This window comes from Pseudomonas sp. PS01270 (genome assembly GCF_029959775.1).
GTDB lineage: Bacteria > Pseudomonadota > Gammaproteobacteria > Pseudomonadales > Pseudomonadaceae > Aquipseudomonas > Aquipseudomonas atacamensis.
In genome coordinates this window covers 1-57671 of sequence record NZ_JASCPT010000007.1, presented here as the reverse complement: position 1 = coordinate 57671, position 57671 = coordinate 1, and the positions used below count along the sequence as shown (strand labels likewise).

Genomic DNA, 57671 nt, shown 5'->3' with positions numbered 1-57671 from the left:
CGAGGTCTATCGCGGCCAGTTCCAGCAAGGGCTGTTCGATGGTCAGGGCAGCCTGAGCACCAATGCCAGCAGTTACACCGGTGGTTTCAAGCAGGGCCGGCGCGATGGCGAAGGCACGCTGAAAGAAAACGGCATGACCTATCGCGGCGAGTTCAAGGCTGACCAGTATTCCGGCCTCGGCCGTCTGGAAATGGACGACGGCAGCTCCTATCAAGGCCAGTTCGCCCACGGCAAACCCAACGGCGAAGGCCAGCGCGGCGATGCCAGCGGCAATTCGTTCAGCGGGCATTTCGTCAACGGCCAACTGGAAGGCAACGGCACCTACAACAGCGCCGACGGCGATATCTACGTCGGCGGTTTCAAGAACAATCAACTGCACGGCAAGGGCCGCTACGAGAACGCCGACGGCGACGTCTGGCTCGGCCAGTTCAAGGAAGGCGCGCTGACCGGCAAGGGCGAATTGATCGGCGCGGATGGCAGCCATTACATCGGTGTGTTCAATGACTGGCGTTTTACCGGCCAGGGCCGTTTGAACCTGGCCGATGGCAGCTTCTACATCGGCGGCTTCGACAACGACAGCTATTCAGGACGCGGCACTCTGGTGCTGACCGATGGCAGCGTGCTCAGTGGCACCTGGATCAACGGCCAACGCGTGCGCGACGCCGACGGCAAATTGCTCCCCGACACCCTCGAACTCGGTTTGCTCGCCCAGGGTCGGTTGCTGGACGACGCACTGGCGGCGATTCCCGCTTCGACTCCGGCAGTCGAGTTGTACACCCTGACCCTTGGCGGCGACGGCAAGCAAAGCGTGTTCCTGCGTGAATCCGACTACGTCGCCAACATGCTCAACACGCGCTTCGGCGCCTTCGGCCAGATTCGTCTGGTCAATCATCGCGATCATCTCGGCGACCGGCCGATGGCCACCCGGGAAAACCTGCGCCGCGCCGCGCAAGCCCTTGCCGAACGCAGCGGGCCGGAAGATCTGCTGTTCATTTATCTGACCAGCCACGGCACCGCCGAGCATGAACTGGTGCTCGATCAGCCGCGCATGGAACTGGCCGACCTGCCCGCCGATGAGCTCGCCGCCGTGCTCGCGCCGCTGAAGCATCGCGACAAGGTCATCGTGATTTCTTCGTGCTATTCCGGCGGTTTCATCCCGGCGCTGAAAGACGAACGCACGCTGATCATGACCGCCTCACGCGCCGATCGGGTGTCGTTCGGTTGCTCGGAAGAAGCCAACTTCACCTATTTCGGCGACGCGCTGTTCGCCCAGGCGCTGAACCAGACCGACGACCTCGAACAGGCATTCAAACTGGCCAAGGCCACCGTTGCCGAACGCGAGCTGGCCGACGGCTTCGAAGCCTCGGAGCCGCAGATCTGGGCGCCGAAAACCGTGCTGTCGCATTGGCAGCTGCTGCGTAAACAGCAGGCGCGCAAAGCGTTGCAAAGCAGCGCATTGAACGACGCGGCGAAAAAAGGCAACTAAGCTGAACAGTATCAAGGGAGAGACACTATGTACTTGACGCCTCAGCACGTATTGCTTGCCGGAGCCACCGGACTGACCGGTGAACATCTGCTCGACCGTTTGCTCAACGAGCCAACGATTACCCGTGTCCTCGCCCCTTCACGCCGGCCGCTGGCCGAGCATCCGCATCTGGAAAACCCGGTCGGCGACCCGCAGGCGTTTCTGCCGCAGCTCAGTGGCCGGGTCGATATCGCCTACTGCTGCCTCGGCACGACGATCAAACAGGCAGGTTCCGAAGAAGCCTTTCGCGCGGTGGATCTGGACATGGTCGTGGCGTTTGCCAAGCGCGCCCGGGAGATGGGCGCACGGCACCTGATCGTGATCAGTGCGATTGGCGCCGATCCGAATTCCTCGGTGTTCTACAACCGGGTCAAGGGTGAAATGGAACAGGCCCTGCGCGCGCAGAACTGGCCGCAGCTGACCATCTGCCGACCTTCGCTGTTACTCGGCGAACGCACCGAACCGCGTCTGGTCGAGCAACTGGCCGGGCCGTTGTCGAAGCTGATTCCGGGCAAATACCACGGCATCGAAGCGTGCCAGTTGGCGCGAGCGATGTGGCGCCTGGCGCTGGAAGAACAGGATGGGGTGCGGGTGATCGAATCGGATGAGCTGAGGAAGCTCGGCAAATAATCCATCCGCCCATGATGATCGTTCCCACGCTCTGCGTGGGAATGCAGCCATGGACGCTCTGCGTCCTAAAAAGCGTGACGCGGAGCGTCACAGGATGCGTTACCACGCAGAGCGTGGGAACGATCAGTCGCTACAATCCACCAGTCGCTTGAAAACCTACGCCAATCACGGTGAGAAACGACAACGGCAACAACAGCGTGTCGAGCAACGCGCTGGCCGGCAGGTCCACGCCCGGATAGCTCGGCGCTTCGGCACCGAACCGGTCCATCGCACAGCAGCCGCCGTTCAACGCATACAAATCCAGGCGCGTCCCGGCGTACACCACCGGTGCGCCGGGTTTGGCTGCATCCAGCGTGCGCACGGTAGCGCATCCAGCCAATTGCAGCGCCAGCACAATCACCAGCAGCTTATTCATCGCTGCTCAGGTGATGCTCGCCCCAACGCGGCAGCATGTCCTGCGGGATGCCGAGCAGATTGAGGATCCGCGCCACAACGAAGTCGATCAGGTCATCGATGGTCTGCGGCTGGTGATAGAAGCCCGGCGAGGCCGGCAGAATCGTCACGCCCAGATTCGACAGCTTTAGCATGTGCTCCAGATGAATGCTCGAGTACGGCGCCTCGCGCGGCACCAGAATCAACTGGCGGCGCTCTTTCAGCGTAACGTCCGCCGCGCGTTCGATCAGGTTGTTACAGGCGCCGGTGGCAATCGCCGACAGCGTGCCGGTCGAACACGGCACCACCACCATGGCTGCCGGCGCGCCGGAGCCGGAGGCTACCGGCGACATCCAGTCTTCCTTGCCATACACGCGAATCTGCCCGGCAGCGGCGCCGGTGTATTCGGTCAGAAAGGCCTGCATCATCTGCGGTTTGTTCGGCAGGGACACGTCGGTCTCGGTGGCCATTACCAGTTGCGCAGCCTTGGAGATCAGGAAGTGCACTTCGCGATCCTCGCGCACCAGGCAATCGAGCAGGCGCAAACCGTACTGCGCGCCCGAAGCACCGGTCATCGCCAGGGTGATGCGTTCCGGGCCGCCGGCCTGGGAAAAAGTGTTCATTGCAGTGCCTCGGCGAGCTTGCCGTGCAGGCCGCCGAAGCCGCCGTTGCTCATGATCACCACGTGCGTGCCGGGCTGCGCCTGGCTCTTCACGCGTTCGATGATGCCTTCCAGCGAATCGCTGACAATCGACGGCACCGTGCACAATGCGGCGGTGGCGCCGAGGTCCCAACCGAGGTTGGCCGGGGCATACCAGATCACCTGATCGGCATCGACCACGCTGTCCGGCAGACCGTCACGGTGGGCGCCGAGCTTCATCGAATTGGAGCGCGGCTCGATGATCGCAATCAGCGGCGCGTCGCCGATGCGTTTGCGCAGGCCGTCGAGGGTGGTAGCAATGGCGGTCGGGTGATGGGCAAAGTCGTCGTAAATGGTGATGCCGCGCACCTCGGCGACTTTCTCCATGCGTCGTTTGACGTTCTTGAACGCGCTCAACCCGGCGATGCCCATGGACGGCACCACGCCAACATGACGCGCGGCGGCCAGAGCAGCCAAGGCGTTGGCGACGTTGTGTTGACCGGTCAATTCCCACTCGACGGTGCCCTGGGACACGCCTTCGAACATCACTTCGAACGCCGAGCCGTCCTCGCTGAGCAGCTTGACCTGCCATTGACCGCCGGCACCGGTGGTTTGCACCGGGGTCCAGCAACCCATCTCGATCACGCGCTGCAACGCTGGTTCGGTGGTCGGGTGGATGACCAGACCTTCGCTCGGGATGGTGCGCACCAAGTGGTGGAACTGACGTTCGATGGCCGGCAGATCAGGGAAGATGTCGGCGTGATCGAACTCAAGGTTATTCAGGATCGCGGTGCGCGGACGGTAGTGGACGAACTTCGAGCGCTTGTCGAAGAACGCGCTGTCGTATTCGTCAGCCTCGATGACAAAGAACGGTGTACCGCCCAGGCGCGCCGATACCGAGAAATTCTGCGGCACGCCGCCGATGAGGAAACCCGGGCTCATGCCGGCATGCTCCAGCACCCAGGCGAGCATGCTGCTGGTGGTGGTCTTGCCGTGGGTACCGGCCACGGCCAGCACCCAGCGCCCTTGCAGGACGTGATCGGCCAGCCACTGCGGGCCGGAGACGTACGGCAGGCCTTTGTTCAGCACATATTCCACCGCCGGGTTGCCACGGGACATGGCATTGCCGATCACCACCAGATCCGGCGCCGGATCGAGCTGCGCCGGGTCATAACCCTGCGTCAGCTGAATGCCCTGGGCCTCGAGCTGTGTGCTCATCGGCGGATAGACGTTGGCGTCGGAGCCGGTGACGTGATGGCCCAGCTCTTTGGCCAACACCGCCATCGAGCCCATGAAAGTCCCGCAGATACCCAGAATATGAATGTGCATAGTCGACCTCGTAAAACATGGCCGCAGGTTAGCGTAGGGAGGGGGAAATGGCACTCTTTAGCTGAGGGGCGGGCCTGTTCGACAGGATCGTTCCCACGCTCTGCGTGGCAATGCAGCACGGGACGCTCTGCGTCCCAAAGCGGACGCGGAGCGTCCGGGGAGGCGTTACCACGCGGAGCTGGGAACGATCAGGTCGGTCAGGCAGAGCGAGCGATGCCGTGCTTGCGAAGCTTTCTGTACAGCGTATTGCGGCTGACGCCCAGCTGTTCAGCGGTATGGGTCATATGCCAGCGCGTCTGCTCAAGCGCATTGAGCAATGCGACACGCTCGGCGTCATCCAGTGGCTGCGCGGCAATCTGCGCAGGCGCAGCCGCCGGTCGCGCCTGGCGAATCATCACCGGTAAATCCTCAACGCCGACCCGGCCGCCATCACACAACGCCGCCAGCGTGCGCAGGACATTGCGCAACTGCCGCACATTGCCCGGCCAGTTGAATGCGAGCAACGCCTGCCGCGCCGGTTCGTCGATCAGAATTGTTTCGCCCCCTGCCTCCTCCGCCAGGAGAAAATCCAGCAACTGCGATTTATCACTGCGCTCGCGCAACGCCGGCAACGCCACTTCCAGCCCGTTCAAGCGGTAATACAGATCCTCGCGAAAGCTGCCGTCCTCGACCCGCTCGAGCAAATTGCGGTGCGTCGCACTGATGATGCGCACGTCTACCGCTTGCGGCTCGCCGCCAATCGGCACCACTTGCCGATCTTCCAGCACACGCAGCAAGCGCGTCTGCAACGCCAGTGGCATGTCGCCGATTTCGTCGAGGAACAAGGTGCCGCCATCGGCCTGTTGCAGCTTGCCGCGCATGCCGTCCTTGCGTGCGCCGGTGAAGCTGCCGCCGCGATAGCCGAACAGTTCGCTCTCGATCAGGCTTTCCGGAATGGCCGCGCAATTGAGTGCGACGAAGGCATTGCCGCAGCGCTGGCTGGCCTGGTGCACAGCCTTGGCGAACGCCTCCTTGCCCGAGCCGGTTTCGCCGTTGATCAACAGCGGCACGTCGCGCGCGAACACGCGCAGGGCTTTGCGAAATTCCGCCTGCAACGCTTCATCGCCGAGGCAGATGCCGGACAGGCGTGGCGCTGGAGTAGCGATTGGCGCTGGAACAATGGCAGTAGGTTTGCGCGATTCGCCGCGCAACACGGCAAACAGATGCCGGCCATCACGGGTGCGCAGTGGCCAACTGGCACTGGCGTTGGCGCTCGCCCGCCCGAGCAGGTCATCCAGCGAACAATCGAAAAACGCTTCCACCGGTTTACCGAGCAAACCACCGCGAATATGCCCGAGCAGGTTCAGCGCGCTCTGGTTGACTGCGCTGATCCGCCCTTCGCCGTCAAACGCCAGCAGCCCTTCGCTGAACAGGCCGACGGACTCGGCCTGCAGATGAAAGCGCAGCAACCACTGATTGTCGAAACAGCGCAGGAAGTAGCAGCTCTCGATCATCTTCGCCGACAGATTGACCAGCGCCATGGTGTGGAACTGGCTCTGCCGCGAGACGTCCGGCCGCGCCGAAGACACATCGAGTACCGCCAGCAATTCACCGTGCGGATCGAACACCGGGCTCGCCGAACAGGTCAGCCCGGTGTGGCGGCCGCGAAAATGTTCGTCCTGGTGAATGGTCAGCGCCTGACGCTCGACCAGACAGGTGCCGATGCCGTTGGTGCCTTCGCAGGCTTCGCTCCAGTCAGCGCCGAGCCAGAGACCGGCGCGCTCGAAAATCTTCCGTTCGGCCGGCGCGGTGACGCAATTGAGGATCACACCGCGCGCGTCAGTCAGCAGCACCGCATGGCCGGCACCGGAGAGTTGCTGATGCAGGCTGCTCATCTCGGTGCCGGCGATTTGCAGCACTTGTTGCAGACGTTCGCGACTTTCCAGCACTCGGCCATGCTCGAGCACGGTCGGCGCCATGGTCACAGAAGGATCGAGGTGGTAGTCCTCAAGGCAACGCAGCCACGAACGGGCGATCGATGGATCGGCGCCGGGGCCGTGCAGGTGCGGTTTGCCCTGGGTGACGGTGAGAACCTGGCGGGCATGGCGACTCAAATGGTTGTCGTGCATTTCTTATTGTTCTCCCCGGGGCGCGATGGCCCAAAGCATGAGGTGACGCCCAGCATCCTCCAGCGGCTCCGGCAATGCAATGCTGGCAAGACCGCCCGGTCACGGGCTGTGCCGCAAGCGGTACAAACTGTCACCCGTGCTGTACCGATACCGTCACAGCACCACTCCACTCGTCCGAGACAAACCGGCCAAGCCCTTGATTTGCCTGACCTGCACGGCAGTGGCCCGAGCCTTGCTCTACGCTTATAGCAAGCGCACTTGCGCGTTTCTCTAATAAGTACAAAGCCAAGGAGAACATCATCATGCGTTACGCCCACCCCGGTACTGACGGCGCCAAAGTCTCGTTCAAGAGCAAGTACGGCAACTACATCGGCGGCGAGTTCGTCGCGCCGGTCAAAGGTCAGTACTTCACCAATACCTCGCCAGTCAATGGCCAGCCAATTGCCGAATTCCCTCGCTCCACCGCCGAAGACATCGACAAGGCGCTGGACGCTGCCCACGCCGCCGCCGATGCGTGGGGCGCCACTTCCGTGCAGGCGCGCTCACTGATCCTGCTGAAAATCGCCGACCGCATCGAAGAGAACCTCGAACTGCTGGCGATCACCGAAACCTGGGACAACGGCAAAGCCATCCGCGAAACCCTCAACGCCGACATCCCCCTGGCCGCTGACCATTTCCGTTATTTCGCCGGTTGCCTGCGCGCCCAGGAAGGCAGCGCTGCGGAAATCGACGGCAACACCGTGGCTTACCACATTCATGAACCGCTGGGCGTGGTCGGCCAGATCATTCCGTGGAACTTCCCGCTGCTGATGGCCGCGTGGAAACTTGCGCCAGCGCTGGCCGCCGGTAACTGCGTGGTACTCAAGCCTGCCGAGCAAACCCCGCTGGGCATCTGCGTGCTGATGGAACTGATCGGCGACCTGCTGCCGCCGGGCGTGCTCAACGTCGTGCAAGGCTTCGGTAAAGAGGCCGGCGAAGCACTGGCAACCAGCAAGCGCATCGCCAAGATTGCCTTCACCGGCTCGACCCCGGTCGGCTCGCACATCATGAAATGCGCGGCGGAAAACATCATCCCATCCACCGTGGAACTGGGCGGCAAGTCGCCGAACATCTTCTTCGAAGACATCATGCAGGCGGAGCCGAGCTTCATCGAGAAAGCCGCTGAAGGCCTGGTGCTGGCGTTCTTCAACCAGGGCGAAGTGTGCACCTGCCCATCGCGCGCACTGGTACAGGAGTCGATCTACGACGAATTCATGCAGGCGGTGATGAAGAAAGTCAGCCAGATCAAACGCGGCGACCCGCTGGACACCGACACCATGGTCGGCGCCCAGGCATCGGAGCAGCAATTCGACAAGATCCTCTCGTACCTGGAAATCGCCAAGGGCGAAGGCGCGGAGCTGCTGACCGGCGGCAAGGTGGAAAAACTCGAGGGCAGCCTGGCCACCGGATATTACATCCAGCCGACCCTGCTCAAGGGCACCAACAAGATGCGCGTGTTCCAGGAAGAAATCTTCGGCCCGGTGGTGAGCATCACCACCTTCAAGGATGAAGCCGAAGCCCTGGCGATTGCCAACGACACCGAGTTCGGCCTCGGCGCCGGCCTGTGGACCCGCGACATCAACCGCGCCTACCGCATGGGCCGGGCGATCAAGGCCGGTCGCGTGTGGACCAACTGCTACCACCTCTATCCGGCGCATGCCGCATTCGGCGGTTACAAGAAGTCCGGCGTCGGGCGTGAAACCCACAAAATGATGCTCGACCATTATCAGCAGACCAAGAACCTGCTGGTGAGCTACGACATCAATCCGTTGGGATTCTTCTGATCCTGCGATGCCGATCGTTCCCACGCGCAGCAAAGGAATGCCTCAACGGACGCTCCGCGTTCGGTTTCGAAGGGACGCGGAGCGTCCCGGGCTGCATTCCCACGCAGAGCGTGGGAACGATCCGTTTCCTGGCTGTAGCCGGGCCAATAAAACAATAAAAATGGTGAACCCTATGCCAAGCGAATCCCCGGCCGGCGCTCCGGCGACCGGCTCCTCCGTCGACTTCGAAAAAGTCGGCTCCGACTACTTCCAACAACGCGAACTGAAAAAAGGCGCCGCCGGCTGGGTCCTGCTGGTCGGCCTCGGCGTCGCCTATGTGATTTCCGGCGACTACGCCGGCTGGAACTTCGGCCTCGCCCAGGGTGGCTGGGGCGGCATGTTTCTCGCCACGCTGCTGATGGCGACCATGTACCTGTGCATGTGCTTTTCCCTGGCCGAATTGTCGTCGATGATTCCCACTGCTGGCGGCGGCTACGGATTCGCCCGCAGTGCTTTCGGACCGTGGGGCGGGTTTCTCACCGGCACCGCGATCCTCATCGAGTACGCCATCGCCCCCGCTGCCATCGCGGTGTTCATCGGCGCCTACTGCGAGTCGCTGTTCGGCATTGGCGGCTGGATGATCTATCTGGCGTTCTACATCATCTTCATCGCCATCCATATTTTCGGGGTCGGCGAAGCGCTCAAGCTGATGTTCATCATTACCGCCGTCGCCGCGCTGGCGCTGGGGGTGTTTCTGGTGGCGATGGTGCCGCACTTCGACGTCGCCAACCTGCTCGACATCCCGGTGACCACTGCGGTCGGTGCCAGTCCGTTTCTGCCGTTCGGCTATGTCGGCGTATGGGCGGCGATTCCCTATGCGATCTGGTTTTTCCTCGCCGTCGAAGGCGTGCCATTGGCCGCCGAAGAAACCAAAAACCCCAAGCGCGATCTGCCGCGTGGCCTGATCGGGGCAATGCTGGTGCTGCTGATGTTCGCCCTGCTGATTCTGATCGTCGGTCCCGGCGGCGCCGGTGCGAATTCGCTGCTGACCTCCGGTAATCCACTGGTCGAAGCGCTGAGCAAGGCCTACGGTGGCTCGACCTGGATGGGCAGCTTCGTCAATCTCATCGGCCTGGCGGGGCTGATCGCCAGTTTCTTCTCGATCATCTACGCCTACTCGCGGCAGATCTTCGCGCTGTCGCGGGCCGGTTACCTGCCGCGCAAACTGTCGCAGACCAACAAAAGCAAGGCGCCGGTGCTGGCCCTGGTGATTCCCGGCATCATCGGCTTCGGTCTGTCGCTGACCGGCCAGGGCGACCTGCTGATTCTGGTCGCGGTGTTCGGCGCTACCATTTCCTATGTGCTGATGATGGCCGCGCACATCACCCTGCGCATCCGTCGCCCCAAAATGGACCGGCCGTACCGCACGCCGGGTGGCATTTTCACCTCGGGTGTAGCGCTGGTATTGGCGTGCATCGCCGTGGTGGCGGGCTTCCTCGTCGATCCACGGGTGGTGATCGGCGCGGCGATCATCTATGGAGTGTTAATTGCTTACTTTGCTTTCTACAGTCGGCATCACTTGGTAGCGGGCACGCCGGAAGAAGAATTCGCGGCGATTCAAAAAGCTGAACAAGCCTTGCACTGATTGTCGAAAACCACGGCGCAGACGCATTCTGCGCCGTCACGGAGAACGCTGAATGGCCAGTTTTGCTCACACGGTCGGCGCGCAGACTTACCGCTTCGACAGCCTCAAAGACGTCATGGCCAAGGCCAGCCCCGCCCGCTCGGGGGACTTTCTCGCCGAGATCGCCGCGCTCAACGACGGCGAACGGGTGGCCGCGCAAATGGCCCTGGCGGACATCCCGCTCACCCACTTCCTGCAAGAAGCGCTGATTCCCTACGAAGCCGATGAAGTCACCCGGCTGATCATCGACACCCACGACAAGCAAGCCTTCGCCGTGGTCAGCCACCTCACCGTTGGCGGCTTTCGCGACTGGCTGCTCAGTGATGCGGCGGACGAAACCAGCCTGCGCGCCCTCGCCCCCGGCCTGACCCCGGAAATGGTCGCCGCCGTGTCGAAAATCATGCGCGTGCAGGATCTGGTGCTGGTCGCGCAGAAAATCCGCGTGGTCACCCAATTTCGCGGCACCCTCGGTTTACGCGGGCGCCTGTCGACCCGCCTGCAACCCAACCACCCGACTGACGAGCCGTCCGGCATCGCCGCGAGCATTCTCGACGGCCTGCTCTACGGCAACGGCGATGCAATGATCGGGGTCAACCCGGCCACCGACAGCATCGCTTCGATCTGCGCGATGCTGGAGATGCTCGACGCGATCATCCAGCGTTATGACATCCCGACCCAAGCCTGCGTGCTGACCCACGTCACCACCTCGATCGAGGCGATCAACCGTGGCGTGCCGCTGGATCTGGTGTTCCAGTCGATTGCCGGCACTGAGGCAGCCAATGCCAGTTTCGGCATCAACCTCAACGTGTTGCAGGAAGGTTATGACGCCGGGCTCAGCCTCAAGCGCGGCACACTTGGGCAGAACCTGATGTATTTCGAAACCGGTCAGGGCAGCGCGCTGTCGGCCAACGCCCACCACGGCGTCGATCAACAGACTTGCGAGACAAGGGCCTACGCCGTGGCGCGACATTTCAAGCCGTTCCTGGTGAACACCGTCGTAGGATTTATCGGCCCGGAGTACCTCTACAACGGCAAGCAGATCATCCGCGCCGGCCTCGAAGACCACTTCTGCGGCAAGTTGCTCGGCGTGCCGATGGGCTGCGACATCTGCTACACCAACCACGCCGAAGCCGACCAGGACGACATGGATACCCTGCTGACGTTGCTCGGCGTCGCCGGGATCAACTTCATCATGGGCATCCCCGGCTCAGACGACATCATGCTCAATTACCAGACCACTTCGTTTCACGACGCCTTGTACGCCCGCCAGACCCTGGGCCTGAAACCGGCGCCGGAGTTCGAACAATGGCTGGCCAACATGGGCATCTTCACTCAGGCGGACGGCAAGGTTCGCTTCGGCAACAACCTGCCGCCGGCCTTCCGCCAGGCCTTGGCGCACTTGGGATAAGTCTTATGGAAAAACCACCGGTCGATCCGCAAAACCCCTGGCTGGAACTGCGCCGCCTGACCCCGGCACGCATTGCCCTGGGCCGCACCGGCACCAGTCTGCCGACGCGGGCGCAGCTGGATTTTCAGTTTGCCCACGCCCAGGCCCGCGATGCCGTGCACCTGGCCTTCGATCACAGCGAAATCAGCGCACAACTGAGCGAGCGCGGGCGGGAAACCCTGGCGCTGCAAAGCGCCGCGCCGGACCGACACACCTACCTGCAACGCCCGGACCTGGGGCGCAAGCTCAGCGATGAATCGGCGCAGACCTTGCGCGACTACGCCAGCCAACATCCGGGCGGGGTCGATCTGGTGCTTGTCGTCGCGGATGGCCTGTCGGCGCTGGCGGTGCATCGCCACACCCTGCCGTTCCTGACGCGCCTGGAAGAACAGATGAGCGGCGACGGCTGGTCCGTGGCGCCGGTGGTGCTGGTCGAGCAGGGTCGCGTCGCCATCGGTGACGAAATCGGCCAGTTGCTAGGGGCGAAAATGGTGGTAATGCTGATCGGCGAGCGCCCGGGCCTGAGTTCGCCGGACAGCCTCGGGCTGTATTTCACCTACGCGCCGAAGGTCGGCCTGACCGACGCGTATCGCAACTGCATTTCCAATGTTCGGCTTGAAGGTTTGAGCTACGGCATGGCGGCGCATCGCTTGCTCTATCTGATGCGCGAGGCGTGTCGGCGGCAGCTGTCGGGGGTCAATCTGAAGGATGAAGCTCAGTTGCATACATTGGAGGCGGACGACGCTGTCGACATGAAAGGCAACTTCCTGCTCGATCCACCGCCAGCCTGAACCGTTTCCGCATTGCCTTTCTGCGCTGCTTTCAGGCAGGATCGACGCACGGCCGCCCGGGTTTCCCATCGCCGTCAGAGCAGTTGAAGACAGCCACTTGAAGACGAGACCTATCATGCGGATTATTCAAGCGACCCTCGAACATCTGGATTTGCTGACTCCTTTGTTCGTCAAATATCGCGAGTTCTACGGCTCCCTGCCTTACCCGGATTCCTCCCGCGCGTTCCTCGAAAAACGCCTGCGCCGCAAAGAGTCAGTGATCTATCTGGCCCTGGCCGACGATGACGACAAAAAACTCATGGGCTTCTGCCAGCTCTATCCGAGCTTTTCGTCGCTGTCACTCAAACGCGTGTGGATTCTCAACGACATCTACGTCGCCGAAGATGCACGCCGCCAGTTGGTCGCCGACAACCTGATCCGCACTGCGAAGAAAATGGCCAAGGAAACCCAGGCCGTGCGCATGCGCGTCTCGACCAGCGCGAACAACGAAGTGGCGCAGAAAACCTACGAATCGATCGGCTTCAAGGAAGACACCGAGTTCAAGAACTACGTACTGCCAATCAGCGACGAGCTCTGACTCCAACGGCTTCGGTGACGAGGGAGTTCGCTCCCTCGCCACGGCCGCCCCTTCCCTGACAATTGCTCACTTCGCGACACTCCCCGCTACAAAACCGGCGCGCTTTTCAGCGGTCAGACCGTATAATCCCGATCTTTCCGGCTTGTAAGAAAAACTACACCCCGCTGTAGGCTTACACGAAGTCATCCGCACAGGCCTGCCGAGTCGGGCCGTCATACAGGTGCCCCCATGGATTTCAACCCGCTCGACCTTATCCTGCATCTCGATGTGTATCTCGATTTGCTGGTGAACAACTATGGGCCATGGATCTACGCCATCCTGTTTCTGGTGATCTTCTGTGAAACCGGTCTGGTGGTGATGCCATTCCTGCCGGGTGACTCGCTGCTGTTCATCGCTGGCGCAGTAGCGGCCGGCGGCGGCATGGATCCGGTGCTGCTCGGTGGCCTGCTGATGCTGGCGGCGATCATGGGCGACAGTACCAACTACGTGATCGGACGCACGGCCGGGGAGAAGCTGTTCAGCAACCCGAACTCGAAAATCTTCCGTCGCGACTACCTGCAAAAAACCCACGACTTCTATGACAAGCACGGCGGCAAAACCGTGACCATGGCGCGTTTCCTGCCGATCATCCGCACCTTCGCGCCGTTCGTCGCGGGCGTGGCGCGGATGCCGTACCCGCGTTTCTTCGGCTTCAGCGTGCTCGGCACCATCCTCTGGGTTGGCGGTCTGGTCACCTTGGGTTACTTCTTCGGCAACGTGCCGTTCATCAAGAAAAACCTCTCGCTGCTGGTGGTGGCAATCATCCTGCTGTCGCTGGTGCCGATGATCATCGGCGTGGTGCGCAGCCGGTTCGGCGGCACCAAAGTGCAATCGCACTGATCCGATGTGGTCACTGAGCGCCTGGCGACGCCGGCGCCTCCTGGCCAGGCACCCGATTGCCGATGACCTGTGGCAACGGGTGCGCCATCAACTCTCCTTCCTCGACGGCATCAGCGTTGCTGAAGACCTGTGGTTGCGCGAAGCCTGTGTGCTGTTTCTCGACGACAAACACCTGACCGCCCTGCCCGGCGTCGAACTGCATCAGGAACAGCGCCTGCTGCTCGCCGCCCAAGCGCAGTTGCCGTTGCTGCATCTCGGCGATCTGAACTGGTATCAGGGTTTCCACGAGATCGTGCTGTACCCGGATGACTTCCTCAGCCCGCAACGTCATCGCGATGCCAGCGGCGTCGAGCATGAGTGGGACGGCGAACACAGCGGCGAAGCCTGGCAGCAGGGGCCGGTGATTCTCGCCTGGCCCGGCGTACAGGCCAGCGGTGGCTGGGAAGGCTACAACCTGGTGATCCACGAACTGGCGCACAAGCTCGATATGCTCAACGGCGACGCCAACGGCCTGCCACCGCTGCATGCCGACATGCGCGTGCGCGACTGGGCCGAAGTGATGCAGGCCGCCTACGACGACCTCAACCGCCAGCTCGACCACGATCCCGACGCCGAAACCGCCATCGATCCCTACGCCGCCGAGAACCCGGCGGAGTTCTTCGCCGTCACCAGTGAATACTTCTTCAGCGCCCCGGATCTGCTGCATGAGGCTTATCCACAGGTCTACTTGCAACTGCAGCTTTTCTACCGGCAGGATCCGTTGGGCAGACTGCGGCAACTTCAGGCCACAGACCCGGTCTATCAGGCGCACGACTAAGCTCTGCACGACTTCTGGTACGTGGCGTCGGCGTAGGAATGTGCCTATAATCGCCGCCACTTTTTGGTCAATCCGGCCAAGTGTTTTTGGTCAACTACGGGGGCAACGCCCAATGAGCTACAGCAAGATTCCGGCTGGCAAAGACCTGCCGAACGACATCTACGTCGCGATCGAGATCCCGGCCAACCACGCGCCGATCAAATACGAAATCGACAAAGACAGCGATTGCCTGTTCGTTGACCGTTTCATGGCCACCCCAATGTTCTACCCGGCCAACTACGGTTACATCCCGAACACCCTGGCTGACGACGGTGATCCCCTCGACGTGCTGGTCGTGACCCCTTACCCGGTTGCGCCAGGCTCGGTAATCCGCGCCCGTCCGGTCGGCATCCTGAACATGACCGACGACGGCGGCGGCGATGCCAAAGTCATCGCAGTGCCCCACGACAAGCTGTCGCAGCTGTACGTCGACGTGAAGGAATACACCGATCTGCCACCCCTGCTGATCCAGCAGATCGAGCACTTCTTCGCGAACTACAAGGATCTCGAGAAGGGCAAGTGGGTCAAGATCGAAGGCTGGGCCGGCGCAGACGCCGCCCGCGAAGCGATCACCAAGTCGGTTGCCGCCTACAAGGGCTAAGCCATTGCGCTTTGCGTGACGCTTGAAAAAAACCCCGGATTTCCGGGGTTTTTTGTGTCTGCACGCTTCAGCTAAACAAAGCGTTTAAATTCCTACATGCAGTTTTAATCTGTTTAATTTCCCACAAGTACGTCTTACATCCCGTCGCAAAATACAGGCTTTTTTTGAACGCCCGGTTTATTCAAACCGCTCTAGTCCGGCCGTAGACTCCGTGTTTATGAGAAAGAACACTAGCGGTCCACGATTCAAGGCACTCCTGGAAGCAGCGAACATCAGCACCACGGATTTCGCAAGGTTCTGGGGCACGGAAGCCCAAAACGTTCATAACTGGTACACCCGGGGCGTCCCGGCGTATCGCATGGAAGAAGTCTCACGCCTGTTGTCGGTCAATAGTGAATGGCTGAAAACCGGGGAAGGCGTCAAGGAGGTCGCGCGCCTGCACCCACCCGCCAGCAACGGCGACACGTTCGATGCCCAGTCCATCTGCGGCGTCTACACCGTCATCAACCCCAGCGACATCGACCTGGCATTTTTCAAGGAAACTCCGATCGCCAACGGCGACGGCAAGACCCACGTCATCCTCGACCCCGACCAATCCCTGCGCCTGCCCCGCGCCCACCTCGATCAACTCGACATCCAGCACGCCAACGCCATCTGCGCGCACATGATCGGCAACAGCATGGCCGATCGCATCGAAGACGGCTCCATCGTCGCCATCGACCGCGGTCTGACCCAGGTCGTCGACGGCGAAATCTACGCCGTAGAGCACGACGGCATGCTGCGCATCAAATACCTGCACCGCATGCCCGGCAATGGCCTGCGCATGCGCAGCCACAACAGCGCCGAATACCCCGACGAGGTCTTCCGGCCGGCGCAGATCGAAGAGCAGCGGATTCACATTCTTGGCTGGGTGTTCTGGTGGTCGACACTGGGCAAGCGCCGGCCGGTGGTGCCGTTTCTATGACAGTTCACTCGAATCTGTGGGAGCGAGCCTGCTCGCGAAGAGGGCCCTGATAACCGGTACAAATCCAGGATTTGTACTGCTTCAGTCGCTCTAAACCGCACTTGAGGCTGGGAATCCAAAGCAAAACTCAGTATCCTGCGCCCCACATTCGCGCATCGACCCGCCCAGCGGCTCGGATGACGCCCGACGCGGCAGACCAACGTCTGACCAAGTCCCACAGCCGGACGCAGATCCGGATGTACGTTTTGAAGGCTGGCGCGGTTTACCAAAAATAAACCAAGCCAGTCCCCGAGAAGCCGGCCACAAGCCGGCTTTTTAATTGTCCGAAATAATCCTATTCCATCCAAGAGTCCTGCCGATAGCCTAGCTAGCACGGGCATTTCAGGTGTTCCCCTGTCCGATGGTGTTCAACGCCATTTGACCTCATCCGACGATGAAGTGGGGGGACAAGTGGGGGGACAAAAGGGACGACAGGGGAAATTCAATGGGTAAGCTGAATCCGAAACAAGTCGAAAACCTGACCGAACCCGGCACCTACGAAGATGGTGATGGGCTTCGCTTGGTTGTCAAACCTACCGGGCGTAAATCCTGGCTCCTTCGCTTCCAACTGGCAGGCCGTCGCAGAGAGATGGGCTTGGGCTCTTATCCTGAAGTCAGTCTTAAGAAGGCCAGGCTTGAAGCCAGCACCAAACGTAGCCAATTGAGCGAGGGGGTCGACCCGCTAGCCGCTCGCGACATCGAGCGCGCTGCTCAACGCGAAGCACAGCGCGCCAGCGAGGCGAAACAGCTGAAGTTCGAAACACTCGCGAAAGAATACTGCGAAGCGCATGGGGGCACTTGGTCAGAGAAGTGGCGTAAAGGCTGGCTGCGTAAGCTGGAGCTGTATGCGTTTGCCCACATCGGAAAATTTTCAGCCGAAGAGATTGGGACTACCCAGGTACTGAAGGTGCTGCAACCCATCTGGGCTACCAAAACTAGAACTGCCGACGAGGTACGCGGGCAGATTGAACAGGTTCTGGATGCAGCCAAGGCACGCAATCTACGAGAGGGTGAGAACCCTGCACGCTGGCGCGGGCACTTAGACAATCTGTTGAGTCGTGCTGAAAAGAAAAAGGCTCGAAAGCGTGAGCACTTTGAAGCTTTGCGCTGGCAGGATGTGCCGGCGCTGATGACCAAGCTCCAGGCAAACTCCTCACCGCCATCTTGGGCCGCTCAACTGCTGATCATGACCAGCGCACGCGCCCACATGGTCAGATTCGCTCGTTGGGATGAGTTTGATTTGGAAGGGGGCACGTGGTCACTGCCAGATGAGCGAATGAAAATGCGAGTGGCTTTCGTAATTCCGCTTGCCGAAGAGGTCGTAAAGCTGGTGAAGAGCATTCCGCGAGATGAGGGAAGCGCCTTTCTATTCCCTGGTCAGGGCAAGACAAGGGCTATGCACGCAAACGCAGTACGAACGCTCCTGCATGGCATAGGGTATGAGCACATCACCCGGCACGGATTTCGATCCTCTTTTCGAGATTGGGCCGGTGAATGCACTCACTACCCACGTGAGGTTTGCGAAATGGCGCTTGCACATGATGAGCGAGACCAGACTGAAGGGGCCTACTCTCGCTCGGACTTTCTCGATAAGAGGCGCTTACTTATGAATGAGTGGAGCAGATTTATAACCTCTCCAACTACAGCCTAGCACTTACTGTGCCGATACCTCAGACCAAAAACTAACAACATATAAACGGAACGCAGACCATGAAAGAAAACTCACCAAATCACGATTTTGACGAGGACGCTTCCCAAGACCCAGTGTCCGCAATCATTGGAAATGACGGCATAGAAAAAAGTTTGAGCATCCTAGTAAACCGGCTTGACGACTATATGGAAGACGAATTTGGAGAGCGAACCGCACAAGAGGAAATAGATGACTACCTACAGGACATCCTCAGCGGACAAATCACCAAAAAAACCATACTGAACTACAACACAGAAAGATTATTGAGCAAAGATCTGTCTATAAAAAAGGAAAGCTCAGTAATACTTTCCTTTATATATACAGCCATAGCTCAACACTTAATAAAACACGAACCACAAAACAACGCCTGGGCTGCTTTACTAGAAGCCAAACACTACTTAGCCTATCACGCTGGGCTCACAGACCCCATAAACCATAAAAAAACTGAACGCGCCCAAAAGGGCGGCCGTAAAAAAGCACAAAATGCGCTAGACCTTGAGAAGCTAGCCATAGAAATACTGATAAATAACAAACCCAAAAAAGGTTGGCTAATTTCTTACGATGCCGCAAAGAGCATCGCTAGCGAACTATCAGCAAAGGCCAAGGAAAACAACATCCCCATCCCAAGTGACATGCAAGACCTGATACACAAACTGATAATCCTGATAGACGAAAACGAAGAAGTTTCCAAGGCTTTTAATTCGCCAAAAGCTTGACCCCCCCCCTGCAACCATTAGCGCCGTTAAAATCAATACGGCGCGTAGCCAACCACAGCGAAAGAGCCTTAATTAACACTTCAAATCAAATCAATGTAATTAACTCCTTTATGCCTAATAATATCAATCAATCTTCTTTCCCGGAGCACATCCAAAGCACGCTCCAGACGAAGCTTATTTCTTAACTTGCCAGGCCCATACTGAAGAATTTTATTCTTCCTGATCTCGCCATATCTCTTACCAAAATAACTACACAGCCACTCCAACAAATCATCTGCATCAATACTTTCTTGTGGTGGAGGAACAAATATCTGAAAAAACTGATCTGAGTACCAGCAACATAAATCAATAGCAAAGTCTAGCTCCACGCACGAAACCTCCCCCTGTCCGCCTTCAAAAAAGTGCAACAACGCCGCAACCCTAGCGATATTGTCGGCCAATTTTGAAGCATGATCCGAGGCGCCCTCAAATCTGCCACCCTCAACAATACCTGTTTCTATCTCATTAAATACATCCCGCCATCTTTCTTCGGCCTCCTGAGAAAAATGCACAGTTAATCTCTCTTTTTTCGGAGAGTCTAACAATGCTCGATTCAGAATAAGCAATTCGCCAATACGCGCAGAAAAATCATTACATCTCTCCCACGACAACGTGTCATCACCTATTGTCCTAGTACCTTGCGTCGATTCAGGATGACAAACTAAAAACCTAGCCAACAACCCTGACCCACGACTTTTTTCGCCACGACGCTCCATATACTCTTTAAATGCTGACGCTTGCAGCATAACGGATACAGTTAAGCGAGACTCTGTAACCTGATAACTTTCAACAGAAACGCGATCAACTGTTATAGAGTCGCCACTCCACAATGAGTTCTGCTTAGACAGATCATTCAGTGCTCCACCATTAAGAATTCCGGCACCTTCGCTAGATATTAAACCAGCAGATGGAAGGTTATTATACAGGCCAAAGAACAGAGCCTCTGATGTCGCATCATCATAAACCATCTTGTACTGCCTTGGCCCCAAAGGCTTTGACTTCTCATGTTCACTAAAAAGCAACTCTTCCTCGCTGGAGTTAATACCTTTATCTGCATTCTTGTTTATCTTCCTTAAGATAACTTTTCTTTTTTCCTTCCAAATTTCTAGCTGAACATTCCACTCGACAACAGCTTCTTGGTATCTTTTATACTCCAAGCGCTGAAATTCACGAATTGGACCTAAAAAAACATTTTCCGCAGTCGACTTTCGCTCGCCCGACCCAGCTATTGTCAACAACATTAAGGATGTCGGGACACACTGGCCAGTTGGTTTGCGAACATCTATTAGCCCCTGACACACCAGTGAAATAGCCGTCAACGCACCTGAGAATATTAGCGCCCTCGGGGCTTGGACATTTTTTTCCGCCTCATTAACTGCAGCTGCTAGCAGGGCACAAGGAACAAAGCGCGGAAAGCGTGCCCCTACCCTCGGGAGACTCTCATGAAGCTTCACTGCACTCAGGACGATACTCACTGCTGCACCTCATCAGTCCCTTGACTGCCGCTGTAGCATCCCGCTGATTTCCCGCTCTCAGGCACAACTCTGCCTGAAGCGCTTCCCCATCCAGCAGTAATCCTTGATTTAATCCAGGCATCAATCTCAGCCTCAATCCAACCTATCGCAGCGATGCCCAGCTTGATCGGCTTGGGGAAAGTACTGTCATACCTTGGCGACTTCGGATTCATCCGATCGTAAATTGTGGACCTACCCAGTCCAACTCGTTCCTGTACATGCTTCAACCTCAGCACCCTAGAAACACAGCTTGTCATGCCCGTTACGCTCATCGTTTTTGCCTCAAGTTCCTAATCGATGAGCGAATCTATAACGATCCCCATGGGTCATTTGACCATCTGCTTAATGTAGTTTTTTACTCAAGCAGACCTCTTGACGCGAGCGACAAAAATTGATCTAGAAGCAATGATCAGCCTTCAGGGCAAGCCTCACAAGCTGAGCTATTGCTGCTATTGCTGCTACGAAATAGCAGCAATAGCAGCAATAGCCGATCCACGAAGGATCACATTAAAAGAACATTCAGTCCTACATCACTGCCATGACATCCACCCCATGGAGCTCAGAACCATGTCATTGCAATGTCCTCTGTGTAACTCCCCCAAGATCGCATCTTTACAAACAGCCATGAAGATTGGCGCAGCTGTTGGAACCGTCGGCGGAGCCGCTCGTGGTGCGAGCGCCGCTCTGACAGCAGCCCAGGTCGGCGCCTCTGTCGGTGCTATTGCCGGTCCAATCGGTGTCACCCTCGGCTCAGTCTCAGGAGCCATTCTCGGCGGGCTCGCCGGAGGCGTGGGCGGCTGCGCCCTCGGTGCTCAGCTCGGTGAAAAACTCGATCGCCATGTGTTCGCCAACAACCTGTGCCTCGCCTGCAATCATCGCTTCAACCTACCAGCCTAATCCTCTTACAACATTCTTCGGCCAGTGCTGCGCGATGCGCAGCATTTATGCCAGCACGCACCCAAAGGAATCACTCCCATGGCTCATCTCGTCGAACAAATGGCCTACGTTGGCGCTACCCCTTGGCATGGTCTGGGTAACCGCCTGACGCAAAAACAACCACTCGAAGTCTGGCAACGCGAAGCCGGCATGAACTGGCAGATTCAGGAAAGTCCTGTTCACTTCAAGGCCGACACTGTCGGCAACCTGGGCACGATTCACTCCTTTCCGGAACAGAAGGTGCTGTATCGTTCCGACACCAAGGCGCCCTTGTCAGTGGTTTCCAACCGTTACCAGGTGGTGCAGCCTCGTGAGGTGCTGGAGTTCTACCGGGATCTGACTGAGGTCTCCGGCTACGAGTTGGAAACAGCTGGAATACTCAAAGGTGGCCGCAAGTTCTGGGCTCTGGCCAGGACGGGACAGACAACCGCGTTGAAGGGGAATGATCAGGTCAATGGCTATCTACTGCTAGCAACCTCCTGTGACGGTACTCTGGCCACCACCGCGACCCCGACCACCGTGCGTGTAGTTTGCAACAACACCCTGACCATCTCCCTGAACGGCGCTACCCGCGCAATCAAGGTGCCGCACAACACGCGCTTTGATCCGCAGGCCGTGAAGAAACAACTGGGCATCGCCGTCTCGCAATGGGATGAATTTATGTACCGCATGCGCGCACTAGCGGAGCGCAAGGTGCAGTGGCATGAGGCGATGGGCTTCTTCATGAATGTGCTGTGTGATGTGGCCCCCAATAGCAAGCTGCCGGAAGTGCTTCCGAATGAGCGAGCACTGCGCAAAGTCCAAGGGCTGTACGAAGGCCAAGGTCGTGGAGCGACGCTTGAATCAGCTCAAGGAACTGCGTGGGGCTTGCTCAACGCCGTGACGGAGTATGTCGATCACGAGCGACGCGCCAGGAGTACCGAATACCGAATGGACTCTGCGTGGTTTGGGGCTGGAGCAGCCCTCAAAGAGCGTGCACTGAACGCAGCGCTGCAACTCGCCGCCTAGCCCCACTCACTTACTTAACTATTAAAGCGCCTGGTCAGCTCCTGCTGGCCGGGCTTTTTTTATGCCGCACAGGAAACCATCATGGCAATGCAAACCCTGCAACAACCCAGCAGAAAACCCCGTCCTGCCTTGCGCCTGGTGGGAACCAAACAACTGCTGCGTGAGGACTGGCTGGCCGTGCGTAAACAAGGCATCGGCAGCTCGGATGCCGCCGCTGCCGTCGGGCTTAATCCTTACAAATCCCAGCTGGAACTGTGGCTGGAGAAAACCGAGCGTGATACCTCGCTGCCCAAGCTCGATCCCAATGATGAAGAGAGCCCAGCTTACTGGGGCAACATCCTGGAACCGATTGTCGCGACCCACTACACCAAGCGCAGTGGTCACAGAGTACGACGCATCAATGCCGTGTTGCAGCATCCTGATCCTAAACTGCCCTGGATGCTGGCCAACATCGATCGAGAGGTCATCGGCGCAGACGATGTGCAGATCCTTGAATGTAAAACTGCTGGCATAAACGGCGCGCGCCTCTGGAAAGAGGGCGTGCCGGAGTATGTGCAGTTACAGGTCATGCATCAGTTGGCCGTGACGGGTAAACAGGCAGCGGATGTTGCGGTGCTGCTGGGTGGCCAACACCTGGAGATCCATCGCATCGAACGGGATGAGTCGATGATTGCACGACTAATTGACCTGGAGCGGCTGTTCTGGGATTACGTGATCAGTGACACCCCACCACCGGCCGACGGTACGGCTTCAGCCGAAGCGGCGTTGCGCTGCCTTTACCCCGAGGACAACGGTCAGACCTTGGATTTCAGTCAGTACACGGAGTTGGCCAGCACCTACCTGGAGCTCAAGGCTGTTCGCCAGAGCATTGCTCAGCAAGAGACGCGCGAGGCGCAGCTCAAGCAGGTCCTGCAGCAGGCCATGGGTGAAGCCTCCCGTGCAGAGTTTGCTGAAGGCTATATCAGTTGGAAAAAGCCTAAGGACAGCATTGGTCTGGATGTCGAACAGATGCTCAAGGACAAACCCTACCTGCAGGCCCGCTACCCCAAGATCAAAACTGGCAGTCGCCGCTTTCTGATCAGCTGATCCATTCCCCGTCACCCAAGCCACCTGGCCCGTTTACGTCCCGGTGGCTTTTTTATTTTCAGATGCAGGAGATTCATCATGCTCAAAGGTCTGGCAATCACCCCTCCGGTACTCGGACGTATCTCCATCGGCAAGGTCGTCGAGAAAAACGGCAAACGTCTGCCGGAGAAAGATGATCAGTTCACTATTACTTCGCAAGTACAGAGCCACGACGGCTGGCTGCCGCACCCGCTCAATCAGGAACTGCGCAATGGCCAGGACGGCAAGCTGCGCAGCATTCCGATTCGGCTGCTATTCAACGAGCCGGACCTCAACTTTCGGGCTGACTACAGTCTTTTCGACCGTAACACCGGCCGGCCGGTGTGCGTCGGCAATGGTGAGACCTGCAAGCGTTTGACCAAGGACGGCATCCAGTCGTTACCCTGTCCTTCACCGGATGGCTGCTCACTGGCCCAAGGCAATGCCTGCAAGCCTTACGGCCGACTGAACGTGGTGATTGGCGACGACGATCCACTGGGCAGCTTTGTGTTTCGCACCACCGGTTTTAACAGCATCCGCACCCTGGCTGCACGCCTGCAGTATTTCCAAGCCATCTCCGGTAACCGTCTGGCCTGCCTGCCACTGGAGCTACGCCTGCGCGGCAAGTCCACCCGCCAAAGCCATGGCACGCCGATCTTCTACGTGGACATCACTGTGCGCAGTGGCTTGAGCATGGAAGACGCCTTGCTGGAAGCCAAGCAGCTTGATGAAGCCCGACAAATCTCTGGCTTTGACCAGAGCGCCTTGGATCACGCGGGACGACAGGGCTTCAACAACGGAGCCTTTGAAGACAGTGAGGAGGACACAGGCGCCATCGTCGAGGAGTTCTTCCCCGCCATTGAAGATCAGCCCAGCCTTTTAGAGCCCCAAGCTCAACTGGCAGCACCTACCAAACCCTCACTCGCCCAAAAGCTGGAATCCCAGGCTACCCAACACAACGGAAGGCGCTTCATCCAGTAACGCCCCTCTCGACATTCCCAGCGCTCTCACTCATTTGCACAGGAATACCCGCATGAAATATCACAAACTCATAGCCGGTGAAACGACTGGCACCTACGTCATGGAGTCCCCGGTCACCGAAGCTGACATCCTGCAGATGGCTCAACAACTGGCGATGAGTCGTCTGTCTAAAGGCAGGGCATTGACTGAGCCCAAGCAGGTCTTCAGCCACCTGCAAACACTGCTGCAATACCACGAGTACGAAGTCTTTGCTTTGCTGTTGCTCGATGCCAAGCACCGGGTGATCGGTTTTCGAGAACTATTCAGAGGCACCCTGGATGGGGCCGACGTGTATCCACGGGAAGTGGTCAAAATCGCCCTGGAATACAACGCTGCCGCCGTGATCCTGGTGCATAACCATCCTTCAGGAGATCCCGAACCCAGCCTGGCCGATCGTACGCTGACCACCACCCTCAAGAACGCCCTCAACATGGTTGGTACTCGGATATTGGATCATGTGGTGGTGGGCCTTGAAGGCTGTGTCTCTTTGGCCGAACGAGGTTACCTGTAACTCCTAGGCTCACACCGCCCGATAGACTGCCCTTGGCTGATGCCGGGGCGGTCATCGGCAGGCTAACTCCCCTCACTTATTTTTTTCGTGAACTAGCGGTTGTACTCAGCTCCTGCTGCAGCCGAAACTATGGCTTCCCCACGCCCAATGGCGCCCGCAGTCGGCCTAGCTTTTTTTCTTTAGTCGTGTCGCGAACACCAATCAGAGTGCCTCTGCCTCTGCCTCTGCCTCTGCCTCTGCCTCTGCCTCTGCCTCTGCCTCTGCCTCTGCCTTTGCCTAATCGTCGTAAAACCTACGAACAAGCTGCCGGGCCAACCCGCACAAAGGTCACACTGAATTCTTTGCACTGCCGATGCTGCTGGAGCCGATTCGCAAAGCTGAAGGCATCATTCAGCTCAAAGCGCTGAAAAACATCCAAGCCACGACCAAGCACTATCTTCCAACCCGTGTCGGTTGTGATGTCTCGATCATGCTTGGTGCCGCTAGTGTCGTAGGCCCAACTGAACTGGATGCCAACACCGGTACAAGCATCAGCGATCTTCTGCAGGCTTTCGGTCTGACGATCACCATTGGAATCATCCTCAACGGTCACCACATGAACCACCACCTCATCTTCCGGGCCTTGCAGCTTGCTAATGGTCTCCATCAGTTCCATCAAGTTGCGCAACTGGTGGAACATACGAAGATAGGGGTCTGTGATGATGATGCGCTTGGCACCTACCAGATAGGGACTGAACAACTTGTCAAAACTCAGTCCTCGCTGATTTTCTTGGAAGACCAAATGCTGCTCTTTCAGCACTGGCTCCACAGGCACAGGATTGCTAGGGCGTAAGATTGGCCCTTGCGTGGCTGGCGCTGCCTCGATAAACGCCAAATGGTCAGTGCCGACTTGAGGTAAGTCTGCAGTAGAAACCTCAGTCGCGCCCCGACGATGGTATTGATTAGGATACTCATCCTCTTCCAGAGTGCGCACCAAACGCTCCTGAGCATCAGCCCCCTGGTAGGCAAAACGAACTGCCGGATAGGTCGCGTCAATGCGTAGCAACTGATCCTTCACCCGCTTTCGCCCTTCAATTGCGGTGCGCAATACGTCTTCTACTTCGGCGTCTGTCGTCTCGCCATGCGGGTACAGGATCTTCATCAAACCAGAAAAGGTTTTGTTGATGCCATCGCGGTCGCGCGTCGAAATATCGTCGGATAGCGTGAACTGTCCCTTGTAGCGATCTGAGTAGTCATGACTACGAAGTGAGCGCAGGATCTCGGCCAGGTAGTCCACCACGAAACCGTAACCACTGGAGAACATCTCGCCACGGATGACATCCACTTCCCAACCAGGGATGTAGCTGTGAATACGATCGAGAAAGGCTGAATCGTGGAATTTTTCAGGCAGCGGGTCGAACAGATCTGTGTGCTTAAGCATGTACGGCACGGTGTGATCGGTATTACCCACAAACACCATACTGGCCTCTGCTCCCAAGGTCTCCACTCCCCGCGAGAACGACTTGTTGGCCATGTAGTTCTTCATGATATCCACCAGCGCCTTGTCAACGCGCTTTTGCTTGCCGGCGAACTCATCGAAAGCCACTACATCCCAGTAACCCACCAGACCGAGCTTACCCGTGCCGTTATGTACGAACAGCTTGGGAACTGTGACTTCGCCACCGGATATAAGAATGCCGTGGGGTGAGAACTCGGAGTAAACGTGCGACTTGCCGGTGCCCTTCGGCCCCAGCTCGATCAGGTTGTAATTGCGCTCGCAGAACGGGATGAGGCGGATAAGCTGAGCGAGCTTATTACGTTTGCCGAACATCTGCGGATTGAAACCTACGCTCTGGATCAGCAGGTCAATCCACTCATCAGTGGTGAACTGCTTACGTGCCTCCAGATAGGCGTCGAAATCAAAACGGGAAATCTGAATTGGCTTTAGCGAGGCCAGAATCCAAGGTGAGGCAGACTTGTCCTCGGTGTATTCATACTCCACATCCGCAATGCACCAAACACCACCTACCAGCAGCTTCTGGTGGGCCTTGACGGTGTTGGAGTCGATCAGCACCTTCTTGATGCCTAGGTTGGCGAACTCAGCCTCGTACACGTCATCCTTGTCGTTTAATGAGACGCTAATACGGTCAATAACCTTGTGTCGGCCCTTCTCCTTGATGGTCGAGCGCACCAGGCCGGCTTCGTTGCGATGCACGTAGTGCTTGCGCAGGATCTCCTTGACCGTCTCGATGCCGGTCTGGATCGTGGTCTCGTCGTTAGTGGCGCAGTATTGACCCAGCAGGTACTCCAACACATAGGAGGGCACGATAGCGTTGCCCTTCACCGCCTTGACCAGGTCCTTGCGGACGACCAGACCGGCGAAATGCTGGTTGATTTTGTCATCGAGCTGACTCATGAAGGCTCCCACTTAAAAGTCGAATTCACTGGTGAACGAACGACGAATCGTATACCGAGTGACCTTGTACCGGGTGAAATGCGAAGTGCCTTCCACCTGCTCCTCAAGCCGCAGCTCCACCTGCTGATTGTTCACCTCATCCGCTTTGCGGCTGAGAATGAAGCGTACCGACAGGTCGCGCTCACGCGGATTCTCCGATGCGAAGTCGAAGGTCAGTTCGTGCGCGTCAGAGATCAGTTCACCGTCCAGGGTATACAGGCCTGCACGCAGTCGGCGTGGTTGCTTCTTCTCGGTGACTGCCTCGGTCTGATACAGCACCACGGCCAACTGCCCGGTGGTGATGGTCTTGCCGCCACCGCCAATGAACTCTACTTCCACGCGCCCCACATCGCTCTGGCGTTTCTTGTTGATGCGGACGACCGGAATCACTACTTCCTGCAGCGTCGCCCCACCATGCACGAAACGGCTGCCGGAACCTTTCAGGCGCAGGCGGTTGATGGACTTGGGTATCTGCACTTCCAGAGTCCCTTCTAGGCCCAACTGGTCGGGGCTGAAGGTCTTGAAACCGGCTTGGCTGCGTAGGCCACGCCCCAGCACAAAGCGCCGGTCGCGATACAGCACCTCATCACCATCCGGTTCGTTGCTGAGGAAGTCGCTCTCCTCCAAGGGACGATTCTGGTAGATGAAGCCGTGGTCCGCAGTGATCAGCAGATTGCTGGCATTGGCATTGGTCAGCTTCTTCACCAGGCGAACCAGCTCGGAAAGGGTTTCCTCCGCCGCCGCAAACACTCGCTCTTGGGTGTCACGGGTATCGCCGGTCTTGTCTATCAGGTCGTGATAGACGTAGAGCACATCGTTGTCACGTAGTAGCGCCCGGGAGTCGGCCTGGTTCATGGCCAGCAGATCCTTAGCCAGCACTACCGCAGAGTTCGGCACGGCTGCCGCGAGGATCTTGCCGCGATTGACCGCCCCCTGAGCGCTCTGCCCATTCACCATGGCGTCACCACTGTCGTTTTCAGCCAGCTGCAGCGCTTGGTTGGGCAATAGCGCCGCCATGCCCAGCTGGGTATAGCTCGGCAGCATCGACAGTGCCGGCTCGAGCTCGGCCTCGAAGCGATCCTCGCGGCGAATCAGGCTCTGCAGCTCCTCGCCAACCTCGAAGCGGAATGCATCGGAGATCACCACGCAGACCTTGGTCTTGCGCTCGATGAATGGCTTCACATAGCGGCCAAAGAAATTCCGCTGCAACATGACCGGAGCGGCTTCCCAGCGCTGGGCGGCATCGACGTGCTGCTGCCAGCGGTCATTGAGACGCACCAGGAAATTGTTGGTGTACTGGTTTTCGACCTGGGTGTTGAGCTCCTCCAGCAACGAGGCCTGCCCCGATTCGCGGGCGTGATAGACGTACTTGCGGTACAGCTGATCCAGCCGATACCAGTTCTGCGCATACTTCTCCACGCCATCGCTCAGCGAAGTCATTTCCAGCTTCGCCGCATCCAGCAACTGCAGGAACTGCGCGGCATGGTCAACCGCCAGGTAGACATCCTCGAAGTGAGTAAACCAGTGGCTCTGTCGACGCTGGCGTACCCACTGCTCCACTTCCAGCGCGGTCACTGTCCTCGCTACTACTGCACGAACCAGCTCGCTAAGGATCTTGCGGTCGATCAGTTCGAAGTAATCCAGCTCCATCAGCTTGCGGTAATCGAGTCCATGCAACCGGTCACCGATCTGCAGTACTTCGGCACACTGCGCGGAGAGCAGCTCGAAGCTACTCTCATGAGAGCGACTGTCCTTCCAACGCTTGAGGAATACCAGCGACTCAGCCGACAAGCGTGCCTTGTGCTCCGGGTCGGTACCCATCAGGAAGCATGCCTTGAACAGCTCGATGACGAAATCATGCAAGCCAGGCTGCTCCGAGACATAGCCGTAGGCACGTTTCATCTGCTCCCACAGGAAACTACTCAGGCCACTGCTCTCGATCAGCTTGATCCGCGCATCGCCGGTACTGGCCAGCTCGGCCAGCAGCGCCTCCAGAATTACATCAAGGCGCTGCTCAGTATCGGCGCAGACCGCAAGCATCTTCAGGCGGAGCATGTTGTCCGAGTCCCCCTGCTGCATCAGTTTGAGTAGATCCTCACGCCGCCTGGCTGACTCAAAGAACGCAACATGCGCTTCCAGCAGCTGATAGCCATCTTGCCCCAGCTCCAGCTCGGCCAGCCACAGGGCGACCTGATCGGTACGGAAGCTGTTGCCACTGGCCAACTGCACATCGAGCAGCCAGTTTTCCAGATGTGGCGGCTCGGCACCTTCGCGGTAGAGCAGAAATTTCTGCACCGGCTGCTCGCGCAGGATGCGGTACTTCACGCCAAACTCGTTGTTGGCCAGCTCGATCTTCTCGACACCTGGCAGCTCCAAGGCTTCGAAATCAGCACGGAACTCCTGGCGATTGTCGTACCAGAAGACGATGCGTTGCTTCTCGAACAGGTTGGTAAGCGCCTGGGTGATCTTCGGGTTGCTCATGCCACAGCCTCGATTTCTTCCTCTTCATCCAGCACCTCTTCAGGTGCTGGTAGTGGCCCACTGACCACCACATTGCAACGCAAGCGCTGCAAAAGTGCCTCACGCCGTGCATTGCAGAAAGCCTTAAAGTCCTCAAAACCCAGGCTATCACTCTCTTCCAGCAGCAGATCGGCCGGTTTGATGCCAGAACCCTTCTCGGCTAGCCATTCGATCAGCGGCATATCCTTCTTCGAGCGGTTCTGCGAGGCATTCAGCAGGTGCAGGTTGGCAATCGAGTTCCAGTTGAGCGGGTTCCGGTAGAACACCATTAACTCGGGATCACTCTTGAGGAAGCCTTGATTGGAAAGCTCCGCCTTGGTGAAGGCGCTCTGCGGATGCAGGTGATCGACGTCCAGCTGCAGATTTTCGTTGATTTCGGGGAACAATAGACTCAGCACCGAACGGCACCGCGAGTCCCCATACTGGATGTCGAGCAGCCCTCTGAGGTACGCCTCGTCGAAGCGCAGATCCTTGTTGGTCGCAGTGAATGCTTCGATGATTTCGTCCAGAGGGAATGCCTTCTTGCCAAGGTGCTTGGCAAGCAGACGCTGCATTCTCGTGAGCACACCATCGGCTTGACCGCCAAACACCCCGCGCAGCAGCACCATGTGCAACCAGCGCGATAGCGCCAGGCGCTCATCGCGCAAATGGTTGATGTTATTGATGCTGAGATAAAGCGGCTTGTCCTGGAATGTCTGCTTGTACAGGTAGAAGGCCAACGGGATGACGGCATTCTTTGCTCTCAGCGAATGGTCATTCAGCCCGAACAGGCGCAGCAGCTTGAAGGTTGCAATGATACAGGCCCGGATCTGCGGCCATTGTGCCTGGATGACGCCGACCTGATCAGCATCGAAGTTCTTGACCTTGAACCGCACATCGGCATCGATCAGCATCAGACAGGTCTTTAGTATCCAGTCACGGCCAATCGAAAACTGCATCTCCGAACTCTGTCTGACCTCAGCGACCAGCTCGTCGATGTCCTTACGCGCATCGCCCTGCCAGTTGGCAATGGCGATAGACATCAGCAGGTCGGAGAACGCCAACGGCGTACCACCGCTATTGGTACGAATGAACACGTCTAGGACATGGTCGATATCCTGACTTTCCTCGTTGTAGTAGTGGATGACCTCCTCTCGCCGGATGAGGTGGTACAGACGATTCAACGTCTTGACTGCAAACCTGTTAGTAACCAGCCCTTGCTCCGTCAAGTAAGGCAGCACAACCTCCATCAGGATCTCATCATCAGAGCGCACATCGGGTAGGCTCAAGACCTTGCCCACCTCGAACCAATACGAGGTGGTGGCATTCTTGAAAGCTGCTATCTGCTTCTCAGTCAGGAACCGGAAGTCGTACTGGGCCATCGACTCGTTGTCATCCCCTTCAACGCCCTTGCTCAAGTTGAGGTAGAGCCGGCGTGGGGGGAGAACCTGATCGTTGCGCGTGTTGGGCCACCAGACTCGAGGCTGCTTGTAGGCATAGGTTCCTTTCAAGCCGATATAGATTGACGTCAGCCTCTGCTGCCCGTCTATGACCGCCTTGAAGTCCTTAAAATCCCCTTGGGTCGGGACATAGTCGTTGGACTCCTTGAAGCGCTGGCAGTAGTCAGTCAGGAAGCTGTAGAAGCGGTATTTGTTCTTGATCTCCGCACTCGTCACATCCCACATCATGAACGTGTTGATGGGATACTCACGCATTAGGGAGTCAAAGAGCGTGCAGATCTGCTGCGTCGACCAGACGAAGTTGCGCTGGATCGCCGGTAACAGAAACGTCCGGTCATCGATGTTGCGTATCGCCTGGCGCATCGTGATCGCCTTTTCAAAGCGGCCTGCCATATCAGTCTTCCTTGGCTTCCAGTCCCGGGATCTTCTTCAGAGCAACCCCCAGCTTGAGGTAGTTGACCTTGACGCCATCGCTCAGATCCAGCTGAACCTGCTCGGTGGCCAGCGGATAGAGGGTTTCGCGTTCGTAGTCGTCCAGCTCCAGCAGCTGCTTCTTGATGGTCTCGGCTTCCTTGTTGGACTTGGTTTTTTCGCCCTGGCTGGCAGAAGTACTAATGGCCACCTGCTGGAGGTAGTCCAGACGCGCGGCGAGCTTCTTGCGGAAGTCGCGTAAGTACTGGAGCACTACGCTGACGGTGTCAGCGCGGTAGCGATGCAGGTAGACGAGTGCGCTGAACGTACCCTTAGGACTGGAGAACAGCCAGTAGATCGGGCGCTTCTTGTAGCGTTTGACGTGGTCGGCATAGAAATCCTTGAGGAAGTACTTGCGCACGTCCTTGCCCAGCGCCTTTTCGATAAAGGCCTGGTTTTCTTCGTAGTGCTCCTCACCAAAGGTCACGCGCAGGAACTGGCGGAAGCGCTCGGTCACATCATCGGCGAACCACTCACCGTCGAGCACAGGGATGACGTTGTCCTCATCCGGCATGAATGTCGGCTCCGGCACGCGGGCGAGGTAGTCCTCCAGCCGTTCACCCTGGTTGGCGAGGATCAGGCCCGGCGCGTCGAGGCTGTAGCGGCCGAACATGCAGCCTACAGCGTAGGAGAGGAACTCGGCCATGGTGTCGGCCAGCAGGCGGGTTTCGCGGTCGTCCTCGGCGCCCTTCACGCCGTAGCGATAGGCGGGGTTGCAGGTGAGGGTGATCTCTTCAAGCAGCACCTCGGGTGTCAGCTCTTCTGACAAGCCATAGGCGTCGATGAAGATGCGGTTGTTCTCACCCTCTAGCTGCTGCATTTCATCCCTCATGCCCTGCCAATGTGCACGCAGGTGGGCATAGCTGGCCTCCAGCGTTTCGGTCCGATGATCCGGCGAAAGCAGCGGGAGCTTAGTGAAATCCCAAGAAGTTTCGTAGGCGTCCCAGTCTGACGTGGCGATGTGCTCGAGTTTCTTTGCTACGCCACGAATTTGATCCGCATTAAGATGCTGCGGAACAGGTAGGACAGATACAGACCCCACAAGAAAATGAAGAGTCGGGTTCATAATCTTCATAAAGTGGAGGACAGCGTTTGAACACAACATCCCCAAGGCAACATCCGGGTCGTCTGTGAAGAGAGTTGGGCCTTCACAGTTGAAGGAAAATCCACCTTCTGAAACCCTCGCACTGAACGAGCCCGAGCTTGTGTGAGACCAAGTAACACCTTTCCGAAACCAAAAATCGATATTTTGCGCGCGAGCCTTGTCGTTGTTAACAATGTCAAAGCCACCATTTTTCCAGTCGAGGATGTAGTCGTTGTTTCCCGACCACCGGCGAAACTCTCCGCCTTTCTTATGTGGTAGCCAGCGCTTGCGGCTCATCAGAAAAGCAGCCATGTCGGCGCTGTCAAATGAGATATTGGAATGACCGACCTCAAACCACTGCCTCAAAAATCGGTCATTATCCGCAGTAGCGATGCCTTGGCGGGCAGTGCCGATCTCCTGCACGCGCTTATCTTTCGCGAATGCGTTCAGAGTTGCCGGTTCTGCCCAGTAAGCAAGGGGCGCACCAGGAATTAGGCTAAGTTGCTTCTGGGGGGTGACAAACCGCCCATAATCCTTGTCGAAGAAAAGCTCCCGAATAGTTTCTGATGGACGAACCTGAACGTGATCTTCGAAAAGTTGCCGAAAATGAACATGGTGTGTCTCGGTCGGTGTTCGTTTCGATAGAACAAACGCGGCGCTACCAAAGTCAGCCCCGAAGATCCCGCGACCGAGGTGGACAAGTGACTCAAACGTAGACTTCACAAGCAAACGATTTCGGAGCTTCTCGTATGATCCAAGAAACATCCATGCTGGTAGCGTGATCATCCCCCAATAACCGCGCGGCTCGAGCAAGATGCGCGACCGCTCCATGAAGCAAGTCATCAAGTCAGATTTGCTTTCAGGGTAGGCTTTCTTAATCCAAGCACCGAGTTCACCATTTAGGCCCTTGGCGCCCGCATACGGCGGATTGGCCACCACCACATGGTATTTGGACGAGAGCACCTCAGCCATGCGCAGCACGGTCACCACTCGCTCCTGAACCTCCTTCAGCAGCAGATCGCCCCCGAAATCCCGGACCGCCACAGCACGCAGCGCCTCTGCCGGATCACGCAGCTTCGGCACGATCAGCGAGCCAAAGTTCTTCGTCTGCTCGAACTGCATCAGGGTCTCGCGCAACTCGTCCGTGAACAAGTCACGCCCCATGATGGCAACCACCTCACGCAGCTCATCCTGGGTGAAACTAACGTTCTGCAGCACACAGATATTGGGCTGTACTTCTAGGCGCAGGAAACGTCGCCGTCCCAGCCTAGCTGCTGCCTTCATCGCCAGCGCAAAGGCGGCCAGTGCGCCGGCACGCTCGTCGATCTCAACCCCATAGAGGTTATGGGCCAGGATCAGCGCCGGGATCTCGGTCGGGTCATAGCCCTCTTCCTCGTAGATCGCATAGAGCAGATCGAAGGCATAAGTCAGCATATGCCCCGACCCGCAGGCTGGGTCGCAGATGCGGATTTCTTCCGGACGCGAGATGCGCAGGAAATCCGTCTCGGGGTCTTCCGGCGCTATGTAATAGTCCATCTTCGCGGCCAGCTTGGACTGCGGACGGTTCAGCAGCCACAGCCGGCCCAACGAGTTCTCAACCAGATAACGGACGATCCAGTGCGGAGTAAACAGCTGCGTCGCTGCGGGGATATTTTCGGCCGTGATCTTGATGTTCTTCTTCAATCCAGCGAAGACCTCATCCTTCTTCTCCGCAATGTAGAACTGGTAGAGCCAGCCGATGACCTCAACGTCCTGACAGACCTCCTCGCTCATCACCTCGCGCAGACTGGTAACGACGGAGCCTTGCGACAGCAAGTCCTCAGGCATCAGCAGTTCGGTGTAGTCGTCGATCTGCTCGAAGAGGAAGGGCATGTGCCCGTACCAGTGGTTGCACGCCGACACCAGCAACAGGCGATAAGCCTCGCCTTGAGGATCTGAACTGGGTGCCTTGCCGGCCAGCAGATCCAGAATCTTTTGCCGCGTCTTGCCGGCGACCAGCTCCTCGTCCAGATGCCCCATCTTCGCTTCGGCAAGAATTTCCGGGGTGATTTGGCCTTCCATGGGCGTCAGCACACGGGGATTGGTGAAGCCGTTCACATCGAGAAAACGCAGGGCGCAGAAGCGGTTGAACCAGATGTAGGCGACCTTCTCGATCACCTGCTCCTTGCTGGACTCCTGAATCCGCCTTTCCAGCTGGGCCACAGTCTGCGGATTCTCGCGGCGCGCAGCGCTGCTGGCGTGTAACACCTGGATCAACTTGGTTTTGACCTGCCTGCGCAGCTCGGTGCGTGCAGCCTGGGCAAACTTCTTCAGCTTGGCGGTTTCCATCTATCCAACTCTCCTGCTCCCGGCACTCGGCCGGGCACTCTCAACTTAGGAGTGGCCCGCAGAAATCGGGTCACTTGAATTAGTTACAGAATCAAATCTGCACGCGGTTGCCGGCCTGGATTTCCCTCAGCCAGGCTTCGCGCTGCTTCTGAAGGTAGTCGTCCAGTTCGGCCTCACTGGCCAGCCAAGGCTTGGTGTAACCGACCTTGATCTGGCGAGCCTGCACGATGCGTGGCTCCGCCACTTTCAACGGCGGCTGGTCGGGCGGCAAATCGCCACCTCCCGTCAGCTCCTTGTTGGGCTGCGGAGACGGTTCGGGCTGCACTGGTTGCGGGCGGCCCAATTGTTCGAGCGTGAGCAACATTTGCGGGTATCGCTCATCCTCGAAACGCCGGCGCTGATCACGAATCACCGCGATCAGTTTTTGCCCTTTCAGGGCCTGGCGAGCCTCACTGAAGGGGGCTGCCAGTTTCGCCTTGTGCTCGGTACTCAGCCCCTCGTAACCGTCAGCACCGCCCAGGCGCAGTTCCAGCTCGTCGAGCAACTGCTCGCTGGCTTGCTGCTCGCTGGCCAATTGGTTGGCGATGGCCAGCTGGAGCGCCTCCAGTTGCGGCCTGGTCTGCTGCAGGCGGTTACCCTGCCAGGGCTTGCTGTCGGCCAGAATGACCCGGATCGCCTCGACCTCAGAGACGTTCACATAGGTGAAGTTGTCCTGCTGCTCCTGCACTAATTGACGGGCCTGGTCGTAGATCTCCCGCTGCGGGCTGCGCATGAAGCGCTGCAGCGGATCGACGATCTGCTCCTTGGTATCGACTAGAGCATCTTCTGCACGAGACAGGTCAGTCAGGAACCAGCTGGGATTCTTGGCGGCGATTTCCTTGAGGGTTGCCAGCACCCCATCCAAGGCAGAGAGGAAGGGATACTGAGCCTTCTGGCCGTGCAGCTCGGCCAGCTCCAGCTCGAGATCCTTGATGGCATCAATGGTTTCACGGGCCAGGGCACGAGCCTCGTTGCTGCTGGCCGGCCTGTCGAAAAAGTCGGCGAAGAAATCCTTGAGCGTCCGGACCTGGGAAGCGGTGAATTCGATCTGCGGCTCCAGCACGAGGGTGGGATGGGCGTTGGTATTGCGCAGGCTGCGCTCCAGGATGTCGCCTTCCAGCGGGTTGCTGTCCTGACGCACCTCGACCTTGCCACGCGCGCAGAGCAGCGCGAGGTTGCAGAGGATGGCCGCGTAATACCAACCGTAGCTTTTGCGCTCGAAACGCTCCAGCAGGCTCTTCACCGTGGTGCGCACGCCACTGCGCGCATTGGTCTGGATGAACGCCAACAGCTCCTGCTCCGGCTCGTTCAGGCTGGTGGCGTCGTTGCCGAGCAGCCCATCCTGCCCCTGTCGCAGGAACTTGCCGATGTCTGCCTCGCTGAACGGGACATCACGCAGCATGCGCAGATTCGGATAGGTGGTTTCGATGAGCTGGAAGAAGCCCTTGAGGATGCGGGTCTGGCCATCGTTGCTGGATACATCCACATCTGCCGCGTTGATGATCAGCTGCGCGTGGCCGAGCAGGTACTTGGCACGCTCCTGTATCTCAGCAAGTCGCTCGGTATTCTGGAAGCCCTTGGCATCGAGAATGCGCTTGACTGCCTCCTGCTGGGTGTTGCTGTTCTGCCGAATGTACTTCTCGGTGCGCTTGTACATGGTCAGGTCTTGCAAGAACCGGGCATCAGCCGGCAGCACCACGCGCAGCTCATCGCGGCCCATGCTTTGCATGCGCTGCACGGTGAGGTTATCGAAGTTGTCACTAAGCGGAGTGACGATGTGGATGGCCAATTCAAACTCACGACTGAGCGAACGGTCGTCCATTTTGCGCGCATAGGCGTAGTCCTGGCCGTTTTCATAGCGGACCTTGCGCTGCTTGATCACCCCGTCGAAAAGTAAGGTTTCCAGTTCCTTGATGACATCGGCGGATTCGATCTCAGTGTTTTTGATCTCTTCTTCGATGTCCTTCTCTTCGTCGGTCAGGTACTCGTAGAGCTCGCCATTGCGCTGGATGTAAGTTTGCTGCTCCAGCAAGTTGAGTGCCGCTTCCAGCTTCTTGCGTTGGGCTGGAATGTCTTCGCCAAAACGCTCCAGCATCAGCACATTGAGATTGCGCAGAGTGGCTTTGAACTCCTTGACGTACTTGACCAAGAACAATGCTTTGAGCACCCGCACCGCGTATGGGTCGCCAAGGTGCCGCTCGGAATTGTTGATGGCGCTTTGAATAGCGCTTTTCAGCGCCCCGCGAATGCCTTCGAACATCCGATCGAAAGTGGCCAGCTGGCCCACTGGCTCGTTGTCGATAGCCATGGCCACTTCGCGGAATACGCCGAGCATAGAGCGCTCGCCCACCGAGTTGGCCTTGCCCTCAAAGCCGTTGTGCATGGATATGCCACGAATGGCTGACTGGAAAAGCGGGAACTGGTAGGGCACGAAGGGGTAGCAGTAGGTGAAGTGCTCCAGATCGCGGAAGTTCTGATAGTGCTGTCCACCGTCGGAAAAGTCGAACAGGGTTTTGAAGTTGTTGAGCTGCTGGTTGTATACGGTTTTCAGCAGCTCGGCACCGGAGTCGTTCTTGGTCAGTAAGCGTTTCTGGATCACCTCGGCCACGTCGGCACTGGTGAGCTTGAGACGGTTGGCAAAGCGCGCCTGGATCTTGGTGAAGTCGTTGCTTTGTTGCTTGCTCATGTCGCCCATCACGGAGTCCATATCCTCCTGTGCGGTGACAATGACCCATGCCCGGCCCTGACACTTGGTGGCCAAGCTTTCAGCCACGGTTTGCAGGTTGGTCATGAGTTTGGTGTTGTCGGCAATGTACTGACCGACCTCATCGACAAAGAAGTTCAGACGAAAATTGGCCGGTTGCTTGTCAAGCCATACCTTGACTTGATTGCCGAAGTCTTCAATGGAGACGCTGTGCTGGGCGCGGTATTTGTCGAGGATGCCTTTGGCCTGTGCCAGGTCTTCACCTGTGATCTGGGCGTAGGCCTTGGCGATGTTGCCGGACTCAAGCAGCGCCTGCTCGCGACCTCGCTCCCAGGTCTTGTTGGCTACGCTCTGGTAGGCGTCCCTGAACGGACGGAACAGTTCACGACTGTCAAGATCGCGCTCAAACTGGGCGATATAACCCTGTTTTCCATAGTAACCGCACATCTCGTTAAAGACTTTGACGAACACCGAGAGCAAGGCGTCGATCTGGGTCTTACTGATGATGTCTGCTTTTTGGTCGATGTTGAACAGGATGCTTTTCGAGGAGATGGCGACGGCTTTTTTGAGCTGAGCGCGCAGCAGCTCGTCGTCGGCCTTGATCTTGGGCAAGAAAATATCCAGCGCGGTGCTGCCATCGACCTGGCGGTTTTCCAGCAACAAGGCGAGCATTTTCAACAGGTGCGACTTACCCGAGCCGAAGAAGCCTGACACCCAGACGCCATTGGCATGGTGGTAGTCGGTGTAGGCATCGAGGAAGCTTTCAAGACGCTTGGCAACTTCATCAGTGAGAACGTATTCGCTCAGCTCGTTGTACAGGCTGGTCTCGTCGTCAGCTTTGATCACTCCTTCAATTGGGCGGCCGACGGAGTTTTTGAAAATGCCATTGAGTTCCATTGACTGCTTCCTTACACCTGAGACTCGAAAATATTGAATGCACGGTAATACTTGTCATCGTGCAGCAGGCCGAACAGCTCCAGTGACGCGCCCTGCTCCAGCGAATGCCGATACTCACCGGGAAAGAACATCACCGTGGGTTTGTCTTTTGCCGTGCTTTGTAGGTTGTTGAGTACATTGTGCGAGCGGATATAGGGGAACACTTCACCGATGCCGGAGAGGAAAAGCACGTCGTAATCCGCCTGGGCAATTCGTTCGCCAATAGCCGGGACCAGGTGTTCCTTGATATCCAATACACCCTGCAAAAGCTCCAGCAGACCTTCTTTTTCAACATCGGGCTCAATCGCCCGGATCTGCTCCCACAAGCTGACACCTTCGTCACTGCCCTCACGAGCCTTTAGCAGGTCGATGGACAGATCGTACAGGCTGACTTCCAATACCTTTACACCACGCCCCTGCAAACAATCGATACGCAGACCGGCCAACGTGTTGACCAGTTGCCGCTGCATGCGTTGTATCTCAAAGGCTTCGGCCGCCTTGAATTCGCAGATGTAGAACGGCAGATCATTATTCAGCCCCTTCATTTCCAGAAAGCGCTGACCGCTCATGACGTTCAATAGGTGTTCAAAGCGGGCTGCCAGCGGCTGCTGACTGATTTTTTGGCTCATTGCAGCCACCTTTTAAGTTCATGGTCAGTTGCCGGGAATATCAGCAATTGCTTGTTATCGTGGCGAGCCAGTAAATGGGCCAGCGCTGGAGTTATCAACACAGGCTGGATCTGGTGTTGTGCGCTGATCAAGTCGGCATCCCGCAACATGCGGAACAAGTTTTGCCGCAATTTGCTTTGCGTGGACGCTGCCAATTCATCCAGCTCGGCATGCCACAATGCTTTTGCATTGCAGAAGGCATCGTAATCGCTTGTCGTGAGTTGGCGGCGCATAAGCAGGTAATGCTCGCGCAGAACTTCGCAAGCGAAGTCGCGGATGAAGGCATAGCGCCGGCAAGTTGCAGCCCATAGAAGGTAGCCTTGCTCGCGCAGGCTGCCATCTACCAAAAACTCCAGCTCCTCTGGATCCAAAAGCTCCAGACGCGCGATCAACTCCTTACTGATACGTGTCGCAGCAGCTGCTGTACGAACTTGCAACAGGTTCTCACCACGCACCTGCTCTCGGGTACGCTCCCAATCACGTAGCTTCAGATAGCGCTCGGCTACCAGGGGTGCCTCCTGTAGGAACAGGCCACCCGTGGTGAATGACAGACGATAGCGCTCAGCCGTCATTTTTCACCTGCTGCGATTCGTCACTGGCTCCGCCAGCTTTGACCCAGGTATCCACCTCAACCTTTTGGAACTTCCACAACCTACCCACCTTATGGGCTGGCATGCTGCGTTTACCGATCCATGCATAAACGGTGTCTTTACTGACGCCGAGATGTTCGGAAATTTCATCAACGCTGAGCCAACGGTCAGTCATAGCTAGATCTGCAGATAAAAAAAGACCTGCAGATCTTAGCTGTTTTTGTCGGTTTTAATAAGGTTAAAGCTGCTTTTAAGGATTAGCACCTGATAAATACCTGTTGATAGCCCCTACAAGAAACCCCCAGCTATCAGCTTCTGATCAGCGCTTCCATGAGGTGGCAAGCAGTGGCTCAAATCGAAGCGACATCCGATTCAACTTGAACTATCTCAACCGCTAAGCCCTGGATAATCTCGAAACCTTCAGGGCACTCCACCAACTCGACCGCGTCGACGCTTGGAGTTGTGAAACCGTAATCTGCCGTGACGCGCCATACGACATCCCCAGCCTGGGTAGTCCCGGTGAACAACGTCGCATAGGTTTCATCATCCCTCTTGAATGCGGGAGACTCCTCTAGCGCAGATGGGGACTGAACAATCGAATCTGCTGGCATGATGCCCCTCTCGCCTGACAGCTCGTAAACCACATCCTGAGTTACTTCAATTATTGATGCCATGGTGCCCTCCTAGTAAAAGGCCACCATGGCAGTGGCAATCAGCCAGTCAGGGAATAGGACATCCGTGCAGAAGTGGGGAATAGTTCATCGACTGATCGATAGAACTCAAGCAGTTGCCCGTCGAATGCGACCAGTGCGAAAAGTTCGCGCCCTGCCGTCTTGGATATCATGGGGAAGGATCACCCCGATACCGACCTCAACACCGTAGCTCACCCTCTACTGCAACCAAACACACGACAGCGATTGCCGTACACCTTGGTCGCGGCTTTGAAGAGGTAGCTCACACGATGGAAGTAGCGATCCATCTCCACGGGATCACCTTGAGAGAGGTGATACTCGGCGTTGGCAGGGACATGCACCAAGCCATCCGCATCGTCTTCAACAATTCCCAACGCGCTGGCCCATGCCGACTGGATGCGGCGGTATAGGTTCTCTTGTGCAGAGTGAAAGCGCCCCACGGTGTGGTACGCATCCTTATTGAGCAGTAAGACGAAGTGGTAATGCGGCCGACCCTCTCGCCCAATCTCCCGGACCCAGCACCAGCGCACCTGTGTCTGATGTGCAAAGCCATTCAGGCGCTTGGAGCGCTCCCGTGCTGATTGGATTCTGACGGTCAAGGAATCGACAAATCTGGAGATGACGGTGTTGTCTGATTCGAGTGGTAGGTCGTCGTCTGGAAAACGTAGATCGAAACGGACCGCGAATACCCGACGATGAGCGCTCAGCGCTAGCTGAGTGGTTTCATGAAGTCGTTCGAGGTATTCGGTAATGAAGGGTGCATGGGAAGTCATCACGGGTAGCCCACGAAAGGCGCTCTCGTGATGCAGGTGGAGATTGCTGTTACCGGGGTGACGCTTGGGCTGGTGTGTCATGGGAATGATCCGCTGAGTAGGTTCATCAACTCAGCGGACTTTGTAAATTTTTACAGTGGCAGACGTTCAGCGATGATTCGCCCCCCCTGTCACTGGATGAACTAGGCCTGGATGATTGAGCTCATGCCGCTCACCGGTGGGTAAGCGTGGTGGGGATGGTTTGTTGATTCAGCCATGGGGTATTCAAGTTCCTGTCATTGGTGAGCTGTATGAGTAATGGAGTGGTATAGAGATTGGATATATAAATAATACTAATACCGAAACCTACCACCCCACTCCTGCAAGGGGGTGGAGCGGCAAACTGCCAGAGAGCGCGGCAAGAATGAGGGAGCTTCAGTTATTCTGATGCTCTGGAAATAAACTACAGATTGGAGCCAAACGGTGAGCGGGAATGCCGACCGCAGACTTGCCGGACGCTCAGCCCATCGGCTGATCACGCCGACCTTAACGCCGACACCCACGCTCTACATTGCGAATGGTTAAAATAAGCCGTCGTCACTGATCGTAATGCTACGCAGCGCGCACATGGGGGGACAAGTGGGGGGACAGGAACAAAAAACTCAACAAAACTCAATAAAATAAGGAAAAATATCAAAAATAACGCCGCCCACAAGCCGGCTTTTTAATGCCTGCAAAAAGGCTACGCCTCTCGCTTGGAAGGAATCGAACAAGCTGGGCACCACTGTTCCGAAACGCTTCACAAGGAAGTTAAAACGTGCGATTCGCCCCTCGTTTCACACTGCTTGGACCGGTCATCCTGATCGCTGCGATGAGTTTTTATCTCTCAGGCTGCGTCGGTGCCATCGTGGCTTTGCCTGAGAAAACCACACTCAGAACTGACGAGTACAAAGCTCTAAGTGCTCGTTCGCTCACGCCAGCGATTACCCGAACCGCGCAATCAGCGCCTACCCGTGAATGGTGTGGCATCACGGTTTGGGCGTTGATCATTCCTGTTCCGCTGAAATTGCCCGTGTGTACGTCGTATTCCGAGCAGTCCTTTGGCAGTGACGAGTCCGGCAATGAAATTGTTTTGCTCTATTCAAAACAAACGGTACCGTCGCCGTTCTACGCCTGCGGGCCGTTCATGATGCTGGGGCCGATTGTGCATGGTTATCAGGGCAACGCGCTTTGCGGCGTTTTTCCTGATTAGCCGGATTCACGGATAACTGAACGACTTCACCAACGTCAGTTCCCCCGCCGTCCGCATCGGCACTACAAACGTTTCCATCTTCTCGCTCGGCGTGCCTTCTTCAGTAATCACCGTCACCTGCGCCGTGGTCAGCGCCTGAACCGCTTCATCCCCACCTTCGTCATCCCCGCGATATCCGCCGCCGTAATAATTCACATACACCAGATATTGCCCTTTGATCGGCGCGGGCATGGCGGCGATTTCCGGGCCGTAGCCGGTGGTGACGTCGACGTCGAGGGCGGCGCCGTTGGCGGCGCTGCGGTTGCCGTACCAGATGTGGGCGCCATCGGGGGTGATCAGGTGCAGGTCGAGGTCGGTGTCGTCGCTGTCCCAGGCCAGCAGCACGCGCAGTTTGGCCGGGGTGGCGCCGCCGCGGGCGTTGAGGAATTGCGTGCGGTGGCGTTGCTGGCCGTCGGCGCTGCGCACTTCGACGCTGTTGCTGCCGTTGGGGAAGGAGAACGGGCGATCGAAGCCGCCGGCGGGGTCGATTTTCAGCGGCATGCTGACGCCGTTGACGATCAGGCGGCCGGGTTCGTTGTTCTTCGGCACGGCTTTGATCTGGCCGCTGATTCTGGCGGTATTGGCCTGGCCAAGCGGTGTGTTGACCGACGAGGCCGGGTAGTTGACGGTCTGGCGAAAGCTCTCGCCCTCGCCTTGCGGAGCGCCGCTGCGCCAGCCGCCCACCGGGGTGTCGAGTTTGACGCCATCGGCGGCGAACGCTTGCGGCAGTACGTTGAGGGCACAGAGCAGCAGCAAGACCTGTGGATAACGGAGTGTCATGGTCTATTCCAGCAAAAGGTGACGGGCGAGCCCTTCGATGTAGGTTTCATCCTGGCCGTTGGGGTGTGCTTCGAAGGCCAGGTGCAGATATTCATGAGTCAGGTCGAGGCGATCCTGCAGGGTCAGTACGCCGCGCACGTAAATGCGCTGGCGTTCGCGGTCGACGAAGGGTCGGCCGAAGGCGAGTTTGCATACGGCGAAAGTGCTGACTTCGTTGTAGCCGGTTTCGCTTTCAAGCCTCGGACGCCAGCCGCGTCGCTGCTTTTGCAGCCAGTCTTGCGCGGCGGGCAATGCTTCGCAGGAGGCGACCGGGTTGTCCCAACGGCTGAGGCTGGCGCGTGGATAGGCGTGCAGCAGAATCGCGTCGAAACGTTGGCCGGCGTTCGCTTGCTCGACGGCTTGCTGCCAGGCGAGTTTGTCCGGGCCGGGCTGGTCGGAGTGATAGGTGACGGTGCTGCCGGCCAGCACCAGATCGGTCGTCCACGCCGCGATGTTGCGTGACTCGGCCGAGGCTGGACGCGGGGCGACGCGCTGGCGATTGCTGCTGTCGTCGATGCTCAGGCAGTCGCCGTTGCGCGTGGCGTTTTGCAGCAGATAAGTGCGGATCGCTACGGCCAGCGCCTTGGCGGCTTCGGCGGGTTGCGGTTTGGCTTCGCGCTCAAGAACGCGGGCGACATATTCTTCGCGATCAAGTCTTGCGACGAGTTTGTCGTTGAGCAGAAACAGTTCGCCATCGCTGTGGATGTCCAGCGCATTGCCGTTGGCGAATTCGACGCGGTAGTCGCCGCGCAATGGCCCGGACGGGGCGACACGGTCACCTGACAAAACCTTGGAAACCGGATATTTCGAAAACAGCCTGACTTCCACGCAACGCCCCGCGTCCACCGGCCAAGCCGTCGGCAATACGCTGGCCAGCGCCTGAGCGTAATGCCGCAGAACCATTTGACTGGTACCGCGTCCACCCGCCCAGACCGGTGCGCCGTCGGCGCTCCAACCGGCGAATCCACCTTGCCGCGATTGTGCATCCTGGTCGCCGAGCCAGCTCCAGGTTTTCACCCGCAGGCGCCCGCCCAACTCGCCGACGACATTGCCGTCCGCCGCGTTCAGCACGACATCGAGCAACACGCGGCGCATCTGTTCCTGCGCTGGCAGCAACGCCAGAACGCTCAATAACTCGGCAACCGAAACCCTTGTTGCCGGTTGCACGGCTGGCAAATCCAGCAACCACGACGGCGCTTGCCGCGCCTGCCAATACGCTCGCCAATCCGTCGCTGCAATGCCCAACCGCGCCGGTGCGAAATACAGACCGCAGGACTTCACCAGTGCCTGATCCCGCTCGATCTTGCCGCCCGCCGAGCAGCAATAGACTTCTTCTCTGGACTGCCCGCGACATTCATACGCCGGTTCCCGTGCACCGGTATCCACCAGCCACGCGTAGACGAACAACTTCCACAGACTGCCCAGCGGCGCATCCAGCGACGCTGGCAACGGTTCCCGCTTGATCAGTTGCGTCTGACTCAACGACAACAACTCACCCTGATAGGCCACGCGCAACGGCTCATCCTGCGCTGTCGCCAGCGCAGGCATCACACTCATCAGCAGCCACAACAGCGGCCGGCGCATGTCAGTTGACCGTGACCTGACCGAGGGCGGCTTTCGCCTCCTGGGCCTGATGCTGCGGTGCATACACTTGCTTGAAGCGTACCGGCGGCAGGTTGAACTGGCCCTTCTGCGAGAAGCGCACCAGATGACGCAGGCGCAACTCACCACTCAGCGCGTCGACCGGCACCGCGTATGCCAGTTGTCCCGGTTCGAAACGCGCCTTCTCCAGCGCGGTCGGTTCGGTGCCGTCCTTGCCCTGCAACTTGATGCCCCACGTCGTGCGCTCGACATCCGCGCCCGGTGGCAGCGGCACTTCAAGCATGCCGTAGCGCAGCGGTTTCGCTGCCTTGCTGGTGAGGATCACCTCGTCCAGGTACAGGCTGTCGCTGGACAACGGTTTAGTGCCGACCGGCTCGAGTTTGAAGGTGAACGCTTCGTCGCCCGGCACCAGACGCGACAGGCGCCGGGTGATGGTCACGGCCATCGGATCGACCTGCGGCTGTTGAGTCTGGAAGCTCAGCGCTGCACGCAACGGCCGCTCTTGAGTGCCGGACACGCTCAGTACGTTCGGCAAAGGCGTCGCGCCTTGCCATGTCCAGTACATCTCGCCGCTGGCGCCGTGGTTTTTCTTCCAGCCCTCACCCGGCATCAGCGCGATGGTCGGCGAAGCCTGAGCGATGCTGCGTTGCAGCCAGGTCAGCGCCAGTGCACGTTCCAGTGTCGATTGCTGCGGCAACAGACGTTGCAGCAGCGCTGTCGCACGAGCCTGATCAAACGGTTGCAGCGACAGGTTCAGTGCTTCAACGAAGGGCTGCGAGCTGACCGCCAGACGTTGTTGCGCTGCGCCCAGTTGCCGATTGAATGCCTCCGGCAAAGCAACTTTCGCCTGCGAGGCCAACGATGCAGTGAGTACCCGTGCCGTCGCCAGACCAAGTGCCGAATCCGGGTCGTTCATCACCAGACTGTCCTGGCCGTCGTCGAGCAAGGTTTCGGCAGCGCCTTCACCGGCCTTGGCCAGATCGTCGATCAAACCGCTGAGCAGCGTGTTCACTGGCAGCTGCATCTGTTTGGCGAACGACAGAATCAGCGCCCGTTGCAGCAATGGCGTATTCGGCGCCTGCTTGGCATAAACCTCCAGCACCCGCTGCCAGTGCTCCGGCGGCAGGGTCAGGTCGAGTACGCGGCTGGCATTCCAGTCGGCGTAATAGGCATAGGCGGTGAGAAATGCATCCGGCTCGCCGTCGTAGCCCCACCAGGTGAAGCTCGCCGACGGCCCGGCCATTTGCACCAGACGCAGACGGCTGTTCTGCATGATCAGGCGCAAGCGATCGCGAATCTGCGGGTTCGAGGCCAGCGATGGATAAGCGATGCTTAGCGGCAGCAAGCGACTGGCGGTCTGCTCGACGCCGCCGTACGGGTAGCTCAGCAGATCATCGAGGGCGGAACGGAACAGCGCTTGCGGACTGTCATCCAGACGCAGGCGGATATCCGTGGCATCCGCCGGCAAACTCAATGGCGTATCGCCGCTCACCACTTCGAGGCTTTGTGTCTGGGTGACCTGCCAGCCTTCACCGGTGGCACTCAAGCGCACAGCCAGGGCATCGGCGACTTTGCCATCCTGCACCAACTGCGCCGTCCACTCGCCAGAGGCCAAAGCGAACGCCGGCAGTGGCAGGTAATTGATGCCGCTGTTCAAAGTCACCGGAAGACGTTGTTCGGTACCGGCATAGTGAGTCACCAGTTCAGCCTTGACCGATTTCTCTGCCTGACTGAAAGCGAACACGCCCAGTTGCGGCTGATCGCCCTTGCGGAATTTGCTCGGCCCGCTCCACTTCAGGTATAGCGGTTTTTCCGAACGGACAAACTGCTTCTTCTGCCCGACCTGACCGTCATCGGCAATCGCCCGCGCGGTGATGCGCCAGCGGGTCAGCGAGTCCGGCATCTTGAAGGTGAAGCGGGTTTTGCCGTCGGCGCCGGTCAACAACTCCGGCTGCCACGCAGCGGTGTCGACGTCTTCACGGCGCGGACGCTCAAGCACTTTCACGCCGCGTTCGCTGCGATTGGCTTTGCCCGGTGCGCCGGGGCTGCCCGGCAATGCCACGTCGTAGCTGATGAATGACAGGCTGGCACTGGTGCGCACGTTGTTGCGCCGTGGGTGATAGAAGAACTGGTCGATGCTCGGCGCGACTTCCGGTTGCAGCGCGTAGACCATTTCGTCGACCACGCTGACCGTCAGATGCGCCGGAACCGCTTTGCCGGCGAACTGTGTGGTCAGGTCGACGGTGACCGTATCGCCCGGCAGATACACCGCTTTGTCGGTGCTGATCGCCACGTCGATTTGTGGCGCGACCACTTTGATCCCGGCGTTCTGGAAGCTGTACTGACCGCCCTTGGTGTAGAGCACGGAGAAGGTCAGGTTCGGCGCGAAGTTATCCTTCACCGCAATGCGCGCGCGGTATTGGGTGTCGCTGAGTTTTTCCAGCTTCAACCAGTCAGCGCCCTTGGCCAGCAGCGCAGTGGCCTCGACCTTGTCGCGCTCCAGCGACAGCAGTGCATCGCTGACCGGCTCAGGGAAGGTGATCAGCGCCAGCGCTTCTTCGCCCGCCTTGTACTCGGGCTTGTCGAGGACGATTTCCACGGTACCCGGCACCGCTTTCACACCGTCGCCGGTGACCGAATGGCTGGTGGCGCCGAGGGCGCGACCGTGTTGATCCTTCAGCGTCAGGTTGTACGTGCCCGGACGTTCGAAGGCGAGGCTGAAGCCTTTGTCCGTTGCGGCGAGTTTGCCTTCGCCGGTGCTCTGATCTTCCAGGCGCACCCAGGCGTAGCTGCTCGGCGTTACGGCTTTGCTTTGTTCGGTGCCGCCCTCGTTGGCGTAGCTGAAGGCAACCTTGTCACCGACTGCACTGAAACGCTGCGGCGCACTCAAGCGGAAACTCGCCGCGCCACGGTCGATGAGGATTTCCTTGGTGGTTTTGACCCGATAAGCCGCGCCGTCGCTGGCAAACACGGTGAGCATGTAGCGGCTCGGTTTATCGGCTGCCGGCAAATCGAGGGTCGCGTTGCCTTTGCTGTCGGTAGTCAGTTCGGTGCTGGTCAGCTCCACCGGAAATTGCCCGAGGTATTGCAGCTCGTTGTCGACCATGGACAGTTGCTGGGCGCGCAGGCTCAGGCTCAATTTGGCGCTGGCCACCGGTTTGCCGTCCGGATAGAGCAGCACCAGATTGCCTTTCACCGGCTCACCGGTACGGTAATCCTGCTTGGCCAGATTCAGCGAGATTTCGAAGTGCGGCTTGATGTATTCAGCCACACGGAAAGCACTGCTGTAGGCCTGCTCCTTGTAGTTGAAACGGATCTCGTAACCACCGGCCACGGCGTTATCCGGCAACTGGAAACGGCCCTGAGTACCGGCCTTGGAATCCAGTTTCAGATCGAGGGTCTGCAATTCGGTCCCCGTGGCATCAAGCACGCTGACACTGACATCCGCCGCGCCCGGCAGCACCGAATCACGGGCATTCTTGAACTCGCGACCGACGATTTTCAACGACACCCAATCGCCCGGACGATACAGCGGCCGGTCGGTGAAGGCGTAAAGTTTGGTGTCGTAGATTTCGCTGTCGTAGTAGAAGTTTTCCGAGACGAACACGCCGCCCTCTTCGTCCTCGCCGATGACGAACGAGCGCTCCGGGCTGACGTGTTTCAGGCGCAGCAGACCTTCGGCATCGGTAGCACCGCTGCTCATCACGCCGAGGCCATCGGTCCACAGCACATTGACCTTCGGCACCGAGCTGCCTTCGTGTTTGCGCGCGGCCCAGACCAGCAGTTCATCACCGGCAATCTTGCTCACCGCGACGGTGTTGGAGACGAAAACCATGGTGGTCGCGCGGTACTTGCCGATCAGCGCTTCGACCAGATACAGCCCAGGCTTCAGGTTGCCCAACGGGATGTAAACGTTGCCCGGTGCGACGCTGACAAAGTCGCTGGACGAGCCGGCCAGATTGACCCCGGTCGGTGGCTGGATCGGCTTGGCCTGCCACAGTGGATAACGGAACTGGCTGACCACCGGCAAACCCGGGATCAGCGCGAATTGCGGCTGCGCGTCGTACGGCGTCGGCGCGGCCATGGCCTCGCCCATTTTCAGCTCCGGCACTTCTTCGGTGACCTGCTTGCGCGACTCGTAGGAGAACGCACGCTGCATCACCCGGCGGGATTTGCGATACCAGTTGTCCCACAGATACGCGAGGGTGTTGGACAGACCTTCGCCCTTGAACTGGCCGTCGCTGACGACGCGATGCAGGTTCTTCTGGCGCTTGAGGAAATCCAGCGGCTTGTCGATGCGATATACGCGAATGTCGGCGCCGCCGTACGGCTCCATGCGAAAGCGCCGGTAGTCACGACCCGGGGCTTCGAGGCGGACCATCGCCGGCTCGTCGCTGGCAAAACTGCTATCGGCGAGCAAGAAAAAACTCTCACCGGCCACCGGCGTGTAATTGCTCGGCTCCACCGAGTCTTCGGCGTTGACGCAGGTAAACGGCAGCAACAACGCCAACAACAAAGAAATTCGCGAACAGATACGCAACATGCGGGCACCGGTCATTGGGAGAGAAAGTTCAGTCGATAGACGCCGATGAAGTTGGGGTTGGCTGCGTCGGGTATCCATCGGGTGTCCTTCCATGTCATGAGTTGCTGCAGGCTTGCCGAACGCATGCCGTTGTCAGTGGGGGTGGTGGTGCCGGTGTGATAGGCGATGTAGCGGCCCATCCAGATCATCAGGTGCTGGTCGTCGCCCTGATCGAAAAACATCAGGTCACCGGGCCGCGCCTGCGACACATCGCGGCCGACCAGATGGCTGTTGAACTGAATCAGTTTGATCGCGTTGACGTACGGCCCGACCTTGCCGCCGCCCTGCTGCCACTGTTGCGCGAGCTTGCGTTGCTCGTCGCTCAGCGCCAGTTCCGGCGGCAGATAGCGATTGGACAGACCATTGCTGCGCAGCCATTTGTCGTCATGGACTTTCAGCGCTTCGTTGGCGGCAAAGCGCACCAGCCCGGCGCAGTCCTGCTGATACCAGCGCGGGCTCGGGCCTTGGCTCAATTGCTCTTGAGCAATACGCACAAACCAGGCGCGGAACACCTGGGATTGCGCCGGGTCGAGCGCTGGCGCTTCAACCGCACGGGCGCCTGCGCTCAGCAGCAAAGCAAGCAAGCCGAGGCTGCGGATCAGTGCGCTCACAACGCCTTCCATTCCAGCGGCAGCCATTGCCAGTGGCCGTCAGGCTCGCTGCCTTCGGGCAGGGTCAGGGCATATTTGCCGTAGCCGCCAAGGGTGCGCAGTTTCGGCATCAGGTAGGTTTGCGCAGCGTTATAAAACACCGGCTCCATGTCCTGCGGCAGGCTGTCGAGGGTTTCGCGCTGCATCAGTTGCGCCATCGCGTCCGGGCCGAAGTAGATCGGCATCAGTACGTCTTTTGGCAAAACGTCGGCCATCGGCGGGAAGCGCTTGTCGAGGGTGCCGAGGGCTTTGTCGACGAGTTTGTCGTCGAGGGAGAACAGCAGCGTCGAGCCGTGACGGGCGAGGCTGACCTTCATGAACGCCTTGCCGGAAATCGCCTCCGGGTTTTCAGCGGTCTTCGCCGCGTACGGACCGAAACTGGAACTGACCTGACGCTGCCAGACGTGGCTCTGGCCCTCCTGCTTGTCGATCACCGGGAATACGCTTTCGGCGACGTTGGCTTCGAACGCGCCGACCATCGAACCGAACAACTTGCCCAGATCAGCGTCGAGTTTGCTGCTGTCCTCGTCTTTGAGGCTGGCGACCAGCAGAGGTGTGTACAACCGGGAATCGGCGTACCAGCACAGGCCGGCCGCGCCAGCGACGTGTTCGGTCAGCGTTTGCGCAACAGCTTCATCGGCACCGAGTTTGATCAATATCGGTTTCTGCGGCTCGGCCGCCACCGGCAGGGTCACGCAAGCGCTCGCCCCCAACGGCATCGCCTGCCAGACCGGTTTGAAATCGAAGTCCGGCTGATTTTCCAGTTCGTCCATGGCCAGATAGCTGTGCCAGCCCTTGTCGTCCATGTCGAAACGCAGGCCGGCGAAATTCGGAATGAAGCGCTGATAGCCCATGGCGAGGACGCTGGAATTGACCGACAGACGCTGCTTGGTTTCCGGGCTTTTCGCCGGCAAGCCGAACGCTTCGGGGAAGAGTTTTTCACCGTTGAGCAACGCCGCCAGCGCTTGCGCGGAAACGCGGCCCGACTCTTCCGAGACGCCGCTCTCGGGGTCGTAGTACTTGGCTGGATTGGACAGCACCACCAGTTTGTCGCCGCGCGACGCGAACAGCAGTGATTTACTGGCGTTATAGCTGAGTTGATACAGCGGCACGTCATCGCCGCCGACTTTGAGAGTGCCGAAGATGCTGAGCTGAGTGTCATCCAGCGCCACTTTCGCCAACGGCTCGAGCAGCTTGGCCAATCCGCCGCGATCCATCACCAGCAGGAAATCCTTCAAACGACCATCGGCGCCACGCCACAGCGCAACATCGGCCGGTTGATCAAAAAGCTGCTCGATCAGGCTGTCCTGCAATTTGAGGTCATGCTCGTAGATGATCCGGCGCAGGCTGCCGATCAGGCCGAGGCGGTCGGCGTGGGTTTCGTAATAGAAGACGAAATCCTCGGTGAGCGTGGCCTTGAGGAACGGCACCGCCAGCAGGTCCTTGGGCAACTGGCTCAGTGAACGGGTTTCGAGCAAGGCGTCTGGACGGCCGAGGCCGAGCTTGTCACTGGCAAGGGCCGCCGGCGGCGCTTTGGGCTTGAGCAGCAGCCAGCCAAAACCGCCCGCCACACCGGCCACTAGGCACAGGCCGAGCACGACCAGCGGCCAGCGCCGCGAAGGTTTGGCCGCCGGTGTCGCGGCAGCTGGAGTCACAGTGTTATCGCTCATGTTCACAACATCCGAGTTCATCCGTGGCGGGATGCTTAATAGTTGAAAGTCTTGACCAGCAGCAGATCACCGATCGCCCGCAGGGGCACGATGAAGGTTTCGCGTTTTTCGTCGACGGTGTTTTCGTTGAGCACCAGGGTGATCTGCGAGGTGATCACCTCGTTCTGATTACTGGTTTCCTCGAAGTTATAGCCACCATCGCCGTAGTTGCCCCAATAGTTGACGTAGACCAGATACGTGCCGTGCAGCGGCGCGGTCATGGTGAACATTTCCGGGCCGGGGCCGTCGACACCATCCGGGTCGAGGCCGCCGCCATTGCTCAGCGCCGGCCGTGCCCAAAAGGCATGCTGACCGTCGGGGGTGACAATATGCAGATCCAGCTCGGCTTTCGGGTCGTCCCATCCCAAGACAAGACGAATCTTCGCCGGCGTGCGCAGATTATTTGCTTCATAAAATTGCACGCGCTTGAGCGACTGGCCCTCGGCGCTGATCACTTCGACGCTGTTGGAACCGGCGCCAAATGCGTAGGGCCGGGCAAAACGTCCCTGATCATCGGTGTACAAATTCAATGGATTGCCGTTGACGGCGAGGCTGTGCGGCGGACGCATGTGGCCGAGGGCTTTGAGCTGGCCCTGGATCATCGTGCGATTGCGCTGAATGCCGCGATCGATCGGCGGCGTCGGGTAGGCGACCTGCGGGTTTTCCGAGCGATCGAGCAGGCCGTGATAACGCCAGCCGCCCACCGGCTCGGACAACTGCGCAGTCGGCGCCGCCCACAGCGCAGGCGCGCAGGCGAGGCCGATCAGCAGCAAAAGAAATGAACGCATGTGACGCCTCCTGCCATGCCTTGAACGAAACCTTGCACCCGATCCTCGGTACTTCACAGCGGTGAACTGCGTTTCGTCTGAATGCCCCGCAACTGTCGGGGCCGTAGAAGCGGCGAAGAGTAGCGATTCGGCAGTTTTTTAACAATCGGATACATGTGTGACTGCTGTAGGAATCGCGCCATCCGGGTAGACGATGAGCCGAATAGCCGGCATATTCGGCTCACCAAATGAGCCGAATAGCGTTTTTATTCGGCTCACGCTTCTACGACAGGTGATCAATGACCGCACATTGGATCTGGCAACAACCGGATTGGCCCGACTTCAACTGGCAAGCAGAGCGCCTCGCCCCGCTGCTGCGCGAGTGCGTGCAGATGCAGGGCCGACTCTTGGGAATGGCCGGCTCAGTGGGCGATTCGATGAGCGCTCAGAGCGAGCTCGATGCGTTGCTTCAGAACATCGTCACCTCCTCCGCCATCGAAGGTGAGCAACTGAATGTCGGCTCCGTGCGTTCTTCTCTGGCCCGGCGCCTGGGTCTGGAATGGATTGATCGCGATAGCGTCAGCCAGCGTAGCGAGGGCTTGGCGCAATTGATGCTCGATGCCACCCATGGCTTCGACGAGCCGCTGACCCTGGCCCGATTGCTGGAATGGCACACCTGGCTTTTCCCCGCCGAGGAAGCGATGTTCAGCGCGCGGCCAATACTCGTCGGTACCTTGCGCGGCGACGAACCGATGCAGGTGGTGTCCGGTCGGCTCGACCGGCCAACGGTTCACTTTGAGGCGCCACCGCGCCAAGGGCTGGAACAGCAAATTGAGCGTTTTTTGAGCTGGTTCGAAGCCAGCCGCGATCAGGTTTCGCTGGATCCGCTGTTACGCGCAGGCATCGCGCATTTCTGGTTTGTCACTCTGCACCCTTTCGACGACGGCAACGGTCGTCTGACCCGCACAATCACCGATCTGGCGCTGGCGCAAGGCGAAGCGCAGGCGATCCGCTTCTACGCGATGTCCGCAAGCATTCTCGAGGATCGCGCCGGTTATTACCGGATTCTGGAGTCGAGCCAAAAGACCACGCTCGATATCACCGAATGGCTGACCTGGTTTTTGCAGACACTGCTGCGCAGCCTGCAGCAAGCCATCACCCGGATAGATTCGGTGTTGGGCAAGACTCGCTTCTGGCAGGCGCACCGCGAATCCGACCTTTCAGCGGAGCAGATCAAAGTGCTCAATTGCTTGCTCGATGGCGGTGAGCGCGGTTTCGAACAGGGCCTCAGCGCAGGGCAATATCAAGCGGTTGCGAAAGTATCCAAAGCCACCGCGACGCGGCATCTGGCGGAGTTGCTGGACAAGGGCTGCCTGCAACGCCTGCCGGGCGGCGGACGCAGTACGCGTTACAAAATCAACTATCCGGATTGACTCGCCGACCGTTATGGAGGGGCCTAGCGACGGCCCGCTCATTTGCCCATACCCCCCCTATCTGCTAGTGTCGCGCCGGTTTAACGTCTACCGGAAATTGCCGCCATGGCCCGCAAAAAAGCTGCACTGGATTTCGAACAATCCCTCGCCGACCTGCAAACACTGGTCGAGCGTCTGGAGAACGGTGAATTGTCGCTGGAAGACTCGCTGACCGCTTTCGAGCAGGGCATCGGCCTGACCCGTGACTGCCAGGCGGCGCTGGCCCAGGCCGAGCAGAAAGTGCAGGTGCTGCTGGAGCGCGATGGCGAGCTCGCCGAGGAACCCTTCGACGCGGATGAGCCAGAATGATCGCGGCGTATTCGGCGAGCAGTCAGGCCCGGGTCAACGCGGCGCTGGAAACGCTGTTCAACGCGCCGCTGCCGGAACTGGCGCGGCTCTACGAAGCGATGCGCTACAGCGTGATGAACGGCGGCAAACGCGTGCGCCCGTTGCTGGCTTACGCGGCGTGCGAAGCCCTCGGTGGCCAGGCTGAACAGGCCAGCGGCGCGGCGTGTGCGGTCGAGTTGATCCACGCCTACTCGCTGGTGCACGACGATTTGCCGGCGATGGACGATGACGATCTGCGTCGCGGCCAGCCGACGACCCACAAGAAATTCGACGAAGCCTGCGCGATCCTCGCCGGTGACGGCTTGCAGAGCCTGGCCTTCAGCGCCCTGCTCGATCCGCGCCTGAGCGATTGCAGCAGCGACATCCGTCTGCAGATGGTCACGGCGCTGGCCCATGCAGCCGGTCCGGCGGGCATGGTCGGTGGCCAGGCCATCGATCTGGGTTCGGTCGGTCTCAAACTCGATCAACAAGCCCTGGAACAGATGCACCGGCACAAGACCGGCGCGCTGATTGAAGTCAGCGTCAGGCTCGGCGCCCTCGCCAGCGGCCGCGCCCAGCCTGATCAGCTTCAGGCGTTGCAGACTTATGCACAGGCCATCGGTCTCGCATTTCAAGTGCAGGACGACATCCTCGACGTGGAAAGCGATACCGCGACCCTCGGCAAACGGCAGGGCGCCGACATTGCCCGCGACAAGCCAACCTACCCGGCGCTGCTCGGCCTCGACGCCGCCAAGGCCTACGCTCTGGAACTGCGCGATCAGGCCTTGCAGGCGCTGCGACCGTTTGACGCGGCCGCCGAGCCGTTGCGCGAGCTGGCCCGGTATATCGTCGAGCGACGCAACTGACGGCGTATCGGCCAAAAAAGACCAACGCGTGGGCAGGGGGCGATGCATCAGGTAAACTGCCGCATCTTTTATACCTATAACGATTCGCCTGATGCCCACGACGTTTCATGAGATTCCCCGCAAGCGCCCGACCACGCCCCTGCTCGACCGCGCGAACACGCCGGACGGCCTGCGCCGGTTAGGCGAAGCCGAGCTGGAAACCCTGGCCGATGAGTTGCGCCTGGAATTGCTCTACACGGTCGGCCAGACCGGTGGGCATTTCGGTGCCGGCCTGGGCGTGATCGAGCTGACCATCGCGCTGCATTACGTTTTCGACACCCCGGACGACCGTCTGCTGTGGGATGTCGGGCATCAGGCGTATCCGCACAAGATCCTCACCGGTCGCCGCGAGCGCATGGCCAGCCTGCGTCAGAAGGACGGCATTGCCGCGTTCCCGCGCCGCTCCGAGAGCGAGTACGATACCTTCGGCGTCGGCCACTCCAGCACCTCGATCAGCGCTGCGCTGGGCATGGCCATTGCCGCCCGTCTGCAGGACAGCGATCGCAAGGCTATCGCCGTGATCGGCGACGGCGCGCTGACCGCCGGCATGGCTTTCGAGGCGCTGAACCATGCGCCTGAAGTCAACGCCAACATGCTGGTGATCCTCAACGACAACGATATGTCGATCTCGCGCAACGTCGGCGGGTTGTCGAATTATCTGGCGAAGATTCTGTCCAGCCGCACCTACGCGAGCATGCGCGAGGGCAGCAAGAAGGTCCTTTCGCGCCTGCCCGGTGCGTGGGAAATCGCCCGTCGCACCGAAGAATATGCCAAGGGCATGCTGGTCCCTGGCACCCTGTTCGAAGAGCTGGGCTGGAATTACATCGGCCCGATCGACGGTCACGATCTGCCCACTTTGATCGCCACCCTGCGCAACATGCGCGATCTCAAAGGCCCGCAGTTCCTGCACATCGTCACCAAGAAAGGCAAAGGCTTCGCCCCGGCGGAAGTCGACCCGATCGGTTACCACGCCATCACCAAACTCGAACCTCTGGACGCCCCGGCCGCCGCGCCTAAAGCCGCCAGCGGGCCGAAGTATTCGGCGGTGTTCGGCGAGTGGCTGTGCGACATGGCGGCGGCTGACGCGCGTCTGGTCGGGATCACCCCGGCGATGAAGGAAGGCTCGGATCTGGTGGCGTTCAGCGAGCGTTTCCCGGAGCGTTATTTCGACGTGGCGATTGCCGAGCAGCACGCGGTAACGTTCGCCGCTGGCATGGCCTGCGAAGGCGCGAAACCGGTGGTGGCGATCTATTCGACGTTCCTGCAACGCGGTTACGACCAATTGGTACACGACGTCGCGGTGCAGAACCTCGACGTGCTGTTCGCCATCGACCGCGCCGGTCTGGTCGGCGAAGACGGCCCGACCCACGCTGGCAGCTACGACCTGTCGTACCTGCGCTGCATCCCGGGCATGGTCATCATGACCCCGAGCGATGAAAACGAACTGCGCAAGATGCTCACCACCGGCCACCTCTACAATGGCCCGGCGGCAGTGCGCTACCCACGCGGCAGCGGGCCGAATGCAGTCATCGAAAAAGATCTCGAAGCGATCGAAATCGGCAAGGGCATTGTCCGTCGTCAGGGCAGCAAGGTCGCCATGCTGGTGTTCGGCGTGCAACTGAGCGAAGCCTTGAAAGTCGCCGAGAAGCTCGACGCCACCGTGGTCGACATGCGTTTCGTCAAACCGCTGGATGAAGCGCTGGTACGCGAGATCGCCGCTAGCCACGAGTTGCTGGTGACCATCGAAGAGAACGCAATCATGGGCGGCGCCGGCGGCGCGGTCAGCGAATTCCTCGCCCGCGAGAACATTCTCAAGTCGATGCTGCATCTGGGCTTGCCGGACATTTACGTCGAGCATGCGAAACCGGCGCAGATGCTTGCCGAGTGCGGGCTGGATGAGGCCGGGATCGAAGCGTCGATTCGCCAGCGGCTGGATTTGCTTCACCGATAAAAGTAATACCTGTGCAAAACCCTGTGGGAGCGAGCTTGCTCGCGAATGCGGTGTGTCAGTCAGCATTCATTTGACTGACAGTCCGCATTCGCGAGCA

At 58.7% G+C, this 57671-nt stretch carries 45 protein-coding genes (1 of these 45 running past the window's edge); 23 read left to right on the top strand and 22 right to left on the bottom strand.

The genetic code is table 11. The annotated features are described in order from the left end of the window. Together QMX86_RS04590 and QMX86_RS04585 are read left to right on the top strand one after the other, a co-directional pair. Positions 1 to 1486, top strand: partial view of a C13 family peptidase gene (locus tag QMX86_RS04590; RefSeq protein ID WP_282384273.1) — the 3' portion only. Its footprint begins 242 nt before the window's first position; only the last 1486 of its 1728 coding nucleotides appear in the window; the start codon falls outside the window, past its left edge; it ends in the stop codon at positions 1484 to 1486. A gap of 27 nt (positions 1487 to 1513) precedes the next feature. After that, entirely contained in the window at positions 1514 to 2155 is a 642-nt protein-coding gene (locus QMX86_RS04585) for an oxidoreductase (RefSeq protein WP_016773010.1), read from the top strand. A 130-nt stretch (positions 2156 to 2285) separates the two neighbouring features. On the opposite strand, the gene QMX86_RS04580 is transcribed toward QMX86_RS04585, so the two are convergent. From QMX86_RS04580 to QMX86_RS04565, 4 genes are all read right to left on the bottom strand, one after another. Continuing rightward, the gene (locus tag QMX86_RS04580) at positions 2286 to 2570 is read right to left on the bottom strand and encodes a YceK/YidQ family lipoprotein (RefSeq protein ID WP_282384275.1); all 285 of its coding nucleotides are present in this window, start codon (positions 2568 to 2570) and stop codon (positions 2286 to 2288) included. Continuing rightward, a complete protein-coding gene (ubiX, locus tag QMX86_RS04575; protein WP_024014462.1) occupies positions 2563 to 3210 on the bottom strand; it encodes a flavin prenyltransferase UbiX in 648 nt (215 codons plus the stop codon). The genes QMX86_RS04580 and ubiX overlap by 8 nt, the downstream gene beginning before the upstream one ends. After that, positions 3207 to 4556, bottom strand: a complete 1350-nt coding sequence (gene mpl / locus QMX86_RS04570) for a UDP-N-acetylmuramate:L-alanyl-gamma-D-glutamyl-meso-diaminopimelate ligase (RefSeq protein ID WP_016773007.1) — start codon at positions 4554 to 4556, stop codon at positions 3207 to 3209. Before mpl ends, ubiX begins: the two co-directional genes overlap by 4 nt. A 197-nt stretch (positions 4557 to 4753) precedes the next feature. Beyond that, entirely contained in the window at positions 4754 to 6664 is a 1911-nt protein-coding gene (locus QMX86_RS04565) for a sigma-54-dependent Fis family transcriptional regulator (RefSeq protein ID WP_282384278.1), read from the bottom strand. 302 nt (positions 6665 to 6966) lie between these two features. Here QMX86_RS04565 and QMX86_RS04560 point away from each other — a divergent pair, with 302 nt between their 5' ends. The 11 genes from QMX86_RS04560 to QMX86_RS04510 all read left to right on the top strand — a co-directional run bounded on the left by QMX86_RS04560 (position 6967) and on the right by QMX86_RS04510 (position 18710). Continuing rightward, positions 6967 to 8487 (top strand): aldehyde dehydrogenase family protein, encoded by a 1521-nt coding sequence (locus tag QMX86_RS04560; RefSeq protein WP_024014465.1) that lies wholly within the window; start codon positions 6967 to 6969, stop codon positions 8485 to 8487. A gap of 172 nt (positions 8488 to 8659) precedes the next feature. Continuing rightward, entirely contained in the window at positions 8660 to 10111 is a 1452-nt protein-coding gene (eat, locus tag QMX86_RS04555) for an ethanolamine permease (RefSeq protein ID WP_282384280.1), read from the top strand. A 52-nt stretch (positions 10112 to 10163) separates the two neighbouring features. Beyond that, complete coding sequence (locus tag QMX86_RS04550; RefSeq protein WP_039761855.1) at positions 10164 to 11558, top strand: ethanolamine ammonia-lyase subunit EutB; 1395 nt, start codon at positions 10164 to 10166, stop codon at positions 11556 to 11558. Between the two features lie 5 nt (positions 11559 to 11563). Further along, positions 11564 to 12388, top strand: coding sequence for an ethanolamine ammonia-lyase subunit EutC (gene eutC, locus QMX86_RS04545; protein WP_212617226.1), 825 nt, complete (start codon positions 11564 to 11566; stop codon positions 12386 to 12388). Between the two features lie 115 nt (positions 12389 to 12503). After that, positions 12504 to 12965, top strand: a complete 462-nt coding sequence (locus tag QMX86_RS04540) for a GNAT family N-acetyltransferase (RefSeq protein ID WP_016773002.1) — start codon at positions 12504 to 12506, stop codon at positions 12963 to 12965. Between the two features lie 228 nt (positions 12966 to 13193). Continuing rightward, complete coding sequence (locus tag QMX86_RS04535) at positions 13194 to 13844, top strand: DedA family protein (protein WP_016773001.1); 651 nt, start codon at positions 13194 to 13196, stop codon at positions 13842 to 13844. Positions 13845 to 13848: 4 nt separating this feature from the next. Then, the gene (locus tag QMX86_RS04530) at positions 13849 to 14661 is read left to right on the top strand and encodes a zinc-dependent peptidase (RefSeq protein WP_282384293.1); all 813 of its coding nucleotides are present in this window, start codon (positions 13849 to 13851) and stop codon (positions 14659 to 14661) included. A 112-nt stretch (positions 14662 to 14773) separates the two neighbouring features. After that, complete coding sequence (ppa, locus tag QMX86_RS04525) at positions 14774 to 15301, top strand: inorganic diphosphatase (RefSeq protein WP_003205933.1); 528 nt, start codon at positions 14774 to 14776, stop codon at positions 15299 to 15301. 217 nt (positions 15302 to 15518) lie between these two features. Further along, positions 15519 to 16265 carry a S24 family peptidase gene (locus QMX86_RS04520; protein ID WP_073475694.1) on the top strand — a complete coding sequence of 249 codons (747 nt, stop codon included), beginning with the start codon at positions 15519 to 15521 and terminating at the stop codon, positions 16263 to 16265. A 484-nt stretch (positions 16266 to 16749) separates the two neighbouring features. Then, complete coding sequence (locus QMX86_RS04515) at positions 16750 to 17955, top strand: integrase arm-type DNA-binding domain-containing protein (protein WP_282384296.1); 1206 nt, start codon at positions 16750 to 16752, stop codon at positions 17953 to 17955. A gap of 59 nt (positions 17956 to 18014) precedes the next feature. Next, positions 18015 to 18710: a hypothetical protein gene (locus QMX86_RS04510; protein ID WP_282384298.1), complete on the top strand. Its 696-nt coding sequence runs from the start codon at positions 18015 to 18017 to the stop codon at positions 18708 to 18710. 80 nt (positions 18711 to 18790) lie between these two features. On the opposite strand, the gene QMX86_RS04505 is transcribed toward QMX86_RS04510, so the two are convergent. Together QMX86_RS04505 and QMX86_RS04500 are read right to left on the bottom strand one after the other, a co-directional pair. Continuing rightward, a complete protein-coding gene (locus QMX86_RS04505; RefSeq protein WP_282384300.1) occupies positions 18791 to 20224 on the bottom strand; it encodes a YfjI family protein in 1434 nt (477 codons plus the stop codon). Continuing rightward, the gene (locus QMX86_RS04500; protein WP_080963910.1) at positions 20221 to 20520 is read right to left on the bottom strand and encodes an AlpA family transcriptional regulator; all 300 of its coding nucleotides are present in this window, start codon (positions 20518 to 20520) and stop codon (positions 20221 to 20223) included. The genes QMX86_RS04505 and QMX86_RS04500 overlap by 4 nt, the downstream gene beginning before the upstream one ends. 310 nt (positions 20521 to 20830) lie before the next feature. Between QMX86_RS04500 and QMX86_RS04495 the strand changes: the two genes are divergently transcribed. From QMX86_RS04495 to radC, 5 genes are all read left to right on the top strand, one after another. Next, positions 20831 to 21160: a hypothetical protein gene (locus tag QMX86_RS04495; RefSeq protein WP_282384314.1), complete on the top strand. Its 330-nt coding sequence runs from the start codon at positions 20831 to 20833 to the stop codon at positions 21158 to 21160. Positions 21161 to 21238: 78 nt separating this feature from the next. After that, positions 21239 to 22207 (top strand): DUF932 domain-containing protein, encoded by a 969-nt coding sequence (locus QMX86_RS04490; protein ID WP_282384302.1) that lies wholly within the window; start codon positions 21239 to 21241, stop codon positions 22205 to 22207. Positions 22208 to 22288: 81 nt separating this feature from the next. Beyond that, entirely contained in the window at positions 22289 to 23293 is a 1005-nt protein-coding gene (locus QMX86_RS04485) for a lambda-exonuclease family protein (protein ID WP_282384304.1), read from the top strand. Between the two features lie 78 nt (positions 23294 to 23371). Further along, positions 23372 to 24292: a hydrolase or metal-binding protein gene (locus tag QMX86_RS04480; protein ID WP_282384306.1), complete on the top strand. Its 921-nt coding sequence runs from the start codon at positions 23372 to 23374 to the stop codon at positions 24290 to 24292. 52 nt (positions 24293 to 24344) lie between these two features. Continuing rightward, positions 24345 to 24842, top strand: coding sequence for a DNA repair protein RadC (gene radC / locus QMX86_RS04475; RefSeq protein WP_282384308.1), 498 nt, complete (start codon positions 24345 to 24347; stop codon positions 24840 to 24842). Between the two features lie 292 nt (positions 24843 to 25134). Here radC and brxL read toward each other — a convergent pair whose 3' ends face one another. The 10 genes from brxL to QMX86_RS04425 all read right to left on the bottom strand — a co-directional run bounded on the left by brxL (position 25135) and on the right by QMX86_RS04425 (position 41601). Next, a complete protein-coding gene (gene brxL, locus QMX86_RS04470) occupies positions 25135 to 27237 on the bottom strand; it encodes a BREX system Lon protease-like protein BrxL (protein ID WP_282384502.1) in 2103 nt (700 codons plus the stop codon). Between the two features lie 12 nt (positions 27238 to 27249). Continuing rightward, complete coding sequence (gene pglZ / locus QMX86_RS04465) at positions 27250 to 29757, bottom strand: BREX-1 system phosphatase PglZ type A (protein ID WP_282384501.1); 2508 nt, start codon at positions 29755 to 29757, stop codon at positions 27250 to 27252. Then, entirely contained in the window at positions 29754 to 31628 is a 1875-nt protein-coding gene (locus QMX86_RS04460; RefSeq protein ID WP_282384500.1) for a DUF262 domain-containing protein, read from the bottom strand. Before QMX86_RS04460 ends, pglZ begins: the two co-directional genes overlap by 4 nt. Before the next feature lies 1 nt (position 31629). Beyond that, complete coding sequence (pglX, locus tag QMX86_RS04455; RefSeq protein ID WP_282384499.1) at positions 31630 to 35118, bottom strand: BREX-1 system adenine-specific DNA-methyltransferase PglX; 3489 nt, start codon at positions 35116 to 35118, stop codon at positions 31630 to 31632. Positions 35119 to 35209: 91 nt separating this feature from the next. Then, positions 35210 to 38758 (bottom strand): BREX system P-loop protein BrxC, encoded by a 3549-nt coding sequence (brxC, locus tag QMX86_RS04450; RefSeq protein ID WP_282384498.1) that lies wholly within the window; start codon positions 38756 to 38758, stop codon positions 35210 to 35212. A gap of 11 nt (positions 38759 to 38769) precedes the next feature. After that, positions 38770 to 39426, bottom strand: coding sequence for a DUF1788 domain-containing protein (locus tag QMX86_RS04445; protein WP_282384497.1), 657 nt, complete (start codon positions 39424 to 39426; stop codon positions 38770 to 38772). After that, entirely contained in the window at positions 39423 to 40037 is a 615-nt protein-coding gene (locus QMX86_RS04440; RefSeq protein ID WP_282384496.1) for a DUF1819 family protein, read from the bottom strand. The genes QMX86_RS04445 and QMX86_RS04440 overlap by 4 nt, the downstream gene beginning before the upstream one ends. After that, positions 40027 to 40230 carry a helix-turn-helix domain-containing protein gene (locus tag QMX86_RS04435; RefSeq protein ID WP_060765718.1) on the bottom strand — a complete coding sequence of 68 codons (204 nt, stop codon included), beginning with the start codon at positions 40228 to 40230 and terminating at the stop codon, positions 40027 to 40029. Before QMX86_RS04435 ends, QMX86_RS04440 begins: the two co-directional genes overlap by 11 nt. Before the next feature lie 175 nt (positions 40231 to 40405). Beyond that, positions 40406 to 40729: a hypothetical protein gene (locus QMX86_RS04430; protein ID WP_282384495.1), complete on the bottom strand. Its 324-nt coding sequence runs from the start codon at positions 40727 to 40729 to the stop codon at positions 40406 to 40408. A gap of 209 nt (positions 40730 to 40938) precedes the next feature. Then, positions 40939 to 41601: an inovirus Gp2 family protein gene (locus QMX86_RS04425; protein ID WP_282384494.1), complete on the bottom strand. Its 663-nt coding sequence runs from the start codon at positions 41599 to 41601 to the stop codon at positions 40939 to 40941. A gap of 715 nt (positions 41602 to 42316) precedes the next feature. Between QMX86_RS04425 and QMX86_RS04420 the strand changes: the two genes are divergently transcribed. Then, on the top strand, positions 42317 to 42751 hold the full coding sequence (locus QMX86_RS04420; protein ID WP_225914394.1) for a hypothetical protein: 435 nt from the start codon (positions 42317 to 42319) through the stop codon (positions 42749 to 42751). Positions 42752 to 42757: 6 nt separating this feature from the next. Here the strand turns inward: QMX86_RS04420 and QMX86_RS04415 are convergent, their stop codons facing one another. From QMX86_RS04415 to QMX86_RS04390, 6 genes are read right to left on the bottom strand one after another with little or no spacing between them, the layout of a single operon-like run. Beyond that, positions 42758 to 43570: a DUF2135 domain-containing protein gene (locus tag QMX86_RS04415; protein WP_282384493.1), complete on the bottom strand. Its 813-nt coding sequence runs from the start codon at positions 43568 to 43570 to the stop codon at positions 42758 to 42760. A 3-nt stretch (positions 43571 to 43573) separates the two neighbouring features. After that, positions 43574 to 45193, bottom strand: a complete 1620-nt coding sequence (locus QMX86_RS04410) for a DUF2300 domain-containing protein (RefSeq protein ID WP_282384492.1) — start codon at positions 45191 to 45193, stop codon at positions 43574 to 43576. A 1-nt stretch (position 45194) separates the two neighbouring features. Beyond that, positions 45195 to 49769, bottom strand: a complete 4575-nt coding sequence (locus QMX86_RS04405; RefSeq protein WP_282384491.1) for an alpha-2-macroglobulin — start codon at positions 49767 to 49769, stop codon at positions 45195 to 45197. Beyond that, positions 49766 to 50416, bottom strand: coding sequence for a DUF1175 domain-containing protein (locus QMX86_RS04400; RefSeq protein WP_282384503.1), 651 nt, complete (start codon positions 50414 to 50416; stop codon positions 49766 to 49768). The genes QMX86_RS04405 and QMX86_RS04400 overlap by 4 nt, the downstream gene beginning before the upstream one ends. Beyond that, on the bottom strand, positions 50401 to 52113 hold the full coding sequence (locus QMX86_RS04395; RefSeq protein WP_282384490.1) for a DUF2138 domain-containing protein: 1713 nt from the start codon (positions 52111 to 52113) through the stop codon (positions 50401 to 50403). The genes QMX86_RS04400 and QMX86_RS04395 overlap by 16 nt, the downstream gene beginning before the upstream one ends. 35 nt (positions 52114 to 52148) lie before the next feature. After that, the gene (locus QMX86_RS04390) at positions 52149 to 52940 is read right to left on the bottom strand and encodes a DUF2135 domain-containing protein (RefSeq protein WP_024014479.1); all 792 of its coding nucleotides are present in this window, start codon (positions 52938 to 52940) and stop codon (positions 52149 to 52151) included. A 278-nt stretch (positions 52941 to 53218) separates the two neighbouring features. Here QMX86_RS04390 and QMX86_RS04385 point away from each other — a divergent pair, with 278 nt between their 5' ends. From QMX86_RS04385 to dxs, 4 genes are all read left to right on the top strand, one after another. After that, a complete protein-coding gene (locus QMX86_RS04385; protein WP_282384489.1) occupies positions 53219 to 54352 on the top strand; it encodes a Fic family protein in 1134 nt (377 codons plus the stop codon). A 105-nt stretch (positions 54353 to 54457) separates the two neighbouring features. Continuing rightward, positions 54458 to 54700: an exodeoxyribonuclease VII small subunit gene (locus QMX86_RS04380; RefSeq protein WP_016772991.1), complete on the top strand. Its 243-nt coding sequence runs from the start codon at positions 54458 to 54460 to the stop codon at positions 54698 to 54700. Continuing rightward, positions 54697 to 55584 carry a (2E,6E)-farnesyl diphosphate synthase gene (gene ispA / locus QMX86_RS04375; RefSeq protein WP_122705939.1) on the top strand — a complete coding sequence of 296 codons (888 nt, stop codon included), beginning with the start codon at positions 54697 to 54699 and terminating at the stop codon, positions 55582 to 55584. Before QMX86_RS04380 ends, ispA begins: the two co-directional genes overlap by 4 nt. Positions 55585 to 55675: 91 nt before the next feature. Next, positions 55676 to 57574 carry a 1-deoxy-D-xylulose-5-phosphate synthase gene (dxs, locus tag QMX86_RS04370; protein ID WP_282384488.1) on the top strand — a complete coding sequence of 633 codons (1899 nt, stop codon included), beginning with the start codon at positions 55676 to 55678 and terminating at the stop codon, positions 57572 to 57574. Positions 57575 to 57671 lie beyond the last annotated feature (97 nt).

What these genes read in the sequence shown, in the direction of transcription:
- QMX86_RS04585 (WP_016773010.1), top strand. Translation starts at nt 1,514, where the DNA reads ATGTACTTGACGCCTCAGCACGTATTGCTTGCCGGAGCCACCGGACTG.
- QMX86_RS04580 (WP_282384275.1), bottom strand. Translation starts at nt 2,570, where the DNA reads ATGAATAAGCTGCTGGTGATTGTGCTGGCGCTGCAATTGGCTGGATGC.
- ubiX (WP_024014462.1), bottom strand. Translation starts at nt 3,210, where the DNA reads ATGAACACTTTTTCCCAGGCCGGCGGCCCGGAACGCATCACCCTGGCG.
- mpl (WP_016773007.1), bottom strand. Translation starts at nt 4,556, where the DNA reads ATGCACATTCATATTCTGGGTATCTGCGGGACTTTCATGGGCTCGATG.
- QMX86_RS04565 (WP_282384278.1), bottom strand. Translation starts at nt 6,664, where the DNA reads ATGCACGACAACCATTTGAGTCGCCATGCCCGCCAGGTTCTCACCGTC.
- QMX86_RS04560 (WP_024014465.1), top strand. Translation starts at nt 6,967, where the DNA reads ATGCGTTACGCCCACCCCGGTACTGACGGCGCCAAAGTCTCGTTCAAG.
- eat (WP_282384280.1), top strand. Translation starts at nt 8,660, where the DNA reads ATGCCAAGCGAATCCCCGGCCGGCGCTCCGGCGACCGGCTCCTCCGTC.
- QMX86_RS04550 (WP_039761855.1), top strand. Translation starts at nt 10,164, where the DNA reads ATGGCCAGTTTTGCTCACACGGTCGGCGCGCAGACTTACCGCTTCGAC.
- eutC (WP_212617226.1), top strand. Translation starts at nt 11,564, where the DNA reads ATGGAAAAACCACCGGTCGATCCGCAAAACCCCTGGCTGGAACTGCGC.
- QMX86_RS04540 (WP_016773002.1), top strand. Translation starts at nt 12,504, where the DNA reads ATGCGGATTATTCAAGCGACCCTCGAACATCTGGATTTGCTGACTCCT.
- QMX86_RS04535 (WP_016773001.1), top strand. Translation starts at nt 13,194, where the DNA reads ATGGATTTCAACCCGCTCGACCTTATCCTGCATCTCGATGTGTATCTC.
- QMX86_RS04530 (WP_282384293.1), top strand. Translation starts at nt 13,849, where the DNA reads ATGTGGTCACTGAGCGCCTGGCGACGCCGGCGCCTCCTGGCCAGGCAC.
- ppa (WP_003205933.1), top strand. Translation starts at nt 14,774, where the DNA reads ATGAGCTACAGCAAGATTCCGGCTGGCAAAGACCTGCCGAACGACATC.
- QMX86_RS04520 (WP_073475694.1), top strand. Translation starts at nt 15,519, where the DNA reads ATGAGAAAGAACACTAGCGGTCCACGATTCAAGGCACTCCTGGAAGCA.
- QMX86_RS04515 (WP_282384296.1), top strand. Translation starts at nt 16,750, where the DNA reads ATGGGTAAGCTGAATCCGAAACAAGTCGAAAACCTGACCGAACCCGGC.
- QMX86_RS04510 (WP_282384298.1), top strand. Translation starts at nt 18,015, where the DNA reads ATGAAAGAAAACTCACCAAATCACGATTTTGACGAGGACGCTTCCCAA.
- QMX86_RS04500 (WP_080963910.1), bottom strand. Translation starts at nt 20,520, where the DNA reads ATGACAAGCTGTGTTTCTAGGGTGCTGAGGTTGAAGCATGTACAGGAA.
- QMX86_RS04495 (WP_282384314.1), top strand. Translation starts at nt 20,831, where the DNA reads ATGTCATTGCAATGTCCTCTGTGTAACTCCCCCAAGATCGCATCTTTA.
- QMX86_RS04490 (WP_282384302.1), top strand. Translation starts at nt 21,239, where the DNA reads ATGGCTCATCTCGTCGAACAAATGGCCTACGTTGGCGCTACCCCTTGG.
- QMX86_RS04485 (WP_282384304.1), top strand. Translation starts at nt 22,289, where the DNA reads ATGGCAATGCAAACCCTGCAACAACCCAGCAGAAAACCCCGTCCTGCC.
- QMX86_RS04480 (WP_282384306.1), top strand. Translation starts at nt 23,372, where the DNA reads ATGCTCAAAGGTCTGGCAATCACCCCTCCGGTACTCGGACGTATCTCC.
- radC (WP_282384308.1), top strand. Translation starts at nt 24,345, where the DNA reads ATGAAATATCACAAACTCATAGCCGGTGAAACGACTGGCACCTACGTC.
- brxL (WP_282384502.1), bottom strand. Translation starts at nt 27,237, where the DNA reads ATGAGTCAGCTCGATGACAAAATCAACCAGCATTTCGCCGGTCTGGTC.
- pglZ (WP_282384501.1), bottom strand. Translation starts at nt 29,757, where the DNA reads ATGAGCAACCCGAAGATCACCCAGGCGCTTACCAACCTGTTCGAGAAG.
- QMX86_RS04460 (WP_282384500.1), bottom strand. Translation starts at nt 31,628, where the DNA reads ATGGCAGGCCGCTTTGAAAAGGCGATCACGATGCGCCAGGCGATACGC.
- pglX (WP_282384499.1), bottom strand. Translation starts at nt 35,118, where the DNA reads ATGGAAACCGCCAAGCTGAAGAAGTTTGCCCAGGCTGCACGCACCGAG.
- brxC (WP_282384498.1), bottom strand. Translation starts at nt 38,758, where the DNA reads ATGGAACTCAATGGCATTTTCAAAAACTCCGTCGGCCGCCCAATTGAA.
- QMX86_RS04445 (WP_282384497.1), bottom strand. Translation starts at nt 39,426, where the DNA reads ATGAGCCAAAAAATCAGTCAGCAGCCGCTGGCAGCCCGCTTTGAACAC.
- QMX86_RS04440 (WP_282384496.1), bottom strand. Translation starts at nt 40,037, where the DNA reads ATGACGGCTGAGCGCTATCGTCTGTCATTCACCACGGGTGGCCTGTTC.
- QMX86_RS04435 (WP_060765718.1), bottom strand. Translation starts at nt 40,230, where the DNA reads ATGACTGACCGTTGGCTCAGCGTTGATGAAATTTCCGAACATCTCGGC.
- QMX86_RS04430 (WP_282384495.1), bottom strand. Translation starts at nt 40,729, where the DNA reads ATGGCATCAATAATTGAAGTAACTCAGGATGTGGTTTACGAGCTGTCA.
- QMX86_RS04425 (WP_282384494.1), bottom strand. Translation starts at nt 41,601, where the DNA reads ATGACACACCAGCCCAAGCGTCACCCCGGTAACAGCAATCTCCACCTG.
- QMX86_RS04415 (WP_282384493.1), bottom strand. Translation starts at nt 43,570, where the DNA reads ATGACACTCCGTTATCCACAGGTCTTGCTGCTGCTCTGTGCCCTCAAC.
- QMX86_RS04410 (WP_282384492.1), bottom strand. Translation starts at nt 45,193, where the DNA reads ATGCGCCGGCCGCTGTTGTGGCTGCTGATGAGTGTGATGCCTGCGCTG.
- QMX86_RS04405 (WP_282384491.1), bottom strand. Translation starts at nt 49,769, where the DNA reads ATGACCGGTGCCCGCATGTTGCGTATCTGTTCGCGAATTTCTTTGTTG.
- QMX86_RS04400 (WP_282384503.1), bottom strand. Translation starts at nt 50,416, where the DNA reads ATGGAAGGCGTTGTGAGCGCACTGATCCGCAGCCTCGGCTTGCTTGCT.
- QMX86_RS04395 (WP_282384490.1), bottom strand. Translation starts at nt 52,113, where the DNA reads ATGAGCGATAACACTGTGACTCCAGCTGCCGCGACACCGGCGGCCAAA.
- QMX86_RS04390 (WP_024014479.1), bottom strand. Translation starts at nt 52,940, where the DNA reads ATGCGTTCATTTCTTTTGCTGCTGATCGGCCTCGCCTGCGCGCCTGCG.
- QMX86_RS04385 (WP_282384489.1), top strand. Translation starts at nt 53,219, where the DNA reads ATGACCGCACATTGGATCTGGCAACAACCGGATTGGCCCGACTTCAAC.
- QMX86_RS04380 (WP_016772991.1), top strand. Translation starts at nt 54,458, where the DNA reads ATGGCCCGCAAAAAAGCTGCACTGGATTTCGAACAATCCCTCGCCGAC.
- ispA (WP_122705939.1), top strand. Translation starts at nt 54,697, where the DNA reads ATGATCGCGGCGTATTCGGCGAGCAGTCAGGCCCGGGTCAACGCGGCG.
- dxs (WP_282384488.1), top strand. Translation starts at nt 55,676, where the DNA reads ATGCCCACGACGTTTCATGAGATTCCCCGCAAGCGCCCGACCACGCCC.